Source organism: Azohydromonas lata NBRC 102462 (assembly GCF_001571085.1).
Taxonomy (GTDB): domain Bacteria; phylum Pseudomonadota; class Gammaproteobacteria; order Burkholderiales; family Burkholderiaceae_C; genus Azohydromonas; species Azohydromonas lata.
The window spans coordinates 1-54727 of the sequence record NZ_BCTC01000001.1; the positions used below are offsets into that span (position 1 = coordinate 1).

The 54727-nt window shown below is 69.9% G+C and carries 58 protein-coding genes and 1 tRNA gene (1 of these 59 cut by a window edge); 15 read left to right on the plus strand and 44 right to left on the minus strand.

The window, feature by feature from the left end:
- Positions 1–238: 238 nt before the first annotated feature.
- From ptsP to ALA01S_RS00020, 4 genes are all read right to left on the minus strand, one after another.
- Positions 239–2029: a phosphoenolpyruvate--protein phosphotransferase gene (ptsP, locus tag ALA01S_RS00005; RefSeq protein WP_066330465.1), complete on the minus strand. Its 1791-nt coding sequence runs from the start codon at positions 2027–2029 to the stop codon at positions 239–241.
- A 106-nt stretch (positions 2030–2135) separates the two neighbouring features.
- A complete protein-coding gene (locus ALA01S_RS00010; protein WP_066330467.1) occupies positions 2136–2405 on the minus strand; it encodes an HPr family phosphocarrier protein in 270 nt (89 codons plus the stop codon).
- 13 nt (positions 2406–2418) lie between these two features.
- Positions 2419–2817 (minus strand): PTS sugar transporter subunit IIA, encoded by a 399-nt coding sequence (locus ALA01S_RS00015; RefSeq protein WP_066330739.1) that lies wholly within the window; start codon positions 2815–2817, stop codon positions 2419–2421.
- Between the two features lie 40 nt (positions 2818–2857).
- Positions 2858–3391 carry a hypothetical protein gene (locus tag ALA01S_RS00020; RefSeq protein ID WP_157118672.1) on the minus strand — a complete coding sequence of 178 codons (534 nt, stop codon included), beginning with the start codon at positions 3389–3391 and terminating at the stop codon, positions 2858–2860.
- 135 nt (positions 3392–3526) lie between these two features.
- Here ALA01S_RS00020 and ALA01S_RS00025 point away from each other — a divergent pair, with 135 nt between their 5' ends.
- Positions 3527–4033, plus strand: a complete 507-nt coding sequence (locus ALA01S_RS00025; protein ID WP_157118673.1) for a TlpA disulfide reductase family protein — start codon at positions 3527–3529, stop codon at positions 4031–4033.
- A gap of 85 nt (positions 4034–4118) precedes the next feature.
- On the opposite strand, the gene lipA is transcribed toward ALA01S_RS00025, so the two are convergent.
- Entirely contained in the window at positions 4119–5144 is a 1026-nt protein-coding gene (lipA, locus tag ALA01S_RS00030) for a lipoyl synthase (RefSeq protein ID WP_066330469.1), read from the minus strand.
- Positions 5141–5848, minus strand: a complete 708-nt coding sequence (lipB, locus tag ALA01S_RS00035) for a lipoyl(octanoyl) transferase LipB (protein WP_066330742.1) — start codon at positions 5846–5848, stop codon at positions 5141–5143. Before lipB ends, lipA begins: the two co-directional genes overlap by 4 nt.
- A gap of 97 nt (positions 5849–5945) precedes the next feature.
- Here lipB and ALA01S_RS00040 point away from each other — a divergent pair, with 97 nt between their 5' ends.
- The gene (locus tag ALA01S_RS00040; RefSeq protein ID WP_066330471.1) at positions 5946–7493 is read left to right on the plus strand and encodes a DUF4331 domain-containing protein; all 1548 of its coding nucleotides are present in this window, start codon (positions 5946–5948) and stop codon (positions 7491–7493) included.
- A gap of 220 nt (positions 7494–7713) precedes the next feature.
- Entirely contained in the window at positions 7714–8433 is a 720-nt protein-coding gene (locus ALA01S_RS00045) for a tetratricopeptide repeat protein (RefSeq protein ID WP_157118674.1), read from the plus strand.
- On the opposite strand, the gene ALA01S_RS00050 is transcribed toward ALA01S_RS00045, so the two are convergent.
- From ALA01S_RS00050 to ALA01S_RS00080, 7 genes are all read right to left on the minus strand, one after another.
- On the minus strand, positions 8417–8695 hold the full coding sequence (locus ALA01S_RS00050) for a DUF493 family protein (RefSeq protein ID WP_066330474.1): 279 nt from the start codon (positions 8693–8695) through the stop codon (positions 8417–8419). The two genes, ALA01S_RS00045 and ALA01S_RS00050, sit on opposite strands and share 17 nt — an antisense overlap.
- A gap of 87 nt (positions 8696–8782) precedes the next feature.
- Complete coding sequence (locus ALA01S_RS00055; protein WP_066330475.1) at positions 8783–9682, minus strand: D-amino acid aminotransferase; 900 nt, start codon at positions 9680–9682, stop codon at positions 8783–8785.
- Positions 9683–9725: 43 nt separating this feature from the next.
- Positions 9726–10874: a D-alanyl-D-alanine carboxypeptidase family protein gene (locus ALA01S_RS00060; protein ID WP_066330476.1), complete on the minus strand. Its 1149-nt coding sequence runs from the start codon at positions 10872–10874 to the stop codon at positions 9726–9728.
- Positions 10875–10959: 85 nt separating this feature from the next.
- A complete protein-coding gene (locus ALA01S_RS00065) occupies positions 10960–11574 on the minus strand; it encodes an alpha/beta hydrolase (protein ID WP_066330478.1) in 615 nt (204 codons plus the stop codon).
- On the minus strand, positions 11574–11900 hold the full coding sequence (locus tag ALA01S_RS00070) for a (2Fe-2S) ferredoxin domain-containing protein (protein ID WP_066330479.1): 327 nt from the start codon (positions 11898–11900) through the stop codon (positions 11574–11576). Before ALA01S_RS00070 ends, ALA01S_RS00065 begins: the two co-directional genes overlap by 1 nt.
- Before the next feature lie 124 nt (positions 11901–12024).
- Positions 12025–13140: a VanZ family protein gene (locus ALA01S_RS00075; protein WP_066330480.1), complete on the minus strand. Its 1116-nt coding sequence runs from the start codon at positions 13138–13140 to the stop codon at positions 12025–12027.
- 82 nt (positions 13141–13222) lie between these two features.
- A complete protein-coding gene (locus ALA01S_RS00080; RefSeq protein WP_066330744.1) occupies positions 13223–13663 on the minus strand; it encodes a CopD family protein in 441 nt (146 codons plus the stop codon).
- Positions 13664–13962: 299 nt separating this feature from the next.
- Between ALA01S_RS00080 and hemB the strand changes: the two genes are divergently transcribed.
- Positions 13963–14967, plus strand: a complete 1005-nt coding sequence (gene hemB / locus ALA01S_RS00085) for a porphobilinogen synthase (RefSeq protein ID WP_066330481.1) — start codon at positions 13963–13965, stop codon at positions 14965–14967.
- Positions 14968–14984: 17 nt separating this feature from the next.
- Positions 14985–16130 (plus strand): magnesium transporter CorA family protein, encoded by a 1146-nt coding sequence (locus tag ALA01S_RS00090; protein ID WP_066330484.1) that lies wholly within the window; start codon positions 14985–14987, stop codon positions 16128–16130.
- Positions 16131–16149: 19 nt separating this feature from the next.
- Here the strand turns inward: ALA01S_RS00090 and ybeY are convergent, their stop codons facing one another.
- Positions 16150–16605 carry an rRNA maturation RNase YbeY gene (gene ybeY, locus ALA01S_RS00095; protein WP_066330486.1) on the minus strand — a complete coding sequence of 152 codons (456 nt, stop codon included), beginning with the start codon at positions 16603–16605 and terminating at the stop codon, positions 16150–16152.
- The gene (locus ALA01S_RS00100) at positions 16605–17573 is read right to left on the minus strand and encodes a PhoH family protein (RefSeq protein ID WP_066330488.1); all 969 of its coding nucleotides are present in this window, start codon (positions 17571–17573) and stop codon (positions 16605–16607) included. The genes ybeY and ALA01S_RS00100 overlap by 1 nt, the downstream gene beginning before the upstream one ends.
- Before the next feature lie 104 nt (positions 17574–17677).
- Between ALA01S_RS00100 and ALA01S_RS00105 the strand changes: the two genes are divergently transcribed.
- The 3 genes from ALA01S_RS00105 to ruvA all read left to right on the plus strand — a co-directional run bounded on the left by ALA01S_RS00105 (position 17678) and on the right by ruvA (position 20975).
- Positions 17678–19546: a sensor histidine kinase gene (locus ALA01S_RS00105; protein ID WP_066330490.1), complete on the plus strand. Its 1869-nt coding sequence runs from the start codon at positions 17678–17680 to the stop codon at positions 19544–19546.
- Positions 19547–19668: 122 nt separating this feature from the next.
- Complete coding sequence (locus ALA01S_RS00110) at positions 19669–20322, plus strand: response regulator (protein WP_066330492.1); 654 nt, start codon at positions 19669–19671, stop codon at positions 20320–20322.
- Between the two features lie 80 nt (positions 20323–20402).
- Positions 20403–20975 carry a Holliday junction branch migration protein RuvA gene (ruvA, locus tag ALA01S_RS00115; RefSeq protein ID WP_066330745.1) on the plus strand — a complete coding sequence of 191 codons (573 nt, stop codon included), beginning with the start codon at positions 20403–20405 and terminating at the stop codon, positions 20973–20975.
- A 38-nt stretch (positions 20976–21013) separates the two neighbouring features.
- On the opposite strand, the gene ALA01S_RS00120 is transcribed toward ruvA, so the two are convergent.
- Positions 21014–21508: a copper chaperone PCu(A)C gene (locus ALA01S_RS00120; RefSeq protein WP_066330493.1), complete on the minus strand. Its 495-nt coding sequence runs from the start codon at positions 21506–21508 to the stop codon at positions 21014–21016.
- 109 nt (positions 21509–21617) lie between these two features.
- Between ALA01S_RS00120 and ruvB the strand changes: the two genes are divergently transcribed.
- Positions 21618–22676: a Holliday junction branch migration DNA helicase RuvB gene (ruvB, locus tag ALA01S_RS00125; protein WP_066330499.1), complete on the plus strand. Its 1059-nt coding sequence runs from the start codon at positions 21618–21620 to the stop codon at positions 22674–22676.
- Positions 22677–22708: 32 nt separating this feature from the next.
- Here the strand turns inward: ruvB and ALA01S_RS00130 are convergent, their stop codons facing one another.
- The 15 genes from ALA01S_RS00130 to ALA01S_RS00200 form a co-directional block, all read right to left on the minus strand.
- Positions 22709–23113 (minus strand): hypothetical protein, encoded by a 405-nt coding sequence (locus tag ALA01S_RS00130; protein WP_066330500.1) that lies wholly within the window; start codon positions 23111–23113, stop codon positions 22709–22711.
- Between the two features lie 107 nt (positions 23114–23220).
- Entirely contained in the window at positions 23221–24183 is a 963-nt protein-coding gene (locus ALA01S_RS00135; protein WP_066330501.1) for a branched-chain amino acid ABC transporter permease, read from the minus strand.
- A complete protein-coding gene (locus ALA01S_RS00140; protein ID WP_066330502.1) occupies positions 24183–25067 on the minus strand; it encodes a branched-chain amino acid ABC transporter permease in 885 nt (294 codons plus the stop codon). The genes ALA01S_RS00135 and ALA01S_RS00140 overlap by 1 nt, the downstream gene beginning before the upstream one ends.
- A gap of 77 nt (positions 25068–25144) precedes the next feature.
- Positions 25145–26350 carry an ABC transporter substrate-binding protein gene (locus ALA01S_RS00145; protein WP_066330503.1) on the minus strand — a complete coding sequence of 402 codons (1206 nt, stop codon included), beginning with the start codon at positions 26348–26350 and terminating at the stop codon, positions 25145–25147.
- Positions 26351–26382: 32 nt separating this feature from the next.
- Positions 26383–27186: an ABC transporter ATP-binding protein gene (locus ALA01S_RS00150; RefSeq protein ID WP_238455641.1), complete on the minus strand. Its 804-nt coding sequence runs from the start codon at positions 27184–27186 to the stop codon at positions 26383–26385.
- A complete protein-coding gene (locus ALA01S_RS00155; RefSeq protein WP_066330507.1) occupies positions 27186–27962 on the minus strand; it encodes an ABC transporter ATP-binding protein in 777 nt (258 codons plus the stop codon). Before ALA01S_RS00155 ends, ALA01S_RS00150 begins: the two co-directional genes overlap by 1 nt.
- The gene (locus ALA01S_RS00160) at positions 27959–28849 is read right to left on the minus strand and encodes an IclR family transcriptional regulator (RefSeq protein ID WP_066330509.1); all 891 of its coding nucleotides are present in this window, start codon (positions 28847–28849) and stop codon (positions 27959–27961) included. The genes ALA01S_RS00155 and ALA01S_RS00160 overlap by 4 nt, the downstream gene beginning before the upstream one ends.
- A 310-nt stretch (positions 28850–29159) precedes the next feature.
- Positions 29160–29600, minus strand: coding sequence for a type IV pilin protein (locus ALA01S_RS00165; protein WP_066330511.1), 441 nt, complete (start codon positions 29598–29600; stop codon positions 29160–29162).
- A 169-nt stretch (positions 29601–29769) separates the two neighbouring features.
- On the minus strand, positions 29770–30405 hold the full coding sequence (locus ALA01S_RS00170; RefSeq protein WP_066330513.1) for a histidine phosphatase family protein: 636 nt from the start codon (positions 30403–30405) through the stop codon (positions 29770–29772).
- Between the two features lie 36 nt (positions 30406–30441).
- Positions 30442–31074, minus strand: coding sequence for a YbhB/YbcL family Raf kinase inhibitor-like protein (locus tag ALA01S_RS00175; protein WP_066330514.1), 633 nt, complete (start codon positions 31072–31074; stop codon positions 30442–30444).
- Between the two features lie 112 nt (positions 31075–31186).
- Positions 31187–31510 (minus strand): DUF1840 domain-containing protein, encoded by a 324-nt coding sequence (locus tag ALA01S_RS00180; RefSeq protein ID WP_066330516.1) that lies wholly within the window; start codon positions 31508–31510, stop codon positions 31187–31189.
- Entirely contained in the window at positions 31507–32760 is a 1254-nt protein-coding gene (locus tag ALA01S_RS00185; RefSeq protein ID WP_066330518.1) for a class I SAM-dependent methyltransferase, read from the minus strand. The genes ALA01S_RS00180 and ALA01S_RS00185 overlap by 4 nt, the downstream gene beginning before the upstream one ends.
- Before the next feature lie 128 nt (positions 32761–32888).
- Complete coding sequence (locus tag ALA01S_RS00190; protein ID WP_066330519.1) at positions 32889–35144, minus strand: putative bifunctional diguanylate cyclase/phosphodiesterase; 2256 nt, start codon at positions 35142–35144, stop codon at positions 32889–32891.
- Positions 35141–36430 (minus strand): cyclic di-GMP phosphodiesterase, encoded by a 1290-nt coding sequence (locus tag ALA01S_RS00195; protein ID WP_066330520.1) that lies wholly within the window; start codon positions 36428–36430, stop codon positions 35141–35143. The genes ALA01S_RS00190 and ALA01S_RS00195 overlap by 4 nt, the downstream gene beginning before the upstream one ends.
- Before the next feature lie 159 nt (positions 36431–36589).
- A complete protein-coding gene (locus tag ALA01S_RS00200; protein ID WP_066330523.1) occupies positions 36590–37024 on the minus strand; it encodes an Lrp/AsnC family transcriptional regulator in 435 nt (144 codons plus the stop codon).
- Between the two features lie 121 nt (positions 37025–37145).
- On the opposite strand from ALA01S_RS00200, the gene ALA01S_RS00205 reads away from it, so the two are divergent.
- From ALA01S_RS00205 to ALA01S_RS00220, 4 genes are all read left to right on the plus strand, one after another.
- Positions 37146–38282 carry a saccharopine dehydrogenase family protein gene (locus ALA01S_RS00205; protein ID WP_066330525.1) on the plus strand — a complete coding sequence of 379 codons (1137 nt, stop codon included), beginning with the start codon at positions 37146–37148 and terminating at the stop codon, positions 38280–38282.
- Positions 38283–38589: 307 nt separating this feature from the next.
- Positions 38590–39423 carry an IclR family transcriptional regulator domain-containing protein gene (locus tag ALA01S_RS00210; protein ID WP_373862969.1) on the plus strand — a complete coding sequence of 278 codons (834 nt, stop codon included), beginning with the start codon at positions 38590–38592 and terminating at the stop codon, positions 39421–39423.
- 58 nt (positions 39424–39481) lie between these two features.
- Positions 39482–40678: a 4-hydroxybenzoate 3-monooxygenase gene (gene pobA, locus ALA01S_RS00215; RefSeq protein WP_066330526.1), complete on the plus strand. Its 1197-nt coding sequence runs from the start codon at positions 39482–39484 to the stop codon at positions 40676–40678.
- A gap of 113 nt (positions 40679–40791) precedes the next feature.
- Complete coding sequence (locus tag ALA01S_RS00220) at positions 40792–41097, plus strand: antibiotic biosynthesis monooxygenase family protein (protein WP_066330527.1); 306 nt, start codon at positions 40792–40794, stop codon at positions 41095–41097.
- Between the two features lie 54 nt (positions 41098–41151).
- Here ALA01S_RS00220 and ALA01S_RS00225 read toward each other — a convergent pair whose 3' ends face one another.
- The 6 genes from ALA01S_RS00225 to rsmB all read right to left on the minus strand — a co-directional run bounded on the left by ALA01S_RS00225 (position 41152) and on the right by rsmB (position 47541).
- Positions 41152–42063 (minus strand): AEC family transporter, encoded by a 912-nt coding sequence (locus ALA01S_RS00225; RefSeq protein WP_066330529.1) that lies wholly within the window; start codon positions 42061–42063, stop codon positions 41152–41154.
- 267 nt (positions 42064–42330) lie between these two features.
- Positions 42331–42406: transfer RNA gene (locus ALA01S_RS00230), tRNA-Phe, on the minus strand.
- 97 nt (positions 42407–42503) lie between these two features.
- On the minus strand, positions 42504–43178 hold the full coding sequence (locus ALA01S_RS00235; RefSeq protein WP_066330530.1) for a response regulator: 675 nt from the start codon (positions 43176–43178) through the stop codon (positions 42504–42506).
- 22 nt (positions 43179–43200) lie between these two features.
- Positions 43201–45513 (minus strand): sensor histidine kinase, encoded by a 2313-nt coding sequence (locus tag ALA01S_RS00240; RefSeq protein WP_066330532.1) that lies wholly within the window; start codon positions 45511–45513, stop codon positions 43201–43203.
- Between the two features lie 67 nt (positions 45514–45580).
- On the minus strand, positions 45581–46225 hold the full coding sequence (locus ALA01S_RS00245) for a DUF4390 domain-containing protein (protein WP_238455642.1): 645 nt from the start codon (positions 46223–46225) through the stop codon (positions 45581–45583).
- Positions 46222–47541 (minus strand): 16S rRNA (cytosine(967)-C(5))-methyltransferase RsmB, encoded by a 1320-nt coding sequence (rsmB, locus tag ALA01S_RS00250; protein ID WP_066330533.1) that lies wholly within the window; start codon positions 47539–47541, stop codon positions 46222–46224. Before rsmB ends, ALA01S_RS00245 begins: the two co-directional genes overlap by 4 nt.
- 187 nt (positions 47542–47728) lie before the next feature.
- On the opposite strand from rsmB, the gene folE reads away from it, so the two are divergent.
- Together folE and ALA01S_RS00260 are read left to right on the plus strand one after the other, a co-directional pair.
- Positions 47729–48445 (plus strand): GTP cyclohydrolase I, encoded by a 717-nt coding sequence (folE, locus tag ALA01S_RS00255; RefSeq protein WP_066330535.1) that lies wholly within the window; start codon positions 47729–47731, stop codon positions 48443–48445.
- 52 nt (positions 48446–48497) lie between these two features.
- Positions 48498–48923, plus strand: a complete 426-nt coding sequence (locus tag ALA01S_RS00260; RefSeq protein WP_066330536.1) for a BLUF domain-containing protein — start codon at positions 48498–48500, stop codon at positions 48921–48923.
- A gap of 75 nt (positions 48924–48998) precedes the next feature.
- Here the strand turns inward: ALA01S_RS00260 and ALA01S_RS00265 are convergent, their stop codons facing one another.
- The 7 genes in view from ALA01S_RS00265 to ALA01S_RS00295 are tightly spaced (at most 37 nt apart) and all read right to left on the minus strand, a layout consistent with a single transcriptional unit that may run on beyond the window.
- The gene (locus tag ALA01S_RS00265) at positions 48999–49394 is read right to left on the minus strand and encodes a hypothetical protein (protein ID WP_157118676.1); all 396 of its coding nucleotides are present in this window, start codon (positions 49392–49394) and stop codon (positions 48999–49001) included.
- Positions 49395–49431: 37 nt separating this feature from the next.
- The gene (locus tag ALA01S_RS00270) at positions 49432–50760 is read right to left on the minus strand and encodes an FCSD flavin-binding domain-containing protein (RefSeq protein WP_066330538.1); all 1329 of its coding nucleotides are present in this window, start codon (positions 50758–50760) and stop codon (positions 49432–49434) included.
- Entirely contained in the window at positions 50757–51122 is a 366-nt protein-coding gene (locus tag ALA01S_RS00275; RefSeq protein ID WP_238455643.1) for a c-type cytochrome, read from the minus strand. The genes ALA01S_RS00270 and ALA01S_RS00275 overlap by 4 nt, the downstream gene beginning before the upstream one ends.
- Positions 51119–51691, minus strand: a complete 573-nt coding sequence (locus tag ALA01S_RS00280; RefSeq protein ID WP_066330539.1) for a LemA family protein — start codon at positions 51689–51691, stop codon at positions 51119–51121. The genes ALA01S_RS00275 and ALA01S_RS00280 overlap by 4 nt, the downstream gene beginning before the upstream one ends.
- Complete coding sequence (gene queC, locus ALA01S_RS00285; protein WP_066330541.1) at positions 51688–52410, minus strand: 7-cyano-7-deazaguanine synthase QueC; 723 nt, start codon at positions 52408–52410, stop codon at positions 51688–51690. Before queC ends, ALA01S_RS00280 begins: the two co-directional genes overlap by 4 nt.
- Positions 52411–52421: 11 nt before the next feature.
- A complete protein-coding gene (locus ALA01S_RS00290; protein ID WP_084267070.1) occupies positions 52422–53768 on the minus strand; it encodes a glutamate-5-semialdehyde dehydrogenase in 1347 nt (448 codons plus the stop codon).
- 30 nt (positions 53769–53798) lie between these two features.
- Positions 53799–54727: the 3' portion of an AEC family transporter gene (locus ALA01S_RS00295; RefSeq protein WP_066330543.1), read on the minus strand. The gene runs 97 nt beyond the window's last position; 929 of the gene's 1026 nt are visible here — the last part of the coding sequence; its start codon lies beyond the right edge, outside the window — the gene reads right to left on this strand; the stop codon is at positions 53799–53801.

Sequence of the window (54727 nt, forward strand, 5' to 3'; positions counted from 1 at the left end):
TGCGTTTTCTTCGCTGAACCAACTTTGTTTTGGCTTTTTAGCCGCAGCACTTTCGAACAGCGAAGCCGCAGATTATGACGCGGTTCAGATGGAGCTGTCAACATCCTTGAGTACGCAGACACAAAATAAGCGGCTTGCCCTACTGCGAGCCCAGAGGGGCTGGTTTTCTGAAAACCACGTAAGGACCGCCGGCGCACTTGTTCCACCCGGGACAGCGCATTGCCGGCGCTGCCCTCTATCAATGCAGCGTGGACGCCTCCAGCGCGTCGTCACTGCGCGCACCCAAGCTGCTCCAGCAGCTTTGCGGGTCATCGGACTGCAGCGTTTTTTCGAGTGCGCCCTGTAACTTGCGTGTGTCGGCCCGCAGCACGCGCTGCTTGATGCCGGCGATTTGCGCCGGGTGCATAGAAAAACTGCGCAGACCCATGCCCAGTAGCAGTTCGGTGAAGGCCGGATCGCCCGCCATTTCCCCGCACACGCTCACGCCCTTGCCGAAGCGGCGCGCACAGGCGATGGTGTCCGCGATCAGCTTGAGCACTGCCGGGTGCCAGGGGTCGTACAGATGCGCCACCTGCTCGTCAGCGCGGTCTATCGCCAGCGTGTACTGAATCAGGTCGTTGGTGCCTATGGAAACGAAGTCGAAGTGACGGAAGAAGGCCGGCAGCACCATCACCGCGGCCGGCACTTCGATCATGGCGCCCACTTCCACCTCGCCAATGGAATGACCGGCGTCCAGCAACTGCTGGCGCGCGCGCGTGATGAGCTCCATGGTCTGCCGGATCTCGCGCAGGTGCACGACCATGGGCAGCAGCAGTTTGATCTTGCCATAGGCGCTGGCTCGCAGGATGGCGCGCAGTTGCTGGCGGAACATCGCCGGCTCGGCCAGGCTCCAACGTATGGCGCGCAGGCCCAGCGCCGGGTTGAGCGAGTGCTCGTGACGCAGCTCCTGCAGCGACATGCGCTCCAGCGGCTTGTCTGCCCCAATGTCCACCGTGCGTATGGTCACCGGCATCCCGCCCATGGTCTGCACCACGGCGCGGTAGGCCTCGAACTGCTCCTCTTCGCTGGGCAGCACGCCGCCACGGTTCATGAACAGGAACTCGGTGCGGAACAGGCCCACGCCCACGGCGCCGGCATCCACCGCGCCCTGCGCGTCGCTGGGCAGCTCGATGTTGGCCACCAGCTCCACGGTCTCGCCATCCAGCGTCAACGCCGGGGTGTGGCGAAGGCGGTTGAGCCGCGCGCGCTCCAGTTCGCTCTGGCGCTGGCGGAAGCGGTATTCCTCCAGGACGATGGGCGAGGGGTTGACGATGACCACGCCCGCATCACCGTCAATGACGACCCAGTCGTCCTGGCGAATGAGGCGGCTGGCCTCGCGCGCGCCCACCACTGCGGGAATGTCCATGCTGCGCGCCACGATGGCGGTGTGCGAGGTCTTGCCGCCGACGTCGGTGACGAAGCCGGTGAAGACGCTGCGCTTGAACTGCAGCATGTCGGCTGGAGCAATGTCGTTGGCCACCAGCACCAGCGGGTCTTCGCCGGCGAAGTCGCGCGCCGGTGCGGCCACGGCGGGCACGGGCACCTGGCCATCACGCGCAAGCGCTCGCAGCAGCCGCTCCGTGACCTGCTCCATGTCGGCCTTGCGGCCGCGCAGGTACTCGTCCTCCATCTCGTCGAACTGGCGGGCGATGATTTCGAGCTGCGCGGACAGTGCCCACTCGGCGTTGTAGTGGCGCTCCAGAATCCAGTGCGCGATGGCTTCGGCCAGCGCCTCGTCGTGCAGCAACATGAGGTGCACGTCCAGCAGCGCGGAAAGCTCGGTGGGCGCTTCCGGCGGCAGGTCGCGCTGCAGCGCGCTGAGCTCTGCGGCGACGGCATCGCGCGCCCGGCGCAGCCGGTCGATCTCACGGCGGGTTTGAGCGGCGGGCACAAAGTAGTGCGCCACATCCACCCGGCTGGACGCCACCAGCACCGCACGACCGATCGCGACACCGCGCGACACCGGCAGACCGAATACCTGAATGCTCATTCGAGTCACTTTATCAGTGACTCCCCCCATTCACGCTTCGGATTGGCCCGGAGCCGCCATCTCGGCGCACCCGTTGCACACGGGGCGCCGCGCAGGCGGCGCTGGCTTACTCGCCTTCGCCGAACTTGTCGTCCACCAGCGCCTTGATGGCGTCGGCGGCGGCCTGCTCGTCCGGGCCTTCGGCTTCCAGTTCGACCTGCGCGCCCAAGCCGGCGGCCAGCATCATCACGCCCATGATGCTTTTGGCATTGACGCGGCGGCCGTTGCGGGTGAGGAAGACCTCGGACTTGAAACTGGCCGCCAGCTTGGTGAGCTTGGCCGAGGCGCGGGCATGCAGGCCCAGCTTGTTGCTGATGGTCAGCGTGTTCTGAATCATGGGCGAAACGGAATCAGTCAGCAGGGGTAGGCACAGGCAACTGCATCACGCCCTGGCCGGCGCCGGCCAGGGCGCGGACCGCCAAAGCATCCAGCGGCTCGGCGGCGTAGCACAGGGCGCGCCACAACATGGGCACGTTGACGCCGGCCAACACGCGCACGCGGCGTGCGTCGGCCAGTCGCTGCGCGATGTTGCAGGGCGTGGCGCCGAAGACATCGGTAAGGACCAGCACCTCCTCGGCCCCCAGGCGCTGCAGCAGGGCGCGCGCTTGCGCCTCGGCATCCTCAGGGCGGGTATGGGGCTGCACGTCCAGGGCCAGCAGCGGTGTGCCGCTGTCCGGGAAGGCGTGCAGCGCCACGGCCTGCAGTGCGGAAGCCAGGGGCGCGTGGGCGATGAGAAGCAGTCCAGCCATGGACGGCATTATGCGCAGCGCCTGCCTGCAGACCCTGATCTCAGCCGGGTGCGCGCAGCGCATCCATGAAGGTGTGCACAGCCGGCGTGTCCGGCGTGCCGTCCAGCACCGTGGCCTGAAGCACCTGGGTGCCACGGGCAAAAAGCAGCAGTTGCGCCTGCACGGCGCTGCCGTCGGGGCGAAGGCCGCTCAGGGCGTAGCGGCGCGCTTGCGCGTTGGGCGTCATGCCCGCGACCTGCGCGGGCTCTCCGGCAGGCAGCGTGGCCTGCAGGTTGCGCGCCTGCGCCTGGGCCAGCGCAGCCAGCGCGGGCTCAACGCGTTCAGGCGTCAGCACGTCGGCCTGCGCCACGGCAAAGCGCAGCCCCGCGGCGGCGCAGGCATGCAGCGTCAACGCCACCGTCTGACCGGCCAGCGCCACGGTGCGCGTCTGGTGGTCGGGCTTGCACGGGAACAGCGCCAGCGCGCCGCCGTCCAGCCGCACCTCGCGCCAGTTCAATGCCGGTGTGCAGGCGGCAACAGCGCACAGCCCCACCACCCCCGCCAACAGCCCCGCGCCAAGACTCAGCCTTTTCATGGCGCCGGATTATCGGCAAGCCGCCCTCGCCGTTTTCCTTGCGACTGGTACGCCGACAACATGACCAATGTCAAGTCACATCAAGGCAACTGGCATAAACTGAAGTGTTTTCCTGCCAAAACCCGGGTGTTGAACATGAATCTGCGTCGTCCTCTTGTCGGTGTGGCAGCCGCCGTGGCACTGGTTGCGGGCGTGCTGGCCTGGCAAAGCATGGGCAGCCGCGAGGCGGCACCGGTGGTGAGCTACACGCTGCTGGACGGCCGCACGGCCAGCACCGAGTCGCTCAAGGGCAAGGTGGTGCTGGTGAACTTCTGGGCCACCAGCTGCACCACCTGCGTCGCGGAAATGCCGCAGATCGTCGCCACCTACAACAAGTTCAAGGACCGCGGCTTCGAAACCCTGGCCGTGGCCATGAGCTACGACCCGCCGGCCTACGTTTCCAAGTTCGCGCAGACGCGCCAGTTGCCCTTCAACGTCGCCATAGACAACACGGGCCAGATCGCCCAGCGCTTCGGCGACATCCAGCTCACACCCACCACCTTCCTGCTCGACCAGCAGGGCCGCATCGTCAAGCGCTACGTCGGGGCGCCCGACTTCGCCGCGCTGCATGCGCTGGTGGAGGATTTGCTTAAGAAGGGTTGAACCTCTTCCAGACGACAAAAAGCCGGGCACGAGTCCCGGCTTTTTTCATGGGCAGCCGTCGAAAGCCGCCCTGCTCCTGAAAACCTCAGGCCGTCGGCGCCAGCCCGGCGGCGTGCGCCTGCTGGTCCGCGTGGTAGCTGGAGCGCACCATCGCGCCCACGGCGGCGTGGGTGAAACCCATCTTGTAGGCCTCGTCCTCGAACATCTTGAAGGTGTCCGGGTGCACGTAGCGGCGCACCGGCAGGTGATGGCCGCTGGGCGCGAGGTACTGGCCCAGGGTCAGCATGTCGATGCCGTGCGCGCGCATGTCACGCATGACTTCCAGGATTTCCTCGTCCGTCTCGCCCAGGCCGACCATGAGGCCGCTCTTGGTCGGCACGCCGGGGACGGCTTCCTTGAAGCGCTGCAGCAGCGTGAGGCTGAACTGGTAGTCGGCGCCCGGGCGCGCTTCCTTGTACAGGCGCGGCACGGTCTCCAGGTTGTGGTTCATCACGTCCGGCGGCGCTTCCTTCAGGATGTCCAGCGCCTTGTCCAGTCGGCCGCGGAAGTCGGGCGTCAGCACCTCGATCTGCGTTGAAGGCGACAGCTCGCGCGTCTTGCGGATGCACTCCACGAAGTGGCCGGCACCGCCGTCGCGCAGGTCGTCGCGGTCCACGCTGGTGATGACCACGTACTTGAGCTTGAGCGCCGCAATCGTCTGCGCCAGGTTCTGCGGCTCGTTGACGTCCAGCGGGTCCGGGCGGCCGTGGCCGACGTCGCAGAACGGGCAGCGCCGCGTGCACTTGTCGCCCATGATCATGAAGGTCGCCGTGCCCTTGCCGAAGCACTCGCCGATGTTCGGGCAGGAGGCTTCCTCGCACACGGTGTGCAGCTTGTGCTCGCGCAGCGTCTGCTTGATCTCGTAGAAGCGCGTCGTGGGCGAACCGGCCTTCACGCGTATCCACTCCGGCTTCTTGAGCACTTCGGCCGGCACCACCTTGATGGGGATGCGTGAAGTCTTGGCCTGCGCCTTTTGCTTGGCGGTGGGGTCGTAGGCAGCGGGCGTCGTGGCGGCGGGAGCGGTGCCCGCAGTGACGGGCGTGGCGGGAGCGCTGGGGATTTCGGTGCTCATCGGCTCAATTGCGACTGCAGGCGCTGCGCCAGTCGCGCGGCCGCGTCATCCCATGTGGTGAAAACCCCGATTTTACCGAGGTCGATGGTTTGCAACCCCTCATAACCGCAAGGGTTGATGCGGCGGAAGGGCTCCAGGTCCATGGCGACGTTGAAGGCCACGCCGTGGTAGCTGAAGTGGCGGCTGACCTTGATGCCCAGTGCGGAAATCTTTCCCAGGCCCCGGAACTGGTCGGCCGGATCGACCGGGCCGCTGAGCGCCGCATGGCCAAACGGGTCGTCCAGCTTCACATAAATGCCCGGCGCGCCGCTGACGCGGTGGCCCGTGACGCCGTAGTCCTGCAGCACGCGCAGCACGGCCGACTCCAGCCGGAACACGTATTCGCGCACGAAGATGCCCAGCCGCTGCAGATCGATCAGCGGATAGGCCACCACCTGCCCCGGCCCGTGGTAAGTCACCTGCCCGCCGCGGTTGGTCTGCACCACGGGAATGTCGCCCGCGGCCAGCACGTGCTCGGCGCGTCCGGCCACACCCTGGGTGAATACGGGTGGGTGCTCGCAGATCCAGATCTCGTCGGCCGTGTCGGCCGTGCGCGCGTCGGTGAAAGCGCGCATCGCGGCCTCGGTGGCGGCGTAGTCGGCGTGGCCGAGCCAGCGCACCAGCGGGGCGTCGGAAGAGGAAACGGAAACGGCTTCGGTCGTCATGCGCGGCATTGTCGTTCGTACACAAACGCACACATCCAGCGGCGCCTGCGCTTCGTACATGCCCGCGCCGGCATGGTGCCGGCGCGAGGAGCGACTGATGGACCTGACCCCTTGCCGCAAGGCCGCCGCCGTAGCCGCCGCACTGTTGACGGCCGCCTGCGCGGCCCAAGCCTCCAGCCACCGCGAGGCGCCCTTCATCACCACGGCGCCCAAGGTGGACGGCACCGACTTCTACATGTTCCGCAGCTACGAGAGCGGGCGCGACGGCTACGTGACGCTGCTGGCCAACTACCTGCCGCTGCAGGACGCCTACGGCGGGCCCAACTACTTCCAGATGGACCCCAACGCGCTCTACGAGATCCACATCGACAACGACGGCGATGCGCGCGAGGACATCACCTTCATGTTCCGCTTCCGCAACCTCCTGTCCAACGGCGGGCGCGGCGCGGCGCTGCCCATAGGCGGCGAGATGGTGCCCATCCCGCTGATCCAGAGCGGCCAGGTCACCGCGCCGGGCGACCCCAGCTTGAACGTGGACCAGAAATTCAGCGTCTACGTGCGCCGCGGCGAGTCGCGCGACGGCACGTCGCAGCCGCTGACCAACGCCGCCACCGGCGCCACCTGGTTCGCCAAGCCCGTGGACAACATCGGCACCAAGACGCTGCCGGACTACGCCGGCTACGCCGAGCGCCACATCCACAGCGTGCGCGTGCCCGGCTGCGCACAGCCGGCACGGCTGTTTGCGGGCCAGCGCCGTGAGGCCTTCGCCGTCAACCTGGGGCCCATCTTCGACCTGGTCAACGCGCCGCTGGCCGTCATCACCGACCCGGCACGCACCAACGCCGCGCCCAACCCGCTGGACGACAAGAACGTCACCACGCTCGCGCTGGAAATCCACAAGAGCTGCCTGACGAAAAACGGCGATCCCGTCATCGGCGGCTGGACCAGCGCCAGCCTGCGCCAGACGCGCCAGCTCGATCCCCTGCCCGCCGCCGGGCTGCAGACGGCTGAAAAGGACCTCGAAGGCCCCTGGGTCCAGGTCTCGCGCCTGGGCATGCCCCTGGTCAACGAAGTCGTCATCGGCCTGCCCGACAAGGACCGCTTCAACGCTTCGCGGCCGCGCAGCGACGCGCAGTTCGCCCGCTACGTCACCAACCCCACGCTGCCGGCGCTGCTGGAAATTGCCCTGGCCACGCCCGGCATCGCGCCCACCAACCTGCCGCGCACGGACCTGGTGACGACCTTCCTCACCGGCATCAACGGCCTGAACCGCCCGCGCAACGTCACGCCGGCCGAGATGCTGCGCCTGAACACCGACATTCCGCCCGTGCCCTACGCGCAGCAGAATCGGCTGGGCGTGGTCGGCAACCTGCTGGCCGGCGGCAACGACAACGCGGGCTACCCCAACGGCCGCCGGCCCAAGGACGACGTGGTGGACATCTCGCTCGTGGCCGTGATGGGTGGCCTGTGCATGGCCAACGGCAACGCCAACGCGCTTGGGCTGGGCGCCGCGTGCAAGCCCGCCGCCGTGCCGCTCAAGGAAACGGCGTTCAAGCTCCACGACGCCGTGGACCAGGCCGCCGTGCCGCTGCTGACGCGCTTCCCGTATCTCAACACGCCGCTGCCGGGCGCCGGGCAGCCTTGAGCGGACACGGATTCCATGAAAAATCGAGCTGAATCCGCGCCAAACATTTCAAGTAGAACTTGAAAATCCAGCCCCCGTCCTGGCGGCTGCCGGCGCGGCGGCTCGGGGGTGGCGTCCTTCAGCCCTGTGCGGGGCACGGGTGCTGCGCCCGGGTCGCCGCACGGCGGGCCGGCGGCTTATCGTGGCGCTGTCGCGCCCCGTGCCGCTGCCGAGTCCGTTCATGAAGTATCGCTCCCTGTCCTTGCTGCGGCCGGCGGCCGCCGTGCTGGCTGCGCTGGCGTTCCAGGCGGCCACGGCTGCGCCGCCGTCGGATGTACAAGCTGCGCTGCAGGCGGCCGTGCAGGACTACGACGCCGGCCGCCTGGCGCGGGCCCGTGCGGCCTTCGAGCGGCTGTCGCGTGCGGGCGTGCCGGCGGCGGACCACAACCTGGCGGTGATGCACCTCAAGGGAGAAATGCCGCAGTCCAGCACGCAGGAGGCGCTGCGGCTGATGACGCGCGCGGCGCAGCACGGCTTCGTCACCGCGATGTTCGACTTGGGCCGGCTGCATGAAAGCGGCCAGCTCGGCCACGTGGACCTGCCCGCCGCCTACCGCTGGTACGCCCAGGCGGCCAAGGCCGGCAGCACGGCCGGACAGGTGGAAACGGGCACCGCCTTCTACCTTGGGCGCGGTGCGCCGCGCGATGCGGCGCAGGCCGCTCACTGGTTCCGTGCCGCCGCCCTGGGCGGCGACAACGGGGCGCAATACCTGCTGGCCTCCATGTACGAAGCCGGGGACGGGCTGCCCCAGGATCTGCGTTTGGCGCGCTACTGGTACGGCGCCGCGGCGGCGGGAGGCGATCCGGCCGCCGCCCTCAAGGCGCGCGCGCTCGCGCAGCGCCTGGAACAGGCCGGCGACGCCGCGGCGGCGCCGCCCGCCGGCGTCACAACACGACCTTGACCATGGGGTGCGAGGTCAGCGAGCGGTAGAGATCGTCGAGCTGCTCGCGGCTGGTGGCGGTGACGGTGACCGTCAGCCCCATGTACTTGCCACCGCTGCTGGGCCGCTTTTCCACCGAGGCGGCATCGAAGTCCGGGTCGAAGCGCAGCACCACTTCCACGATGGCCTCGACGAAGCCTTCCACGTGCACGCCCATCACCTTGATGGGAAAGGCGCTCGGGTACTCGATGAGGGAATCGCGGGGCGTGGCGGCAGTGTTCATGGCTTGGCTTCGGTGAGCGGCCTTGTGGGCCGCGCAATGAAAGACGGGCGCGGCAAGGACCGCGCCCGACTGTGGAAATGGGGCGTTTCAGATGGATTGCAAGGCCTTGGCACGCTGGTAGGCCTCGTAGAGCCGGCCATAGACCGGGCCGGGCTTGCCGCGCAGCGCGCCGTGGCCGACGAGCTCGCCGTCCAGCCGCGTCACCGGCAGCACCTCGCGCGCGGCGGAGCTCAGCAGGATTTCGTCGGCGGCGCGCAAATCGGCCTCGGGGATGGGGCGCAGGTTGTAGGCCAAGCCCACCTCCTCGCACAGCTCGCGCAGCAGCTCGTAGCGAATGCCTTCGAGCACGTGCTCGCTCTTGGGCGGCCCAAGCAGCGCGCCCTCGTGGACGATCCAGACGTTGCTGGCCGAGCCCTCGGTGAGATAGCTGATGCCGCTGGCGGCTTCGCGCAGCAGGATGGTTTCGCTCGCGCCATGGTCAGCGGACATCTGCCGCGCCAGCACGTTGCCCAGCAGCGACGTGACCTTGAGGTCGCAGCGCTCCCAGCGGAAGTCCCGCGCCGTGATGCAGGCCACGCCCTGGTGGCGCTGCTCCGGCGTGGGCGCGCGCGTCGGGGTGCTCATCATGAAGACCGTGGGCGTGAGCCCTTCCGGCATCACGTGGTCGCGCGGCGCCACGCCGCGTGTGACCTGCAGGTACAGCGACTGGTCCTCGCCCTCCTGCGCCGCGATCAGCCGCCGCGCATGCGAGAGCCACTGCTCGCGCGTGAAAGGGTTGCCGATGCGCAGCCGGCCCAGGTTGCGCTCCAGCCGCGCCATGTGGTCGTCGAAGCGAAAGAGCCGCCGGCCGTACACCGGCAGCACCTCGTACACCCCGTCGCCGAAGATAAAGCCGCGGTCCAGCACGGGGATGCGGGCCTCGGCCAGCGGCAGGAACTCGCCATTGAGAAAGCACAGGCTCTCGGGTTGGATGGGCGCTGGATGCATCGCGGTTCCTCCTTCTCCTGGCCGGGGCGGCGAGCGGGTCAGATTACTTGATCCACAGGCGCAGCGCATCCCAGCTGCGGCCCAAGAAGCCGGCCTGCTCCACGGGCTCCAGCACCACCAGCGGCACCTCGGCCACCGACGTGCCCGCGCGGGTGCTGACCTTGACGGTGCCCACGCGCTGGCCCTGGGCCAGCGGGGCCACCAGCGGGTCGCTGCGCTCGACCTTGGTCTGCAGCTGCTGGCCTTCGCCCTTGGGCACGGTCACCACCACGCCGGCGGCGGCACCCAGCTTGGCCTCGCGCGTGGCGCCCTTCCAGACTTCGGGAGTGACGATGGCCTTGCCCGGCTCGAACAGGCGCACGTTGTCGAAGGCGCCGTAGCCCCAGTTGAGCAGCTTCTGGCTTTCGCTGGCGCGGGCCTCGCGGGAGTCCGTGCCCAGCACCACCGACAGCAGCCGGCGCTTGCCGTTGGGGAAGTCGCGGTTGGCGCTGGCCACCAGGCAATAGCCGGCGGCGTCGGTGTAGCCGGTCTTCATGCCGTCCACGGTCGGGTCGCGGCGCAGCAGCAGGTTGCGGTTGTCCTGGCGGATCTTGTTGTAGGTGTAGTCCTTGAGCGCGTAGTACGGGTAGTACTCGGGGAAGTCGCGAATGATGCGGCCGGCGATGACGCCCAGGTCACGCGGCGTGCTGCGGTGGCCGGGCTCGGTGATGCCGGTGACGTTCTTGAACGAGGTGTTCTTCAGGCCGAAAGCCTGGGCCTGGCGGTTCATCATGGCCACGAAGGCGTCCACGGAACCGGCCACGCCCTCGGCCAGCGCCACCGAGGCGTCGTTGCCGGACTGCACGATCATCCCGCGCAGCAGCTCATCGACCTTGGGGCTCATGGTGGTGTCAATGAACATCACCGAGGCGCCGCCCTTGCGCTCGTTCCAGGCGCGCTGGCTCACCGGCAGCGTCTGCTCCAGGGTGAGCTTCTTCTCGCGCAGCGCGGTGAAGACCACGTAGGCGGTCATGAGCTTGGTGAGCGAGGCCGGGTCGGCCGGCGCGTCGGCCTCGCGCTCGGCCAGGGTCTGGCCGCTGGAGAGGTCCATCAGGATGTACTGGCGCGCGGCGATCTCGGGCGGCTGCGGCGCCTGGGCAAAACAGGAAAGTGCCAGCGGCAAGGCCAGCAGGAAGGCGATCAGGCGTTTCATGGGGTGGTTCGGGTAGGGGCAACAACAACGCGGCGCGCCGCCCGCAAGACGACGGGCACGCGCCGAAAAAAACTGGAAAAGCGGTTCAGCCCGCCAGGTGGCGCAGGACGATGGCCTTGAGCAGCGGCAACTGGCCGTGGAAGAAGTGGCCGACGCCGGGCACCACCACCACGGGCAGCGCTTGCGGGCGGGCCCAGTCCAGCGTGGACGACAGCGGCACGACCTCGTCCTGCTCGCCGTGCACCACCAGGGTACCGGCGGGCACCTGGGCGACTTCGAAGCGGCTGGTGGCCGGGCCGACCAGCAACAGGTGCTGTGCCGCGGGCGCCACGCGCTGCGCGGCCTGCGAGGCGACGTAGCCGCCGAAGGAGAAGCCCCCCAGCAGCAGCGGCTCCTCGCCCTGGCGGCAGGCGGCGATGACGGCCAGCGCGTCCTCGACCTCGCCGCGGCCCTCGTCCCAGGCGCCGCGCGAGGTGCCCACGCCACGGAAGTTGAAGCGCACGGTGCGCCAGCCCAGTTGCACGCAGGCGCGCGCCAGCGTCTGCACCACCTTGTTGTCCATGGTGCCGCCGTGCAGCGGGTGCGGGTGGCAGATCACGGCCAGGCCGCGGGCGCTCGTCCCTTCGGCGGGCGCGTCCAGCGCGCATTCGAGCTCGCCGGCCGGGCCGGGAATGCGCAGGCGTTGGGTGTGGACGTTCATCAGCGGCCCACGTCCGGCGGCAGCACCAGCCGCTCGACGACGCGGCCGTTCTTGAGATGGGACTCGACGATCTCGTCGATGTCCTCCTTGTCCACGAAGGTGTACCAGGTGGCTTCCGGGTAGACCACCGCCACCGGGCCGCCGGCGCAGCGGTCCAGGCAGCCGGCCTTGTTCACGCGCACCCCGCCCGGGCCCGCCAGCCCGGCGGCCTTCACGCGCGCCTTGCAGTGGTCAAAGGCGCCTTGCGCGTCGTGCTGCGCGCAGGCGGCCTCCCCGTTCTCCCGCGCATTCAGGCAGAAGAAAATGTGGTGCTTGTAGTAGCTCATCCCCGGGATTGTAGGGACGGGTTTTTCCTTACAAGCGGTCACCGGAAAAGATGCCTCATCCGGCCGTGATGCCCGTCGCGCAAGGCTTTTTCGGTGCAGACGCCGCGGGCGGCGCCGTCAGGAATCAGGCCTCGCCGCGCGCGGCCACGCGCAGCAGCAGCCAGCCCGCGGCGGCGTAGGGCCACAGCCAGCCTATCCAGCGCGCCAGGCCGTGAAAGCGGATGAAGCGCCCCTGCGACCAGGCCTGCAGGCTTTGCGCGTAGTAGGCGTTGTCCGGCGCCTGCGCCACCACGGCCACCAGCGCGGTGAGCACCATCAGGCCCACGGTGGCGGCCAGGCGTGGCGGCATCAGCGTGCACGCCAACGCCGCCAGCAGCCCAAGCGCCAGCCCGGGCAGCGTGGCCGGCGTGAGCCAGGCCCAAGCATGCTCGGGGCCGAAGTTCAGCGCCGTGGACAGCGTGCTCACCGCCAGCGCCAGCGCCAAGGCGCCCAAGGTCACCACGGCGCGGCGCGCGCGCGAGCGCATGGCGGCAAAGGCCACGAGGCATGGGCCCAGCAGCCCAAGCGCGATGGCCAGCGTCTCCGTGGCCCGCGACAGCGGCGCGCGCTCGGCCTGCGCCGGGCGCAGCCAGGGCTCGGCCAGCTCCTCCCACGGCGTGTTCTCCACCGCGGCGCTGGCCAGGTCGCGCAGCTCGTCCCAGCACTGGCCCAGGCCCAGCGGCACGGGCGCGGGGAACAGCAGCCCAAGCGGCCACAGCAGCAGCAGCGCCAGCGCGCCGGCGCTGGCCGGGATGAACCAGCGGTCTCGCAGCGGCTGCCACACCCGCAACACGCCCAGCGCCTGCAGCGCCCCGCCCAACAGCGCCCCCACCACGCCGCCGCCCGCGTTGAGCAGCCAGTCCTCGCGGCTGGGCACGCGGTCAGGCAGGAAGTTCTGCGTCACCTCCATCGCGTAGGACAGCAGCGCGGGCAGCAGCGCCGCCAGCAGCAGCGCCCAACCCCAGCGCCAGCCGCTGCGCACCCCGGCGCCGTAAAGCAGCGCCCCCAAGGGCATGTAGCCGATGAAGTTGGCCCACAGGTCGAAGGCGATGAAGTAGTGCGAGCCGGGCAGCACCAGCAGCGACTGCAGCGACTGCCCAGGCGGCCAGCGCCAGCCGCTGAAGGGGTACAGGCTCGCGTACACGATGAGCAGCGCGAAGGCGGCCGTCAGCGGCACGGCGGAACTGCGCGGGCGCGACATCAGCGTCTCGTGCGCATCTGGCGTTGCGAACGCAACGCAGCAGGTTGAAAGCGGAGCGCCTTGCGGACTGCCACGGCAGGGATCAGAAGGGCTTGACCACCACCAGGATCACGATGACCGTGAACAGCAGCACCGACACCTCGTTGAACACGCGGAACCACCGGTGGCTGCGCTGGTTGTCATGCTTCTCGAAGCGCCGCAGCATGCCGCGGCAGGCATGGTGGTAGCCGATCACGCCCACCACCAGCGCCAGTTTCGCGTGCAACCAGCCGTTGCCCGGGCCGCGCCCAATGCCGATGCCCAGCCACAGCCACAGGCCCAGCGCGATGGCCGGCACCATGAGCATGCTGCTGAAGCGGTAGAGCTTGTGCGCCATGAGCAGCAGCCGCTCACGCTCGGCATGCGAATCCGCCGGCACCATGGCCAGGTTCACGAACAGCCGCGGCAGGTAGAACAGGCCGGCAAACCAGCTGGCCACAAAGACAATGTGCAGGGCCTTGACCCACAGGTACGCAGAGCTCATGCGGCGCATTATGGGCAGTGCCTGCTGGCGGACTGATGCGCTGCGGCAAGCAAGCCTTGCGTGGCGGGCAAAAAAGAAAGCCCCGGGGAACGCCCGGGGCCGCAAGCCTTGCGCTGTCATGACGTCAAGGCACCTGCTCAGGGAGGAAAAGCAGGGAATGACGCCTCGCGGCTATCATTCAAGTTCCAGTCTAGCAGGCGCTTGCCTGCCCAAAGCGGGCCGGTCACGAGGGCTTACGGGCCTTTCATTCGCCACGCGGCTGCACCGGTTCCGCGCTCCGCATCAAGGACGCTTTCGCCGTGCATATCCTGCCTCCCTTCCCCGCCAGCCGGCCGCGCCGCCTGCGCCGCGACGAGTTCACCCGCGCACTGGTGCGCGAACACCGCCTGGCACCGCAGGACCTGATCCTGCCGGTGTTCCTGCTCGATGGCACCAACCGCGTCGAGGACGTGCCCAGCATGCCCGGCGTGCAGCGCATGAGCCTGGACAAGCTCCTCGGCGTGGCCGAGCAGTGCGTGTCGCTGGGCGTGCCGGTGATGGCGCTGTTCCCGGTCATCGATAGCGCGCTCAAGACGCCTGACGGCCGCGAGGCCGCCAACCCCGACGGCCTGGTGCCGCGCGCGGTGCGCGAGCTCAAGGCGCGTTTCCCGCAGCTGGGCCTGCTCACCGACGTGGCGCTGGACCCCTACACCAGCCACGGGCAGGACGGCCTGCTCGACGAAACGGGATACATCCTCAACGATGCCACCGTGGCCATGCTCAAGGCCCAGGCCCTGGCGCAGGCCCAGGCCGGCGTGGACATCGTGGCCCCCAGCGACATGATGGACGGCCGCATCGGCGCCATCCGCAACGCGCTGGAAGAGGCGGGCCTGGTGCACACCCGCATCATGGCCTACAGCGCCAAGTACGCCAGCGCCTTCTACGGACCCTTCCGCGACGCCGTGGGCAGCGCGGGCAACCTGGGCAAGGCCGACAAGAAGGTCTATCAAATGGACCCGGGCAACAGCGACGAGGCGCTGCGCGAGGTAGCGCTGGACATCGCCGAGGGCGCCGACATGGTCATGGTCAAGCCCGGCATGCCTTACCTGGACATCGTCCGCCGCGTGAAGGACGAGTTCCGCGTGCCCACCTTCGCCTATCAGGTCAGCGGCGAGTACGCCATGCTCAAGGCGGCCGCGGCCAACGGCTGGCTGGACCACGACGCGGTGATGATGGAGTCGCTGCTGGCCTTCCGCCGCGCCGGCGCCGACGGCGTGCTCACCTACTTCGCCCTGGACGCCGCCCGCCTGCTGCGCGCGCGCTGACACACGCACGCACGCCGATGCGCCTGCTCTACGTCAGCGCCGAGGGCGCGGTGGCGCTGCAGGCGCTGCCCTCGACGCTGCCGCTGGAAGGATTCATTTGGGTCCACTGCGAGCGCCCGGGCTTCGAGGCCGCCGTGCCCGCGCTGCAGGCCGCCCTGCAGCGCTGGGACTGCGGGCCGCTGGTGGAGCTGCACGTCTCCGACCTGCTCAACGCGCATCTGCCCAGCCACTTCGATTACACGTCCTGGTACGACCTGCTGGTGTTCCGCCGCCTCACGGCCACCACACCGGAAGCCCCCCCGGGCGGCAACGGGAGCCCTGGCGCCGGCAGCGCCAACGGGTCCGGTGGCAGCGGCGGCGCGACGGCCACCCCGGCCCCCGCCGCGCAGCCCGGTCCGGCCCTGGTGGACACCAGCCCGGTGGGCTTCGCCATCTACGACCGCGTCCTGGTGACCGTGCACCCGGCGCAGTGCCCGGTGCGGGCCTACTTCGAACGCCGGCTCACGGCGCCGGGGGGCATGCGCGAGCGCGGCGGCCCGCGCCTGCCGGTCAGCCCGGCGGACCTGATGCTGCGCATGGTCAACCACATGGTGGACAGCTACCTGGACCTGCGCCGGCTGCTCACGCGCCAGCTCGGCGCGCTGCAGCAGGCGCTGCTGCATCCGCGCAGCCGCTTCCACGACTGGCAGGTGCTGCTGGACGCGCGCAACGCGCTGCACCTGCTGGAGGACACCTGCGAGGACCAGCGCGCCGCCGTCCAGGAGTGGATTGACGGGCTGGAGGAGCAACCGCCGCCAGCCGGCGCCCAATCCGCGCGCGAGTTCGAGCTGCTCAAGGTGCGCTCGCGCGACGTGCAGGAGCACATCGAGCGCGTGCTCTCCCACGTGCGGCGGCTGGAGCAGTCGGCCGAGACGGCGGTGCAGATGCACTTCTCCGCCCTGGGCCACCGCACCAACGACATCATGCGCACGCTCACCGTGCTCACGGCCATCTTCCTGCCGCTGAACCTGATCACGGGCTTCTTCGGCATGAACTTCGACGCGCTGCCGCTCATCCACTCCGGCACGGGCGTGTGGATCGCCGTGGCGCTGATGGCGGCGCTGGGCGTGGGCCTGGGCGCGTTCTTCTGGCGCAAGCGCTACCTGGGGACGACGCGGCGCTGACGGCGCCGCACCCTGGGCGTCAGGCCGCGGCGTAGGGGTCGTGCAGGCCCAGGCCGAGCAGGATGCGTGTCTCCAGCGCCTCCATCTCCTGGGCCTCTTCCTCTTCCTCGTGGTCAAAGCCCTGCGCGTGCAGCGCGCCGTGCACCAGCAGGTGCGCGTAGTGGTCGGCCAGGGGCAGCTTCATTTCCGCCGCCTCGCGCGCCACCACCGGGGCGCACAGCACCAGGTCGGCCACCACCACGGGCTCGTGCGCGTAGTCGAAGGTGAGCACGTTGGTGGCGTAGTCCTTGCCGCGGAACTCGCGGTTGAGCTGGCGGCCCTCCTCCTCGCCGACGATGCGTACGGTGATCTCGGCGGGCAGCTCGTCCAGCGCGGCGCGTATCCAGCGGCGCACCTTGTGGCGCGGCAGCTCGGCGCGGTGCGCGGCATCGGCAAACTGCAGCGACAGGCTCAGCTCGGGTTTTGCGGTGGCCATCAGCGCTCTCCCCGGGCGTCAGCAGCCTCGTAGGCCTGGACGATGCGGGCCACCAGCGGGTGGCGCACCACGTCGGCGGCGGTGAAGCGCGTCATGGCGATGCCGCGCACGCGCTGCAGCACGCGTTCGGCATCCACCAGGCCGCTGGTCATGCCCTTGGGCAGGTCGATCTGGCTGGTGTCGCCCGTGACCACGCACTTGCTGCCGAAGCCTATGCGGGTGAGGAACATCTTCATCTGCTCCGGCGTGGTGTTCTGCGCCTCGTCCAGGATGACGAAGGCGTGGTTGAGCGTGCGCCCGCGCATGAAGGCCAGCGGCGCGATCTCCAGCGTCGCGCGCTCGAAGGCCTTGGTGACGCGGTCGAACCCCATGAGGTCATACAGCGCGTCGTAGAGCGGACGCAGGTAGGGGTCCACCTTCTGCGTGAGGTCGCCGGGCAGGAAGCCCAGCCGTTCGCCGGCCTCCACCGCCGGGCGGGTGAGGATGATGCGCTGCACCTGGCTGCGCTCCAGCGCGTCCACCGCGCAGGCCACGGCCAGGAACGTCTTGCCCGTGCCTGCCGGGCCCAGGCCGAAGGTGATGTCGTGCGACAGGATGTGCTTGAGGTACTGCACCTGGTTGGGCGTGCGGCCCTGCAGGTCGGCGCGCCGGGTGTGCAGGACGACCTCGCCGTCGGGCGTGGCGCCCTCGGCGCCAGCGGGCGCGGCGTCGCTGCTGGCGGCTTCGGCCAGCGCCAGTTGCAGCATCTCCGGCGGGATGGGCTTGCCGGCGCGCTCGTACAGGCGCTGCAGCAGCGCGGCGGCGCGCTCGGCCTCGCGCTTGGTGCCCTCGATGCGGAAGGACTCGTTGCGCCGCGAGAGCTTGACGCCCAACGCGTCCTCGATGGCGCGCAGGTGCTCGTCCGTGGCGCCGCACAAGTGCGACAGGCGCTCGTTGTCGAGCGGAATGAAGGCGTGGCGCAGGATCAAGGGACTGCCTCTGGTCTCGCAAACAGGGCCGGCATTGTCGCCGCAGCGCGTGCCCGCAACAGACTGGCGGTCTTGGCCCGGCGCTCCTGCACAATCTTCAGCCCATGGTCCCACTGCACTCCGGCGCGCTGCTGCGACGCCTCTTCGCGCTGCTGGCACTGCTGCTGGCACTGGCTTCCCCCGCCACGGCGGATGTGCTGCGCATAGAACAGGCGCAAAGCGTGGAAAGCGACAGCGACCGCTACCCGGACGATGGGCCGCAGCGCACCGTGTCCTTGCCCGACGACTGGAACGCCTCGCGGCCGGGCCGTGCGGGGCCGGTGTGGTACCGCGTGCGCTTTGACGCGCCCGTGGCGCAGGACGCCAACGAACTCCTGGCGCTGTACGTGGAGCGCGCGTGCAGCAACCTCGAAGTGCAGCTCAACGGCCAGCGCCTGCATGCGGCCGGCCGCATGCGCGAGCCCATGACGCGCAACTGCCACCATGCCCAGCTCGTGACGCTGCCCGCCGCGCTGCTGCGCCCCGAGGGCAACCTGCTGGACATCAAGGTGGCGGGCCAGCCGCTGCAGCGCGTGGGCTCGCGGCTGCGCGCGGGCGGGTTGTCGGAGCTGGAGCTTGGGCCCCACACGCTGCTGGCGCCGCAGCAGGAGCGCCATCTCACGCTCAACGTCACGCTGCCGCTGGTGCTCAGCGGCAGCCTGCTGCTGCTCGGCGGCTTCATGTGCGTGCTGGGCTGGCTCAACCGGCGCCACAGCTACCTGGCCTACTTCGGCATCCTGGCCGTGGGTTCGGCGCTGCTGACGGCGCGGCTGGGCTGGCGCGACCTGCCGCTCACCAGCTTCGAGGCCGAGGTGGTGCTGGCCTTGCTGATGCCCATCGTCACGCTGGCGGCGGTGCAGTTCCTGCTGCGCCGCGCCGGCCAGCGCACGCCGCGTCTTGGGCTGGTGCTGGTGCTGCAGTGCGTGCTGGTGCCGGCCAGCCTGCTGCTCGGCGGCGCCGAGCGCGTGCACCTGCTGGCCAACGCCTGGGCCACGCTGCTGGCGCTGGAGGTGCTGGTGGCACTGGCGCGCTTCCTGCGCCGCGCCTGGCGCCGCCGCGGCCAGCACGGCTGGGCTGCGGCCATGCTGATTGCCGGCACGGCGGCCCTGGTGGTGGTGCAACTGCTGGCGCTGCTGGAGCCGCCGGGCTCGACCTTCCTGGCGCTGGTGCACCTGTCGCTGCCGCTGACCTTCATAGGCATGGGACTGCGCCTTGTGCAACTGCACGGCCGCGCCTTGCAGGACGCCGAGGCCGACCGCCGCGTGCTGGAGGCGCGCATCCGCGAGGCCACCGAGGAAATCGAGCGCAACTTCGCGCAGCTCACCGAGCTGCGCATCGAGCAGGTCACCGAGCGCGAGCGCAAGCGCATCGCCGCGGATTTGCACGACGACTTGGGTGCCAAGCTGCTGACCATCGTCCACACCAGCGACAACGAGCGCATTTCCACGCTGGCGCGCGAGGCGCTGGAGGAGATGCGGCTGTCGGTACGCGGCCTCACGGGGCGGCCGGTGCGGCTCATCGACGCGTTGGGCGACTGGCGCGCCGAGGCCATGAGCCGCCTGTCACAGACCGGCATAGAGGCACGCTGGGTGGCGCCCACCGACGACCTGCCGCAGACCCTCTCGGCCCGCGCCTACGTGCAGACCACGCGCATCCTGCGCGAGGCGGTCAACAACATCATCAAGCACAGCGGTGCGACGCACTGCACGGTGACCTGCCAGATCGACGGCAGCGACTTCCAGCTCGCCATCCAGGACAACGGCCGCGGCATCCCCATGGAGCTCGACGGCCGGCTCGACCGCGGCCACGGCATGTCCAGCATGAAGCACCGCGCCAAGCAGTTGCAGGGCCAGTGCCTGGTGGAGTCGGGGCCGGGCTACGGCACCGTCATCCGCCTGACGCTGCCGCTGGAGCGCCACGCCGTGGCGGCCTGAGAAGAAGCAGACCGGGAAGCCGCGCCATCCCTCCAGACGCGGGCCCGCGGCCAAGTGGCCTCAAACAGGTGCGCTGTTACCATGAACTACACACAACCCGTGACGTTTTGGTGGAGGGACTTGTGAAAAACATCCTGCTTCTGGAAGACCTGCCGCAGATCCGCACCTGGCTCAAGAGCCTGGTGATGGAGGTGTTTCCACACGCCGAAATCTCTGAAAGCGCACGCGTGCATGACGCCCTGGGCCTGGTGTCGGCGCTGCGCTTCGACCTGGCGCTGGTTGATCTGGGCTTGCCCGACGGATCGGGAGTGGACGTGGTGACGGCGCTGCGCGAGCAGCAGCCCGAGGCGCAGTCGGTGGTGGTGACCATCCACGACGACGACGAGCACCTCTTCCCCGCTCTGCAGGCTGGTGCCTACGGCTATATCCTCAAGGAGCAGCCGCGCGAGCTCATCACCGAGCAGTTGCAGCGCATCAGCCAGGGCGAGCCGCCGCTGTCGCCTTCCATCGCCCGGCGCGTCATCGCCTACTTCGCCGCGCAGGCCAAGCCGCAGGCGCCGCTCATGCCGCACGTGCAACTTACCGAGCGTGAAAGCGAAGTGCTGCTGCGCGTGGCCAAGGGTTTCACGCTGCCGGAGATCGGCGTGCAGCTCAACCTGTCGCGCCACACCATTGCCGACTATGTAAAGCAGATCTATCGCAAGCTGAACGTGAGCTCACGCGCCGAAGCCGCGCTGGAAGCGCAGCGCCTGGGCCTCTTCGGCCGCAGCCGCTGAAAGCAAGAACAACAAGGATTGAAGATGAAGAATTTGACGAGCGCGCCCCTGCGGCCTGATGCGCCGCGGGCGGTGTGCCCGTGATCGGCCGCCTGCAAGGCCAGCTGATCGAGAAGTCTCCGCCCCTGGTCATGCTGGACGTGGGCGGCGTCGGCTACGAAGTCGATGTGCCCATGAGCACGTTCTACCAACTTCCCTCGCTGGGCGAACGCGTCACGCTGCTTACGCACATGGTGGTGCGCGAGGACGCACATCAGCTCTTCGGCTTTCTCACGGCCGAGGAGCGCGCCACCTTCCGCCAGCTCATCCGCATCAGCGGCGTTGGGCCGCGCATGGCGCTGTCGCTGCTGTCGGGCCTGAGCGTCACGGAGCTCGCGCAGGCCGTGAGCCAGCAGCAGAGCGCACGGCTGGTGAAGGTGCCCGGCATTGGCAAGAAGACGGCCGAGCGGCTGCTGCTGGAGCTCAAGGGCAAGCTGGGACCGGACCTGGGCCAACCGGTGACGATGGCCAACGACGCGCAGGCCGACATCGTGCAGGCGCTCATTGCGCTGGGCTACGCCGAGCGCGACGCCTCCGCCGCGCTCAAGGCGCTGCCGCCGGACGTGGGCGTGAGCGAGGGCATCAAGCTCGCGCTGCGCTCGCTTTCGCGCTGAGCCTGGTCACCGCCGCGGCGGCGGCGGCAATGTCAGCGTCAGTGCTTGTGGTCGTGCCCCTGGCCACCGTGCATGTGACCTGAGGCCGCGGCCGGTGCGGCGCGGTTGTCTACGAGCAGCTCCGTCTTCACCTCGCCGGCCTTTTCGAAGCGCAGCACCAGCGGCAGCTTGTCGCCCGCACGCAGCGGCGCCTTCAGGCCCATGAGCATGAGGTGCAGGCCGCCGGGCGCGAGGTCCACCGTGGCGCCCGCGGGCAGCTCGATCGCATCGACCTGGCGCATGCGCATCACGTCGCCGGACATTTGCATGCTGTGCAGTTCCACGCGCTCGGCCGCGGACGTGCTGGCGCTCAGGAGCCGGTCGGCCGCGTTGCCGGCATTGCGCAACTGCACGTAGGCGCCGCCCACGGGCTGCCCGGCCACGGTGGGCCGCGCCCAGCCGTCGCGCGCCTGCACGGTGGGGTCGGCCCAGGCGGTGGTGCTCAACAGCAGGGCGGCAGCCAGCAGGCCGCGGCGCAGGGTCATGAAATTCATGCTCGGGTCCCGGTTCGGTGTGAGGAAGTGATCAGGCGGCTTGCGGCGCAAGGCCATGAGGGGCGGCATGTTAGCCAGCCGGCCTACCAGGCCGTTCGATAATGCCTGTATGAGCATACAGACGGACGAATTCGCGGGCGCCCCGCCGCGCCGCATGGTCAGCGCCGCCCCGGGCTCGCCCAATGAGGAGGCGTTCGAGAAGGCGCTGCGCCCAAAGGGCCTGCGCGAATACGTGGGCCAAGCCAAGGCGCGCGAGCAGTTGGAAATCTTCATCAGTGCGGCGCGCAAGCGGCGCGAAGCCCTGGACCACGTGCTGCTGTTCGGCCCGCCGGGGCTGGGCAAGACCACGCTGTCGCACATCATCGCCGCCGAGTTGGGCGTGAACCTGCGCCAAACATCGGGGCCCGTGCTGGAAAAGCCCAAGGACCTGGCGGCCATCCTCACCAGCCTGGAGCGGCACGACGTGCTGTTCATCGACGAGATCCACCGACTGTCGCCGGTGGTGGAGGAAATCCTCTACCCGGCGCTGGAGGACTACCAGATCGACATCATGATCGGCGAGGGCCCGGCGGCGCGCTCCATCAAGCTGGACCTGCAGCCCTTCACGCTCGTGGGCGCCACCACCCGCGCCGGCATGCTCACCAATCCGCTGCGCGATCGCTTCGGCATCGTGGCGCGGCTGGAGTTCTACACGCCGCAAGAGCTTGCGCGCATCGTCACGCGCTCGGCCGGGCTGCTGGAGGCCCCCATCGATGCCGCCGGCGCCATGGAAATAGCACGCCGCTCGCGTGGCACGCCTCGCATCGCCAACCGGCTGCTGCGCCGCGTGCGCGACTATGCCGACGTCAAGGGTGACGGCTCCATAGGCGGCGACATCGCCTCGGCCGCGCTGGCCATGCTGGACGTGGACCCGCAGGGCTTCGACCTCATGGACCGCAAGCTGCTGGAGGCCGTAGTGCACCGCTTCGACGGCGGCCCCGTGGGCCTGGACAACGTGGCCGCAGCCATAGGCGAGGAGCCCGGCACGATTGAGGACGTGATCGAGCCCTACCTCATCCAGCAGGGCTACCTGCAGCGCACGCCGCGCGGGCGCATCGCCACGCTGGCCGCCTACCGGCACCTGGGCGTGGCGCCCAAGGCGGGGGCCGGCGACCTGTTCGAGAACTGATCACGCCTTGCCCCGTCGCCCGGGGCAGCGGCTCACAGCATGTCTTCAACCACCAGGCGGTGGTAGCGCTCGGCCACGCGCGCACCGTAGCGGCGGGCGACCTCGCCGGCGCGCAACGCCTGCTCGTCCTCCGGCGCGAAGACGATGAGCCAGCCGCAGCCCTCGCGGGCCAGCTCGCAGTAACGGCGCATGAGAACGACCTCATGGCCGAACTCGGCCGTGCCGCTCACGCCGTCGAGCATCTGCCGCATCTCGCGGCCTTCCTCGTCGCCGGTGTAGAACAGGACATCTTCGGAACCGAAGCCCAGCTCGCGCAGGTCGCGCGCGGCCTGCTGTGCCGACTGGTCGTCCGGGAAAGCCACCACCACGTGCCCAACCGGCTTGAAGGCGCCGAAAGACACCGGCACCTGCGTCTTGGTCATCCGCTTCACGGCCATAGCCGACCTCCGCTACGTTCAAGTGCGGCCGCACGGGAGGCGCGGCCGCATCACGCCACGGGGCAAGGCGAGTGCCCGTCAGCGGACAAAGCGGCTTTAACGCAGGTTCAGGTCGCCTTGCTGCGCCGCTGCTGCCACGCCAGCAGCTCGCCGACGATGCCGCGGCGGAAGGCGATCACGCACACCACGAAGATGCCGCCGATGATCACCGTCACCCAGGAGCCGACGCGGTCGGCCAAGAAGTTCTGCAAACCGATGATGGTGAAGGAGCCCAGCACCGGCCCGGCGAAGGTGCCCATGCCGCCCAGCAGCGTCATGAGCACCACCTCGCCGGAGAGCGACCAGTGCACGTCGGACAAAGTGGCAAAGCCCAGCACCAGCGTCTTGAGCGATCCAGCCAGCCCGGCCAGCGCGGTGGACAGGACGAAGGCCAGCAGCTTGTACTTGTCCACGTCGTAGCCCAGCGACACCGCGCGCGGCTCGTTTTCGCGAATGGCCTTGAGCACCTGGCCGTAAGGCGAATGGACGATGCGAATCACCCCCAGGTACACCGCCACGAACACGGCCAGCACCACGAAATACATCGCGACGTCGTCGCCCAGCGGGATGAAGCCGAACAAGTGGCCACGCGGCACGCCCTGCAGGCCGTCCTCGCCGCCCGTGAAGGGCACCTGCAGGCATACGAAGTACACCATCTGCGCCATGGCCAGCGTGATCATGGCGAAGTAGATGCCCTGGCGGCGTATGGCGATGAGCCCGACCAGCAGTCCCACCAGCGCCGCAATGGCGGTGCCGGCCAGCAGCCCGAGCTCCGGCGGCCAGCCCGCACTGCGCACCAGCCAGCCCGTGGCGTAGGCGGCCGAGCCCATGAAGGCCGCGTGTCCGAACGACAGCAGCCCGGTGTAGCCCAGCAGGAGATTGAAGGCGCAGGCGAAGATGGCAAAGCACAGCGCCTTCATCATGAACACCGGGTACAGGCCGATGAAGGGCGCGGCCAGCAATACGGCCAGCACGACGAGCCAGAGCAGCCGAGCGCGGCGCTCCACGGAGACAGCAGAAGCGCCGGGCATCATTTCTCCTTGCCGAACAGGCCGGCGGGCCGCAGCACCAGCACGATGGCCATGATCACGAACACCACGATGTTGGAGGCCTCGGGATAGAAGACCTTGGTCAGGCCCTCCACCAACCCAAGCATCAGCCCGGTGAGGATGGAGCCCAGGATGGAGCCCATGCCGCCGATCACCACCACCGCGAACACGACGATGATGAGGTTGCTGCCCATCAGCGGCGTGACCTGAATCACCGGCGCAGCCAGCACTCCGGCCAGCGCCGCCAGTCCAGCGCCGGCGGCGTAGGTGAACATCACCATTACCGGCACGTTGATGCCGAAGGCCTGCACCAGCGCCGGGTTCTCGGTACCAGCACGCAGCGTGGCGCCCAGCGGCGTCTTCTCTATCAGGAACCAGGTGCCCAGGCACACCACGAGCGAAGCGACGATGACCCAGGCCCGATAGTTGGGCAGCACCATGAAACCCAGGTTGGTTGCGCCCTGCAACAAGTCGGGCACCGGGTACTGCTGGCCCGACACCCCGAACTGCTCGCGAAACACGCCCTCGGCAATCAACGCCAGGCCAAACGTCAGCAGCAGCCCATACAGCGGGTCGAGCTTGTAGAGATGCTTGAGCAGCGTGCGTTCAATGACCACGCCCAGGGCCCCGACCACCAGCGGCGCGAACACCAGCGCCATCCAGTAGTTGATGCCCAGGTACTCCAGCCCCAGCCAGGCCACGTAGGCGCCGATCATGTACAGCGCCCCATGGGCGAAGTTCACGATGCCCAGCAGGCCGAAGATCACCGCCAGCCCCAGGCTGAGCATGGCGTAGAAGGAGCCGTTGACCAGGCCCAGCATGAGCTGGCCCAGGAAGGCCTGGTGCGGTATGCCGAAGATGTCCACGAGGTCAGGTCCCGAAGTGGAGTACGGGGTGCACGCGCCGCCGCGCGGTACGGCGGCGGCGCAGCGGGCTCAGTGCGTCACTGCTTCCACAGCGCGCACTTGCTCTCCGCCTTGGTGGTGAAGGCCACGTCGCCCTTGATGGTCTCCACCACGTTGTAGTAGTCCCAGGGCTCGGTCGATTGCGCGGGCGTCTTGACCTGCATGAGGTACATGTCGTGCACCATGCGGCCGTCCTCGCGCACGTAGCCGTTCTTGGCGAAGACGTCGTTGATCTTGGTCTTCTTGAGTTGCGCCATCACCTTGTCGCCGTCGTCGCTGCCCACGGCCTTGACGGCCTGCAGGTAGTTCAGCGCCACCGAGTAGTCGGCGGCCTGCAGCGATGAGGGCATGCGCTTGATCTTCTCAAAGAACTTGCGGCCCCAGGCGCGGCTTTCGGCGTCGCGGTTCCAGTACCAGCTGTCGGTGAGGTACATGCCCTGGGTGTTCTTCAGGCCCAGCGAGTGCACGTCGTTGATGAACATCAGCAGCCCGGCAAGCTTCATCGACTTGGTGATGCCGAACTCGTTGGCCGCCTTGATGGCGTTGATGGTGTCGCCGCCGGCGTTGGCCAAGCCCAGGATCTGCGCCTTGCTGGACTGTGCCTGCAGCAAGAAGCTGGAGAAGTCGCTGGCCGAGAGCGGGTGCTTGACCGAACCTGCCACCGTGCCGCCGGAGGCCTTGACGACGTTGGCCGTGTCGTTCTGCAGCGACTGGCCGAAGGCGTAGTCGGCGGTGAGGAAGAACCAGCTCTTGCCGCCGGCGCGCACCACCGCGCCGCCCGTGCCCTTGGCCAGCGCCACCGTGTCGTAGGCCCAGTGCACGGTGTAGGGCGAGCACTGCTCGTTGGTCAGCGCCGAGGTGCCGGAGCCCACGGCGATGAAGGGCTTCTTCTTCTCCGCCGCCACCTTGGCCATGGCCAGGCTGGTGCCGGAGTTGGTGCCGCCTATGAGCAAATCCATGCCCTGGGTGTCGAACCACTCGCGCGCCTTGGCGGCGGCCACGTCGGCCTTGTTCTGGTGGTCGGCGGTGATCAGCTCCACCTTCTTGCCATTGATGGCGCCGCCCATCTCCGCGATGGCCATGCGTATGGCCTCAGCGCCGCCGGGGCCGTCGATGTCCGAGTACAGGCCGCCCATGTCGGTGATGAAGCCAATGCGGATCACATCGCCCGATACCTGGGCATGGGCGGAACCAATGGATGCGATGGCAACGGCACAGCCGGCAGCAAGCGTCTTGAGTTTCATGTCGGGGTCTCCTTGCAGTAGCACTTCAAACGTCACACGCCCAGGTACTCGCGCAGCTTCTGGCTGTGCTGCGGCAGTTGATCCTGGGTGAATTCCTCGATCACGCGGCCGTGCTCCATGACGAGGAAGCGGTCCGCCAGCGGCGCGGCGAAGCGAAAGTTTTGCTCCACCATCACGATGGTGTAGCCCTGGCGCCGCAGCGTCATCACCATCTCCGCGAGCTTCTGGACGATCACCGGCGCCAGGCCCTCGGAAATCTCGTCCAGCAGCAGCAGCCGCGCGCCGGTGCGCAGGATGCGCGCCACCGCCAGCATCTGCTGCTCGCCGCCGGACAGCCGCGTGCCCTGGCTGGAGGCGCGCTCGCGCAGGTTTGGGAACATCGCGTAGATCTGCTCCACGCTCATGCCGCCCTGGGTCAGCACGGGCGGCAGCATCAGGTTCTCCTGCGTGGAGAGGCTGGAGAAGATGCCGCGCTCCTCCGGGCAGTAACCCACGCCCAGCCGCGCGATGCGGTGCGTGGGCAACGAGACGCTCTCCTCGCCGTGGACCTTGATGGAGCCCTTGCGGCTGCCCGTGAGACCCATGATGGCGCGCAGTGTCGTGGTGCGCCCGGCGCCGTTGCGGCCCAGCAGCGTCACCACCTCGCCCTCCTCCACCGTGAAGCTCACCCCGTGCAGCACGTGCGATTCGCCGTACCAGGCGTGCAGGTCGCGCACCTCCAGCAGACGCCGGCGCGCGGCCCCGGCAGCCGGGGCCACGGCGGGTGCCGTGTTGGCGGGTTGCAGCCCAACGGGCGGCATGGGCGTGGCCACGCCACCGGTTTGCGTGCGTTGCATCAGTGTGCTCCCTGCAGTTCGACGTTGGCGCTGCCCATGTAGGCCTCCACCACCGCCGGGTTGGCCGACACCTGCGCGTAAGGACCTTCCGCGAGCACGGCGCCGCGCTGCAGCACCGTGATGGTGTCGGCGATGCTCGACACCACGCTCATGTTGTGCTCCACCATCAGCACGGTGCGGTCCGCGGCCACCTTCTTGATGAGCTGGCGGATGCGGTCCACATCCTCTATGCCCATGCCCTGCGTGGGCTCGTCCAGCAGCATCAGCCGCGGCTCCATGGCCAGCGTCGTGGCGATTTCCAGCGAGCGTTTGCGACCGTAGCTCAGCTCCACCGCCGGCAGATCGGCGTAGCGCGGCAGGTCCACCGCATGCAGCAACTCCATCGCGCGCTCATTGAGCACACTGAGCTTGCGCTCGGAGCGCCAGAACTGAAACGACGCCCCCAGGTGCTTGCGCTGCAGCGCCACCCGCACGTTCTCCAGCACCGTCAGGTGCGGAAACACGGCCGATATCTGGAAGGAGCGGATGACGCCACGGCGCGCTATCTGCGCCGGTGCCTCACGCGTGATGTCCTGCCCCTCGAAGACGATGCGCCCGGAGGTGGGCTGCAGGAACTTGGTGAGCAGGTTGAAGCAGGTGGTCTTGCCCGCGCCGTTGGGTCCGATCAGCGCGTGAATGGTCCCGCGCCGCACGCGCAGGTTGACCTTGTTGACCGCGACGAAGCCCTTGAACTCGCGGGTGAGATCCTGGGTTTCCAGGATGTGGTCGCCGCTCATGCGCCGCCTCCTTGCTTGACGTTGTCCCGGGAGGCCTGCGGCACCGAGCCGCCCAGCCGCTGCGTGAGCTCGCGCGCCGTGCCCAGCACCACCTCCAGGTGCCGCGCGCCGCCGTCGGTGCCGAGCATGCTTTTGTTGATGCACACGCCCACGCCGGCCACGGCCTGGCCCGCGGCGTCGAACACCGGCGCACCCATGCAATAAACGCCCTCGCGCACGCCCTCGTCGTCGATGCTGTAGCCGCGCTCACGCGTGGCGCGCAGCTCACGCCTGAGTGCTGCGCGCGTGAGCGGCCCCTTGCTCGCCATGCTGGGCAGCGGGTCGGTAGGAAACAGGTGCCCCAGCCGCTCCGGGCTCTGGTGCGCCAGCATGGCCTTGCCCGTAGCAGCCAGGTGCGCGGGCAAGCGCATGCCCACCGTGAAGGCCAAGCCCAGCGGGCGCCGGCCCGGCCGCGCGGCCACGTACACCACCTCGGCGCCATTGAGCACGGACAGGATGATGGTTTCGTCATGCGCACCGCCGGCCGTGGTCTTCCACAGCGCGTTGAACTCGTCCGTCACCTGCGTGCACGACACGAAAGCTTCAGCCAGCCGCATCACGCGCGCACCCAGGATGAAGCTCCCATCGGCTTGACGGCGCAGGTAGCCGAAGCTCACCAGCGTGTTGCAAAGGCCATGCACGCTGCTCTTGGGATAGCCCAACTCCGTGGCCAGGCGTGCCAGCGTCAGCGGCGTGCGCGCCTGCGCGATGCGCTCCAGCAGCGTCAGCGCCCGCGCCACGGCCGGCACCAGCGAAGGCTGCGCCGGGGCGTTCTCACCTTGCGGGGCCGCCGCAGGCTGTCCGGCAGAGCGGCGTGCACGAGAGGCGATGACGGCTGGGTTGTTCAATCTGCTGAATGGGATTCAATAGACGGAACCGGATCGTCGGCACTTGCCGCAAGCCTGTCATTACTGCCGAGGCCAAACCGAGGGAATGTCCTGTGGGGGCTAACCCTGTCATCCAAGTTGCATCAAAGGCAACATTTCGATGCGCAGAGATATTTCCCCGGGACCGGCCAGAAAGCGGTTTTGGAGGGAATCAACCTGAAGAGGGAAGCCCCCTCCCCCAGGGGAGCGATGCCCACCCGCGATCCGCGTGCGGCGAAGCCGTCCAGAACACTCAGGAGCTGCAAGCACTTGGGCCGCGCCGCGACCGGGCTCAGCGGCTCCAGCAGGCCGGTGGCGTGCGCTGCACGTTGCCTCGGTTCACCATCACGGCCAAGGCGGTGCAGGTACCGTCGGCGGCCTGGCTGCGGCCGGCTACGGCAGTGGCCGTGACCACGTAGCCCGCCGCGCCGGCATCGGCCAGCGCCAGCGCGTAGTAGCCGTCAGTGCTCAGGGTGCGCAGGCCCAGGCCCAGCGGTGGCGCCGTGGCCAAGTCGCCGGCATAAGCGCGGTGGCTGCCGCGCCAGCGCTCCTGTGCCTGCTCCACCTGCATCAGCGCGACCACCGCATCGGTGCGCCGGCTCTTTCGCAGTTGCGCCATGTAGGAGGGATAGGCCACGGCCGCCAACACGGCGGCGATGGCCAGGGCCACCACCGCTTCCACCAGCGTGAAGCCCGTACCGGCCCTGCGGGAAGAAACATTTGCTTGCGCCATCGCTCCAGTGTGGACAGCACGGCAGCGGCGTGGTGAGCCGCCATGGTGCGGCCCCCGCAGGCATGCGGCAGGAAAAGCACGCATGAGGCCGCCGCGCCGAGGCATGGCGGCTTGAAGGAAGCGAAGGGTTCAGGCGCCGCGCACCACGAATGCGCAGCGCCTTTGGGGATCAGGCCGTCTCGTCCAGCGCCGGCCGGGCCAGGTGCGCGTCATCGCTCCAGCCCACCAAAGTAAAGCCCTGGGGGGTGTGCAGCAGCCGGTTGACGGTGGCGTTGCCGATGTGCCAAGTGCGCGGGGCCTGCAGATCCAGCCGCGTGGCAGCGCGGTAAAGGCAGTCCAGCACGCCGCCATGGGCCACCAGCGCGATGGACTGGCCTGCGTGGCGCGACGCCAGTTCCATGGCCGTGTTCACGCAGCGCTCGTAGAACTCCCGCAGCGTCTCGCCACCCTCGGGGCCGAACTCGGGGTCGCGGTGCCGCCAGCGCAGGCTGCTCTCGGGCCAACGCTGCTCGATCTCGTCGAAGCGCAGGCCTTCGAAGCAGCCGAAACGCCGCTCGCGCAGTCCCGGCTCGCGCTGCACCGGCAGGCCCGCGGCTTGGGCGAAGCCCTGGGCCGTTTCGACGGCACGGCCCAAGTCGCTGGCATAGACGGCGTGCAGCGGCTCCTCGGCCAGCGCCTGCGTCAGGCACTGCGCCTGCCAGCGGCCGTTGGCATTGAGCGGGATGTCGGTGTGGCCCTGGATGCGCGTGTCGGCGTTCCAGTCGGTTTCACCGTGGCGGATGGCAATGATGCGGGTGGGTTCCAGGGGACTTCCTTTGCAGCGGCCGCGGCGCGCGGGGCGTCAGGACTGCGCCAGCAGCCTGCGGTTGAGCGTGTAAGTGCCGCTGAAGCGGGCCTCGGCCAGCACCTGGCCGGCCAGCGCCGCGCGGGCTTCGGCACCCGTGAACGCACCCTCCACCGCCAGGCGCGGCACCGACAGCGCGTAAAGGGTGAACACGTAATGGTGCACCAGCGTGTCGTTGAAGGGCGGGAAAGGCCCGTCATACCCGAAGTAGCTGCCGGCCATTGGCGCGTCGCCGGCGAACCAGCCGGTGTAGTCGTTGACGCCCTGGCGCGCACCGTGCGGCGCTGCCGGCCCCGGCTTGCCGCGCGCCGTGAAACCCTGACTGAACTGGCCCTCGCCGATGGCGGTGAGCGTGGGCGGCAGGTCCACCAGCACCCAGTGGAAGAAGTCCACGCGCGGCAGGTCGGCGGGGACTTCGCGGTCAGGCTGGTTGACGTCGTCGCCTCGGCTGGGCACGTCCGGGTCGTGGCAAATCAGCGCCAGCGAACAGGTCCCGGCGGGCACGCCGCTCCAGGCCAGGTGCGGGTTGAGGTTGGGGGCGAAGCCCACGCCCTCGCCGTCAATGCGCCCGGCGGCAAAGCGCTCGGGGATGGGCGCACCGTCGGCCCAGCTCTCGCTCCAGAGTTTCATGACGCTCTCCTCGGTCTTTGTGTTGAGGTGGCAGGGGAAACGGGCGCCACGGCGCGCCGGGCGAGCGCGTCCGCACTGAAAGGCCGCGGGCCCAGCCCGGCAGGCGGCGGGCTCAGACGCCCCAGACGATCGGATAGCCCGCCGCTTGGGCGCGCTTCATCATCTCCACCAGCGGCCACACGCGCTGGCGCAGCCCCACGCCGTCGCGCGGCGGCAGTTGCTTGCCCTCGGCGGCGGCTTCGGCCTCGGCTTGGGCGCGGGCGGCCTCCTCGGCCGCCACGGCCTGCTCCAGCAACTGGCGCAGCCGGGGCATGTCGTCCACTTCGAAGATGCCCTGCGCCGCGGGCTCGCGGCCCATGATGCGCAGCAGCTGGTCGCCGTTGACGCCCAACATCACCACGTCGCCCGTCGCCTTGGACTTGAACTTGTAGATCATCGCTTGGCCATGTAGTCGCGGTTGAAGGGATAGCTTGATTGTGCGCCGCGCATGGGGCCCTGGCCGACGTCGCCGCTGGGGGCGCTGGCCAGCATCTGGTGCAGCGACAGCCAACCCTGCTCGAAGCTCGCGGCGCTGCCGGCCAGGTACAGCCGGTAGGCGCGCAGCACGCGCTCGCCGGCCAGCGCGCGGGCCTCTTCCAGCCGCGACTCCAGCGCGTCCGACCACGCCCACAGCGTGCGCGCGTAGTGCGGGCGCAGGTTCTCGGTGTCCAGCATCTCCAGCCCCGCGCCGGCCATCTCGCGCAGCACGTGCGAGACGTGCAGCAGCTCGCCGCCGGGAAAGATGTAGCGGTCTATGAAGTCGCCTATGCCCGCGCCCAACTGCCGGTTGCGCGTGCCACCGGCGGTGATGCCGTGGTTCATCAACAGCCCGCCGGGCTTGAGCAGGCGGCGGATCTTGGCGAAGTACACGGGCAGGTTGGCGCGGCCCACGTGCTCGAACATGCCCACGGAGGCGATCTTGTCGAAGGGCGCGTCCTCCGGCAGCGCGCGGTAGTCCAGCAGCTCCATGCGCACACGCCCGCGCAGGCCGCGCTCCTCGATGAGCCGGTTGACGTGCGCGTGCTGGTTCCTGGACAGCGTGATGCCGTGCCCCCGCACCCCGTAGTGCTCGGCCGCCCACAGCAGCAGGCCGCCCCAGCCCGCACCTATGTCCAGGAAGCGCTCGCCCTCGCGCAGCATGAGCTTGCGGCAGATGTGGTCGAGCTTGGCCTCCTGCGCCTGCGCCAGCGTCATGCCGGCGTCGCGGAAATAGGCGCAGGAGTAGATGCGCCGCTCATCCAGCCACAGCGCGTAGAAGTCATCCGAGACGTCGTAGTGGAACTGCACCTGCTGCGCGTCGGCCGCGGGCGTGTGGCGCGCCAGGGCGCGGCCCGCGCCCAGCAGCTCGCGCCAGGCCGCCAGCGGCGAGCGCCTTTGCTCGCCCGTGGGATCGGCGGCGATGAGCTGCACGGCCAGCCGCATCACGTCGCGCGGCGCGCCGCCTATGTCCAGGCGGTGCTCCACGTAGTCCTCCGCCACGCGGCCTATCTGGCCCGTGGCCAGGTGCACCAGCGCGCGCAGGTCCTGCAGCACCAGCGTGACGGCCGCCGGCAGCGGGCCCAGCCGCCGCCCGCCGGGCAGCGTCACCGCCAACGGCGGCTGCAGGGCGGCAATCTTGCGTTCGACCAGGGCTTCCAGCGTTGGCATGGCACACGGGGGGCGGCGGACAACGAGCCCCATCCTGTAGGCACGGCCGCGCCGTCGCAATTGGCGTGCCCGCCACCCTCACCCGTGCGGGGGATAGCCTTGCTCCCCATGCCGCCCCGGTCGTGCCTTCAGGCCGGCGCGGGCGCCGGCGGCAGCGGCTGCGAGCGCTGGTGCTGCTCCAGCACCTCGGCCTCCAGCGCCGGGGCCCAAAGGTAGCCCTGGCCTTCGGGGCAGCCTACGCGCGACAGAAACTCGCGCTGCGCCTCGGTTTCCACGCCCTCGGCGATGACGCGCAGCTCCAGCGCCTGCGCCATCTGGACGATGGCACGGACGATGGCCGCGTCGCTCTCGTCGCCGGGCAGCCCGCGGACGAAGCCGCGGTCGATCTTGAGCTTGTTGATGGGAAAGCGCTTGAGGTAGGCCAGGCTGGAGTAGCCGGTGCCGAAGTCGTCCACCGCCAGCCGCACGCCCAACTGCGCCAGCGCCTGCAGCCGGGACAGCGTCTCCTCCGCGTCGTGCAGCAGCAGGCTCTCGGTGAGCTCCAGCTCCAGCAGGTGCGGCGGCAGCGACGCCGCCTCCAGCACCGCCTGCACCTGGTCCACGAAGTAGGGCTGCTGGAACTGCAGCGCCGAGACGTTGACCGCCACCGGCAGCGGCCAGCCCTGCTGCAGCCAGCGCGAGGCCTGGCCCACGGCCTGCGTGAGCACCCACTCGCCTATGGCAACGATGAAGCCGCTGGCCTCGGCCACGGGGATGAACTCCGCGGGCGGGATGTCGCCGCCGCGCCCGGGGTCGTGCCAGCGTATGAGCGCCTCCACGCCCACCAGGCGGCCGCTGTCCAGGTCGTGCTGCGGCTGGTAGGTGAGGCGAAAGCGCTTGCTCGCCAGCGCCAGCCGCATGGCGTGGTCCAGCCGGATGCGCGCGCGCGCGTCCAGCGGCTGGTGCAGCGGGTGGTGCAGCCGGTAGCCGGCGCGGCCGCCGGCCTTGGCGCGCTGCATGGCAGTCTCGGCGTGGCGCAGCAGCTCGTCGGCGCTGATGCCGTCCACCGGATGCACGGCGATGCCTATGCTGCAGGTGAGGGTGAACTCCGAGCCCTCCAGCGTGAGCGGCCGTGCCACGGTTTCCAGCACGCGGCAGGCGGTGAGCTCGGCAGCGCGCGCGTCGCTGGCGCGCGCCAGCAGCGCGAACTGGTCGCCCCCTAAGCGCGCCACCACGTCGCCCTCGCGCACGCAGTGCTGCAGCCGCGAGCGCATCTCGCACAGCACATGGTCACCGCCGTGGTGGCCCAAGCTGTCGTTGACGTGCTTGAAATGGTCCAGGTCCAGCACCAGCACCGCGAAGCTCTCGCCGCCCGGGGGCATGTCGGCCACGGCGCGCGTGACCCGGTCGCCGAACTGCGCGCGGTTGGCCAGCCCGGTGAGCGGGTCCGTGCTGCTGAGGTGCTCGATGCGCTGGTCGGCGGCGATGCGCTCGCTCAGGTCGCGAAAGGAAAACACCTGCCCAACCGGCCGGCCTCCGACCCACTGCGGCTGCGTCACGCGCTCCACCACCTGCCCCGAGCGCAGCCGCAGCCGGTCGCTGGCCTGCATGAGCACGGCCTCGCGCAGCGCGTCCAGCCGCTGCTGGTAGCGCACGGGGTCGGCGACGCTGCGGCGCATCCAGTCGTAGACGGCCGCGTCGTTGCCCTCCTGCAGCAGCGCCTGCGGCAGCGCCCAAATCTGCGCGAAGTGGCGGTTGAAGCTGCGGATGTGGCCGGCCAAGTCGGTGACGAGGATGCCGTCGGCCGTGGCCTCCAGCGTGGCGCGCAACTGCGCCAGCAACTGCTCGCGCTCCTGCTCGGCCAGGCGCTGCGCGCTGTGGTCCTGCAGCGCCACCATGAACAGCCCCGGCGGCAGCGGCCGTATGCGCCGCGTGAGGTAGAGCGTGGCGCCGTCGCCGCGCTGCAACAGGGCCTGCGAGCACAGCTCGGCCACGGCCTCGGCACCGCCCTCGCAGGCCACGGCAGCGGCCTCGGCCCAAAAGGCGAAGTCCTCCGGCGTGGGCAGCAGCGTGTCCGCGCCCGCACCCAACACGCGCTCGCGCGGCAGCGCCAGCAGCCGCAGCGCCGCCTCATTGACGGCGCACACGCAAAGCGTGCCGGCGTGCACCAGCCACACGGCCTCGTTGAGGTTTTCGATCAGCGCCCCCCAGGCCGCCAGGGCCTGCGGCGGCGGCCCGCCCTCCGCCGGAGCCGCGGCCGCAGCGGCGCTGCCCGCCGCGAGGGCGGACGGCGCGGGAGCCGCCGCCGGCCACTGGGCGGGCTTGGCCACGGCGGCGGCCACGTCGTGGACGGCAAGCTCCACGCCCGGCGCGCAGTTGGGCGGCACCGGGCGCGGCGCACTCATGCGACGCGCTCCTGCACCAGGGGCGCCGGGCCGGCGTCGAAGAAATAGGCCACGCGCTGGTTGGGCGAAAGGTATTGCTGCGCCTCGCGCGGCAGTTGCGCGGGCTTGAGGCTGCGGCGTATGCCCAGCCCGGGCTCGCGCTCCAGGTCCAGCACCAGCGCCTCCTCGCGCGGCACGCGCGGGTCGTGCACCAGCACGCGCGGCTTGAGCGGGCGCCCGGCATTGACGCTGGCCACCAGCGCGTAGCGCTCGTCGGTGAGCTGCACCACCGAGCCCGGCGGGTACACGCCCATCATGCGGACGAAGGCGCCCAACAGTTTTGCGTCGAAACGGGTCTGCCCCTGGGCGAACAGCAGCGACAGCGCCTCGTGCGGCGTGAGCGCCATGGCCGCCAGCGGCGGGTTGCAAAGGTTGTCGTAGCGGTTGGCCAGGGCGACGATGCGCGCGGCCTGGCTGAGCTTGGCAAGCTCCAGCCGCTGCGGGAAGCCGCTGCCGTCGGCGAACTCGTGGTGCTGGGCAATCACCAGCAGCGCCCCCGGGTCCAGCGCCATGCGGCGCCCGTGCACCACGCCCAAGCTGACGTGCTCGCGGTACAGCTTGGTCTCTGCCGCGGTGAAGTGCTCCTGCACGCAGCGCACGCGGTCGGGCAAGTCGATCTTGCCGATGTCGTGCAGCAGCGCGCCCTGGCCCAGCGAGAGCAGCGCAGCCTCATTCAGGTTGAGCAGCCGCCCAAGCAGCAGCGACAGCACGGTGACGTTGAGCGCGTGGGCCGAGGCACGGTCACCCGCGCCCTCGGTGAGCAGCCGTATGCAGCTCTCGGGGTCGGAGAGCATCTGCCGCAGCAGCTCGCCGGTGAGGTTCTCGGTGTGGCGCCGCGCGGCGTCGGCGTCGCCGCCGCGCAGCAGCTCGCTGGCGTCGCGCCAGCCACGTATGGCTTCGGCGTAGCAGCGCTCGCACTGCAGTTGCGCCGAGCGCTGCGCGGCCACGGCCTGGCGGCGCTGGCGCCGAGCGGCCTCGGCCGGCTCTTCCGCCACCGGCGCCACGGTGGGCGCCGGCGCGGCGGCGGCCACCGGCGCGGGCGCGGAAGCGGCGGCGGGCGAAAGCTCGCTGCGGCTGGGATCCCAGCGCACGCGGCGCAGGCCCAGGCCGCGGATGGTGGCGATCTGCGCCTCGCTGCTGATGACGAAGCTGCTCAGCGGGAAGGGATGGGCGATCCAGCTCAGGTCGAGCTGGACGAACATGCCCAGCCGCAGGTCGCGCACGTCAATGGTTTCGGGAAGCGACATCGGGAAAACGGACTGCCAAAAGACCGCCAAGGCCCCGTGAAAACCCACGGGACACCTGGAGCTGCATCGTTCTATGTCGGCACTACTTCAGCAGACTTGAGTCGGGTCAAGAAAAACACCGCGCGCGAACCCGGCAGACGCCACCGCCTGAGCGCCGCGTCAGCGCTGTATGCGGGTGGACAGGACGATGGCCGAGGTGGTGCGCTCCACGCCGTCGAGCGCGCCTATGCGGTCGATGAGCGCGTCGAGCTCGCCTATGGACGCCGCCGCCAGCACGGCGATGAAGTCGAAGGGGCCGCTCACCGAATGCAGCAGCCGCACCTGCGGCACGCGGCGCAGCGCCGCCTCTATGGCGCCGCCCTGCTTGGGCGCGGCGGTGATGAACACGTGCGCGCGCACCAGGGCGCTTTCGGCCTCCTCGTCCACCACCACCGTGTAGCCGGCCACCACGCGGCGGCGCTCCAGGCGCTGCAGGCGGCTTTGCACCGTGGTGCGCGACAGGCCGAGCTTGCGTCCGAGCTCGGCGGTGCTGGCGCGGGCGTTCTCGCGCAGCAGCGCCAGCAGGGCGTGGTCCACGTCGTCGATGTCGGCCATGCGCCGATTGTGCTCGGCAAAGCGCCGAAATGGCGACGACGCTTCGTCGTGCCGGGGGCTGCGTTCTGCGGCAGGGCGCGCCACGATGGCTGCACAAATTTCCCTTCCAGGAGGACGCGCGATGAAGGACGTTCTGGTTCTGGGCGCCGGCCGCATCGGCCGGGTGATGGCGCAACTGCTGGCCGACTCCGGCGACTACGTGGTGACGCTGGCCGACCGCCACGCCGGTGCGCTGCAGGACTTCGGCCCGCCCTCGCTGCGCCGGCACACGCTGCAGCTGGACGCCGCCGACCCCGCCGCGCTGGCCGCGGCGCTGCAGGGCCGCTTCGCGGTGCTCAACGCCTTTCCCTTCGACTGCGCCGCCACCGTGGCCGAGGCCGCGCGCGCCGCGGGCGTGCACTACCTGGACCTCACCGAGGACGTGGCCGCCACGCGCCGCATCAAGGCGCTGGCGCAGGACGCCGCCACCGCCTTCATTCCCCAATGCGGCCTGGCCCCGGGCTTCGTTTCCATCGCCGCGGCCGACCTGGCCGGGCGCTTCGAGCAACTGCAAACCCTGAAGCTGCGCGTGGGGGCGCTTCCGCTCTACCCCAGCAACGCCCTGGACTACAACCTGACCTGGAGCACCGAGGGGCTGATCAACGAGTACATCCAGCCCTGCGAGGCCATCGTGGACGGCCGCCGCGCCGAGGTGGCGGCGCTGGAGGGGCTGGAGCAGTTCAGCCTGGAAGGCACGCGCTACGAGGCGTTCAACACCTCCGGCGGGCTGGGGACGCTGTGCGACACCTGGGAAGGCCGCGTGCGCGAGCTCAACTACCGCAGCATCCGCTACCCCGGCCACGGCCAGCTCATGAAGGCCCTGCTCAACGACCTGCGCCTGCGCGAGCGCCCCGCCCTGCTCAAGGACATCTTCGAGCACGCCATCCCCGCCACGCAGCAGGACGTGGTCGTCATCTTCGTCACCGCCACCGGCTGGTGCGACGGGCGGCTGACGCAGCACAGCCTCTCGCGCCGCGTGCTGGGCCGTTGGGCCGGCCGCGAGCCGCGCAGCGCCATCCAGATCACCACCGCCGGCAGTGCCTGCGCCGTGCTGGACCTGCTGGCCCAGGGCCGGCTGCCGCAGCAGGGTTTCATCCGCCAGGAACAGATCGCGCTGGCCGACTTCCTGGGCAACCGCTTCGGCCTGGTTTACGCCGACCCGGCGGCCGACGGCGGCGAGGCGCCGCAGACGCCCTCGCCCCTGCCGCTGGCGGCGTGAGCCCGTGGCCGCGGCATCCACACCCCGGCCAGCCGCGGCCATCTTCAATTGGCGCTTGAAAGTGCCCAAGGTCATTGCCTTGGCATCCACAGGCCATCTCGCCCCGTTGCAGGCGCTCGCAGGCGCCCATCCCTGGCCTACCAGCAGGCGCCATATGGCCTACGACTTGATTTAAGGCATGTGCGCATTGCGCACAAATCCGCCTGCAGCCCCGCGACAGCGCGGCGGCCACTCTCTACATTCCGGGTACTGAATTGCACATGACGGCGGGCCACGCAGCCCGCCGCAACCCCCGGAGACCCGCAGCATGGCCCAGCGCCGCTCCCTTTCAACCGCCGCCGCCGGCATGGCCGCCGCCGATGCGGACGGGGCGTCGGACGCCGCTCCCGCGCGCGACCGCGACTTGGTGGGTGCGCTGGACAAGGGTCTGCAGGTCATCGAAGCCTTCGACCAGGAGCGCCCGCGGCTGACCATCAGCGAGGTGGCCGCGCGCACCGGCCTCACGCGCGCCGCGGCGCGGCGCTACCTGCTCACGCTGTGCCACCTGGGCTTCGCCAGCCAGGACAGGAATCTCTTCGCCCTCACGGCCAAGGTGCTGCGCCTGTCGCAGAGCTACATGCACTCGGCGCGGCTGCCGCGCATCGTCCAGCCGGAGTTGCTGAAGCTGTCGCACGCGCTCAAGGAAGCCTCCTCGGCCGGCGTGCTCGACGGCAGCGACGTGCTGTGCGTGGCCGCCACCAGCGCCGGGCGCGTCATCTCCAGCACGCTGCAGCCCGGCACCCGCGTGCCCGCCTGGTGCACGGCCAACGGCCGCGTGCTGCTGGCGGCCTGGCCGCAAGACGCCGTGCAGGCCTGGATCGCCCAACAGGCGCTCACCGAGCGCACGCCGCACACCGTCACCGAGCCCACGCAACTGGCCGCCGAGATCGCCGCCGTGCGCGAGCGCGGCCACGCCGCGGTGGACCAGGAGTTCGAGCCCGGGCTGCGCACCGTGTCCGTGCCGCTGCTGAATTTCAAGGGCGAGACGGTCGCCGCGCTCAACGTGAGCGTGCACGCCTCGCGCATGGAGATGGACGAATTGCAGGAGGCGGCCTTGCCGCCGCTGCGCCAGGCGCAGGCGCACCTGCGCCAGATCCTGTGAGCGCGCGACGCACGCGCCTTGTGAAGTTGTTGCCCCCAGACGGAAAAGGAGACAAGCCATGAACACCCCCACCCGCACCCTCCGCACCCAGGTCGCCATCGTCGGCGCCGGCCCCTCGGGGCTGCTGCTGGGGGCGCTGCTGCACAAGGCCGGCGTGGAGGCCGTCATCGTCGAGCAGCGCAGCGCCGACTACGTGCTCGGCCGCATCCGCGCGGGCGTGCTGGAGCAGGTCACCGTGGACTTGCTGGACGAGGCCGGCGTGGCCGAGCGCATGCATGCCGAGGGGCTGCCGCACGACGGCTTCGAGCTGTCTTTTGGCGAGCGCACCCACCGCATCGACCTGCATGCCCTCACCGGCAAGCGCGTCATGGTCTACGGCCAGACCGAGGTCACCCGCGACCTCATGGATGCCCGCGCCGCTGCCGGGCTGCAAACCTTTTATGAGTCCGGCCATGTCAGCGTGCACGACTTCGACACGCAGCAGCCCCGCGTGCGCTTCACCGCGCCGGACGGGCAGCCGGTGGAGGTGCAGGCCGACTTCATCGCCGGCTGCGACGGTTTCCACGGCGTGTGCCGCGCCAGCGTCCCCGAGGGCGCCATCACCAATTTCGAGAAGGTGTACCCGTTCGGCTGGCTGGGCATCCTGGCCGACGTGCCGCCGGTGTCGCACGAGCTGATCTACGCCAGCGCCGACGCGGGCTTCGCCCTGTGCAGCATGCGCAGCAAGACACGCAGCCGCTACTACGTGCAGTGCTCGCTGGCCGACAAGGTCGAGGAGTGGAGCGACGCCGCCTTTTGGGCCGAGCTCAAGCGCCGGCTGCCCGCGCAGGTGGCGGCCAACGTCACCACCGGGCCCTCCATCGAGAAGAGCATCGCCCCGCTGCGCAGCTTCGTGGCCGAGCCCATGCGCTTCGGCCGCCTGTTCCTGGCCGGCGACGCGGCGCACATCGTCCCGCCCACGGGCGCCAAGGGCCTGAACCTGGCCGCCACCGACGTCGGCTACCTCGCGCGCGGCCTGGCCGAGTTCTACCGGGGCTCGGAAGCGGGCATAGACGCCTACTCCGAGCGCTGCCTGCGCCGCATCTGGAAGGCCGAGCGCTTCAGCTGGTGGTTCACCACGCTGATGCACAAGCTCCCCGACAACGGCGCGTTCGGCGCCCGCGTGCAGCAGGCCGAGCTGGACTACCTGTGTGGCTCCGAGGCCGCGCAGCGCGCGCTGGCCGAGAACTACGTGGGCCTGCCCATGGAGGCTTGAGCCGCAGGCGCGAACCCTGCCGGCTGTGCAGGCCGGCACGGCGACAATGGAGAGCGGGCGCCATTTGGGGCGCCCGTTTTTCACTCCCCTCTTGAATTACCGGAGACCCCGCCGTGATCCTTGAACTGGTCGATATCCGCATCCACCCGGGCCAGCAGGCCGCCTTCGACGAGGCGGTGCAGCGCGGGCTGTCCACCGTCATCGGCCCCTTTCCCGGCTGCCGCGGCTGGAAGGTGAACAAGGGCATCGAATCGGCCGAGCGCTACGTGGTGCAGATCTTCTGGGAGACGCTGGAGGACCACACCGTGCACTTCCGCGGCTCCGAGGCCTTCGCCGCCTGGCGCGCCATCGTCGGCCCCTTCTTCGCACAGCCGCCGCACGTGGAACATTTCGAGTTCGTGGGCAAGAGCGCGGGCTGAAGCCATGCTGCTGCCGCTGCGCAGCGCGCAGGGCGGCGTGAAGCCGGGCCGCCGCTAGGCCCTCACCGCCCCCGCCAGCCACAGCAGCGCGGGCGACAGCAGCACCAGCGCCAGCGTGGAGACCAGCACCGCGCCCGCCGCGATGGGGCCGTGGGGCGTGAGCCGATCGGCATAGAGGTAGCTGGCCACGGCCACGGGCATGGCCAGTTGCAGCAGCATCACGCCGGCGGCCAGCGGCGGCAGGCCCATGAGCACGCCCACCAGCAGTCCCGAGGCGGTGCCCACGGCCAGCCGCGTCAGGCCCACCAGCGCGCCCTGGCGCAAGCCCGCATGCGAGACGGTGACCAGCGCATAGCCCAGGCTCAGCAGCATGAGCGGCACCGTCATGGAGCCCACCAGGCGGGCGCTGTCCAGCACCGGGGCGGGCAGGCTCCAGCCGGTCCAGCGCAGCGCCATGGCCGCACCCACCGCGAACAGGATGCCGCGCGGCATGCGCGTGCGCTGCGGCGAGGCGCGCGACAGCACCCACACCGCCACCGTGTGCTGCAGCACCGAGGTGATGGCAAAGGCCGCCACCGCGATGGCCAAGCCTTCCGCCCCGAAGGCCAGTTGCGCCATGGGCAGGCCCAGGTTGCCGGCGTTGGGCAGCACCGCCGCGGGCAGCAGCCCAAGCACCGGCAGCTTCAGCAGGCGCAGCGCCACGGCGGCCATGGCGGCCGCCAGGGCGAAGCCCAGCACCGTGGCCGCACCGGCCTGCAGCAGTGCCTGGCCGGACAGCGGCGTGCTCAGCAGCGTGTGGAACACCAGCGCGGGCGTGGCGAAGTTGGCCGCCAGCACCGCGATGAACTCGGCCGGGAACGGCTTTTTCTTCCAGGCCCAGTACGACCCCACCGCGGCGCAGGCCACCACGGGCAGGAGCAGCGCGGCCACGCGCAGGTACAGGGTCAGGCCATCGAGCAGGGTCATGCGGGGAACTGCGGCAGCCGGGCGGGCGCAACGTTGCCGGCGCAACGCCTGGGGGCCGCCGGAAGCGGAAATGCGGGAAGCCGATTGTTGTCCGACGACTTTCCCGGCGCGGCTGTGGTCACTGCGTAGCGGCGTGCCATGCCCACCGGCTGGCACCAGCAGTGCTTTGGGCAAGACAGCGCTTGGGCCGCAATGCGCCAGTGATGTGTCGTCGATGGCATCAAGAAAAAAGCCCCGTGCATCGCTGCGCGGGGCTTTCTCTTTGTTTGGTGGCCAAGGGCGGAATCGAACCACCGACACGCGGATTTTCAATCCGCTGCTCTACCAACTGAGCTACTTGGCCGTGAAGCTGCGCATTCTAGCAAGGCTTTTTGAAATTTCCAAGCCCTGAGTGATGAATCTGCTTAAAAAGATTGGAGGACGCCGAAAGAGGCGCCGCTTCAGGCCCCGCCGCGCTTGTTGCGCGTGAGGTCCACGCCCAACTGCTTGAGCTTGCGGTAGAGGTGCGTGCGCTCCAGGCCCGTCTTCTCGGCCACGCGGGTCATGGAGCCGTTCTCCTTGGCCAAGTGGAACTCGAAGTAGGTCTTCTCGAAGGCGTCGCGCGCCTCGCGCAGCGGGCGGTCGAGCTCGAAGCTGTGCTCGCTGTTGAGCACGCCGCTCAGGTTCAGCGGCGGCACGGCATGGCCGAAGCTGCCGTTGTCGCCCACCGCGTCCAGCGGCGCCGCCGGGTTGGCACCGCCCTGGCCCGGCGTGGGCTTGGTCAGGCCCTGCTCCACCGCGCGCAGCAGCTTTTGCAGCGTGATGGGCTTTTCCAGGAAGGCCATCGCGCCAAAGCGCGTGGCCTCCACGGCCGTGTCTATGGTGCCGTGGCCGCTCATCATGATCACGGGCATGGAGAGCTGGCCGTTGCTGCCCCATTCCTTGAGCAGCGTGATGCCGTCCACGTCCGGCATCCAGATGTCCAGCAGCACGAGGTCGGGACGCACCTGCTCGCGCAATGCGCGCGCCTGGGCGGCGTTTTCGGCCAGCTCCACGCTGTGCCCTTCGTCCGTCAGGATTTCCGACAGCAGGGCGCGTATGCCCAGTTCGTCGTCAACTACAAGGATGGTCGCCATGGATGCTCAGTGCGCTCGGCCGTCAGGTGGCCGGCGGGAGAGGGGCCGATGCGGCGGCGGCGAGCGCAGCGGACGCAGCGGCGAGATTCGAAAATGATAGCGTCACTTGCGCCCCGCCCGCCGCGGCGCCGGGCGCATCGCCGCCCGCGCGGTTGGCAATGCGCACCCGTGCGCCGTGCTCGTCGGCAATTTTCTTGACCACCGCCAGCCCAAGCCCCGTGCCCTTGGTCTTGGTCGTGACGTAGGGCTCGAAGGCGCGCTTGAGCACCTTGTCGGCAAAGCCGGGCCCGTTGTCCAGGATGCGCAGCCGCACCCCGCGCGGCTCGCCCTGCTCGCCGAGCTGCACGTCGGTGACGATCTGCACCTTGCCTTCGGCCCGCTCGGCCACGGCGTCCAGGGCGTTTTGCAGCAGGTTGTGCACCACCTGGCGCAACTGCGTGGCGTCGCCCTGAATCCAAGGCAGCCCCGGCGCGCACTGCACCACCAGCCGCCCCTGCTCCACCGCGTGGCCGTACAGGCCCAGCACCTCGGCCACCAGCGCATTGAGGTCCAGCGGCGCCAGCCGCGCCGAGGGCAGCCGCGCGTAGTCGCGGAACTCGTTGACGAGCTGCTTCATCGCCTGCACCTGCGTGACGATGGTGGCCACGGCGCGCACCAGCAGCGACTGGTCGTTGCCCTCCAGCTTGGATTCCAGCCGGTGCTGCAGCCGCTCGGCCGAGAGCTGTATGGGCGTGAGCGGGTTCTTGATCTCGTGCGCCAGGCGCCGCGCCACCTCGGCCCAAGCGGCCGAGCGCTGCGCGGAGACGACTTCGGAGATGTCGTCGAACACCACCAGCCGCGCCTCCTGCGGCAGCGTGGCGCCGCGCACCAGCAGCGTCTGGACGTCGGGCTGCTCCGGCCTGTCGGCGGCGGCGGGGTCGCGGCGCTCGAAGGCGTCCTGCCACTGGCCGCGCTCGCCGGCCTCGGGGCTTTCGGCCAGCAGCTCAAAGCGCTGCCACAGCGCCTGGCCGAACTCCTGCAGCCCCGGCACGTCCTCCAGCCGCAGGCCGCGACAGGCCTCCAGCGGGGCCTTGAGGATGCGCGTGGCGCCGGGGTTGACGGTGTCGATGCGGCGCTGCTCGTCGAACACGATCACGCCGGCGGTCATGTTGTCCAGGATGGTCTGCAGGTGCGAGCGGGCGCGCTGCAGTTGCGTGACGCTGGCGTGCGCCTGGGCGCGGGCCTCGGCCAGTTGCTGCGTCATGTCGGCGAAGGAGCGCGTGAGGCCGCCCAACTCGTCGCGCGAGGCGAACACGGGCTTGGCCGTGAGGTCCCCCGCGGCCACTTGGCGCACGCCCTCGGCCAGCAGCAGCAGCGGGCGGGCGAGCTGCTGGCCCAGCGCCGCGGCCAGCAGCACGGCGCCGAACACGGCCAGGATGAGCGTGAGCGTGAGCGTGCCGATGTACATGCGCCGCAGCCCCTCGCGGGCCAAGGCGCGCTGCTGGTACTCGCGGTAGGCGGCCTGCACGGCCAGGGCTTGGGCGGTGAGGTTGGGCGGCAGCGGCCGCACGGCCAGCAGCAGACGGTCTTCGCCGGCGAGGGTGATGTCGGTGCGCGGCACGAGCGCCAATGCCCGCACCAGTGCCGGCGGCGCGCCGGCGACGCCTTCGTCGTCCAGGCCCTCGATCTGGCTGGCCACGCGGGCGCCGCGGGCCTGGCGCAGCAGCGTCGCGCTGGGCCGCGCCGGGACGATGGCGTTGTGGGCCTCGCCGCCCACGCTCAGCAGCACCTGGCCGGAGGGGCTCACCAGCGCCACCGTCTGCGCCGCGAGCTGTTCGCGCGCGCGCTCCAGCGACAGCGCCATGGGCACGCCCGGCGTGTCGGCCAGGTGCTCGGCGGCGAACTGCGTCTTGGCCGCCAGGTCGGCCTGCTGCGCGTCCAGCGTGAGGCGCCCAAGCGCCAGGCCGGCGTTGAGGGCGTTCTCCACGCGGGCGTCGAACCAGATTTCTATGCTGCGCGTGACGAACTGGTAGCTCACCGTGTAGACCAGCGCCCCGGGCAGCAGGCCCACCAGGGCGAAGATGCCCGCGAGTTTCAAAAGCAGCTTGCTGCCGAACTTGCCGCGGCGCACGCGCAGCGCCAGGCGCACGGCGGCGACCATGATGGTGGCCGTCAGCAGCACCAGCACCGCCAGGTTGGCGCCGAAGAGCAGGACCCAGTGCCGCTCGTAGAAGCCGTCCGGGTCGCCCGGATCGGCGCCACTGGTCAGCGTCAGGACGAAACCCGCCACCAGCGCCACGCCGATGAGGGCCACCAGCCCAACCAGCACGCTGGTGCGCCGTGCCTTGCTGCTCATGTCATGTGTCCCGTGATGCCTGTGGGCTGCCGCCGTGTTGCCGTTGCGCCGAGGTGCCGCAGCCGCCTCAGGGCTCCGGGCGCAGCAGGCGCTCGATGCTGAGCACCCAGTCGGCCTGGTTGCCTATGCCCAGCTGCATGGGCCGCGGCAGTTGCGAGGTGTCCAGCCGCCAGCGCCATTCGACGTAGTAGCGCAGCTCGTCGGTGTCGAGCTGCTGCGGCTCGGCGATGCGCCAGCGCGCGGTGCGCGTCATGGAGGCCATGGCCTCGGCCAGCGTGGGGTAGCCCTGGTGCAGCCCACCCAGGCTGACGCGGTAGCTCTCGGTGAGCGGCTGGTAAGACAGCCGCCACAGCCGCGACTGCCGCGCCACGCGCTCGTCGCGCCAGTACCAGCGCGGCCGGTACACGGCGGCCTCGGTCTCGAAGTAGAGCGGCACGCCGCGCTGCAGCGCGTCCTCCACGGCGCGCGGCAGCGACACGCGCAGCGCGTAGTCCAGCACCAGCGCCCCGTCGGCGGCCCGCCGCACGGCCAGCTCCTGCAGCTCCAGCGCGCTGGCACCGGTGTTGGCCTGCAGCAGCGCGGGCGCCAGCAGCACCGGCACGGCGGCCAGCAGCGCGCGCCGGCGCAGCGAGGGCGCGCGGGCGCGGCAAAGCGACGTGGCGAGCGACGTGACGGCGGCAGCGGCGACACGGACGGCGGTCAGCGGGATCAAGACTTGTGCAGCAGCGCGTAATAGAAGCCGTCCCCGGGCGGGACTTGGGCCGGTGACTCATTGTCGGCCAGGGGCAGCACGTGGCCGGGCGAGGCCGCGTCCAGCCGGGCGCCGCTGCCGCCGTGGCGTTGCAAAAACGCATCGACCTGGCCCTGCCCCTCGGCCTTGAACAGCGAGCAGGTGGCGTAGACCAGCCGCCCGCCCGGCTTGAGCAGCGGCCACAGCGCCTCCAGCAGCTCGGCCTGCGTCTTGGCGAGCTGGGCGATGTCGGCCGGGCGGCGCAGCCAGCGCACGTCCGGGTGGCGGCGCACGATGCCGGAAGCGCTGCAGGGCGCGTCCAGCAGGATGGCGTCGAAGGACCTGCCGTCCCACCAGTCCTGCACGCGGCGGCCGTCGGCGGCCTTGAGCTCGGCCGTCGCGCCGATGCGCTGCAGGGTGTCCTGCACGCGGGGCAGGCGCTGCGGGTCGGCGTCCAGGGCCAGCACGTCCAGGTCGGCCAGCTCCAGCAGGTGGGCGGTCTTGCCGCCGGGGGCGGCGCAGGCGTCGAGCACGCGGGCGCTGGCGGGCAGGGGCTCGCAGCCGGGCACGCCCACACCCAGCAGCAGCGGCGCAGCGAGCTGCGCAGATGAATCCTGCACGGAGACGTCGCCCTGCGCGAAGCCGGGCAACTGGTGCACGGCCACGGGCTGCTCCAGCAGCACGGCCTGGGGGCCGACGACGCGCGCGGGCAGCCCGGCGTCCGCCAGGCGCTGCACGTAGCCGGCGGCGTCGCCGCGGCGGGCATTCACCCGCAGCGTCATGGGCGGGCGCTCGTTGGCGGCCTGCAGCAGGCGGCTCCAGTCCTGCGGCCAATCCTTCTTGACCCGGTCTATCCACCAGCCGGGATGGCTGTAGGCGGCCACGGGGTCGGACTGCAACGCGGCGACGAGCTGGTCGCGCTCGCGCAGGAAGCGGCGCAGCACGGCGTTGACGAAGCCGGCCGAATTGGGGCTGCGCCGGCGCACGGCCTTGACGGCCTGGTCCACCAGCACGTGGGGCGCGTAGACCTCCGGCGGCCACAGCAGGGCCAGCGCGGTGATGAGCAGCGCGTCCACCGGCGGCGGCGGGGACTTGGGCGCGAGGCGCCCGCGCACGGCAGTGGCCGCGCCCAAGCGGCGCAGCGTCTCGAAGCTCAGGGCCTGGGTGCCGGCGCGGGCGTCGGACGGGACGGCGGCGAGCACGTCGGTGAGCGAGCGCCCGGCGCGCACGGCGGCCAGCGCATCGGCCGCGTGCTCCAGCAGGCGCGCCAGCGGCAGGGAAGTGGGGGAGGACGACATTGGGCGCGCAGTCTAGACCCGCCCTGCCCCGCCCTTGCCCGCGCGGGATCGCGCCGCGCGCCAGTGGCGCGGCAAAAGGCCGCTGCGCGCGGGCAAGCCCGCATCGGACAGGGAAAGGCGCGAGCGGTTACTGTTGCGCGCCGCGACAATCCCCTGATCGCGAGTCTGCTCAAAACAAACCGCTGCCATGAACACCCCGCAACCCGTCAACGACATCCTGGACGCCAGCGCCTCCGAACGCATCCGGCGCCGCCTGGAGATGGCCGGCCGACGCTTCCACGCCAACGACAACATCTCCGCCTTCATCGAGGAGGGAGAAATTGCCGAGATCAAGGCCGAGGTGGAAGGCCATTTGAAGCAGGTGCTGCGCTCGCTGGTGATCGATACCGACAACGACCACAACACCAACGACACCGCGCAGCGCGTGGCCAAGATGTTCGTGGACGAGGTTTTCCGCGGCCGTTATGTCCCGGTGCCCAAGGTCACCGAGTTTCCCAATGCCGAGCGGCTCAACGAATTGATGATCGTGGGCCCGATAAAAGTCCGCAGCGCGTGCTCGCACCATTTGTGCCCCATATTGGGCCGCGTGTGGGTGGGCATATTGCCCAACGAGCATTCGAACCTGATTGGGCTGTCCAAATATGCCCGCCTGTGCGAGTGGATCATGAGCCGCCCGCAAATCCAGGAAGAGGCCGTGACCATGCTGGCCAATGAATTGCAGGAGCGGGTGAAGCCCGACGGCTTGGCCTTGGTGATGGAAGCCGACCATTTCTGCATGCACTGGCGCGGCGTGAAGGACGACGAATCCGTCATGACCAACTCGGTGATGCGCGGCGCCTTCCTGAAAGACCCCAGCCTGCGGCGCGAGTTCTTGTCGCTGCTGAGCCGCAAGAACAATTTCTGATCGATTGACCCTTCGAGCGTTTTCAAATCATTTTCAGACCGGAGCAAGACCCATGCTGGTACGCCTGATGTACGTGAGCCGAGCCAAGGACGGGTTTGATGCGGAAACCGTGCACGCCATCGTCCGGCAATCCAAGGCGCATAACCCGGCATTGGGCGTGACCGGGGTTTTGTGCTGCACGGAAACGGGTTTGTTCGTGCAAGTGCTTGAAGGCGGGCGGGCGGCGGTGAATCGCCTCTACAACGCCATCGTCAAGGACCCCCGGCACGAGGACGTGCAATTGCTGGCCTACGAGGAGACCACCGAGCGGCGGTTCACGGGGTGGTCCATGGGGCAGGTGAATCTGGCGCGGCTGAATCCTTCGCTGCTTTTGAAGTATTCGGAGACTGCGGCGCTGGACCCCTACAACATGTCGGGGAAAGTCGTGCTGGCCTTGTTTGAGGAACTGGCTTGTACGGCGGCGGTGGTTGGGCCGTGAATATTTTCTGAAATCAGGGCGACGCCGCTTTGATGCAGCGAAGTCACTTCGTCAACCGCGGGACGCAGGCAGTATCTAAAGCGAGTCGATGGTCATCAGTTTCTTCTGCTTGTCCCACTGCACCTCAAACCCCGCCCCATCGCCCTCACCCCGAATCGCATAATCCCACCACCCATTGGCCTTCAATATTTCGAACAGCAGCTCATGCAGCTTTTTGCCATTCGGCCCGGTGGACGGATCGAACGGGAACTTCACGCCAAACGTGGCGTAGTTATCCTTGACGGTCACTGATTTCAAGACCACGCCGTATTTCTTCAGCACGTCGTGCACGGGATGGGACCACGATGAAAGCTCGGCCCCTTCTTTCATCGAGTAATTCGTGACCTTGGGCGGCGCATCGGCCGCCAACGCTGGACCGGCGAGTATCCCCAGGGCTGCAGCCATCAGTAAAGCTTCAAAGTTCTTTTTCATTGTTTTCAAGCCTGGATTTTCTGGCGGTCCAACAATTTCAACGGCCTACGGCCTCTCCCCGCATACTTTCGATCCACCCCGCCGCGTAGTGGGCCTCCGCCTCGCTGGGCCCAACCGACACGCCGCTGCCGCCCGGCACCACCGTGAACGTGCGCTGCGGCGCGTTCCACCCGTGCACGCTGGCGACGTGGATGGCGTGTGAGCCGTCCACCCAGGAGTAGCAGGTGTTGGTCAGCACCGGCGCGGGGTTCAGTTCCCAGCCCGCCAGCGACGCCACCACGGCCGCCGCCGCCACCTTGGCGTGCGCGTTGGCCATGTGGGCGCTCTTGGGCATGAGCGGCGCGGCCAGCAGTGCGTCGCCCAACAGGTGCACGCCGGCCGACTTGGGCAGGTCTTTGGCGCTGAAGTCCAGGAAATCGACCTCGCACCAGCGGCCGTTGGCCTTGGCCAGCCCGCTTTGCGCCGCGATGTCGCCCGCGCGCATGTCCGGCAGCACGTTGAGCACGTCGGCGCGCTCGCGCTCGCCCAGCTCGAACTCCACCTCGCGGCCGTCCGCCGACACGCCCACCGCCTTGAAGTTGGGCCGGTAGTCCACGATGCCGGCGTATTGATTCGCCCACACCGCCTTGAACAGCGCCGCCTTGCTCACCGGCTCGGGATTGGCGTCGAACACCAGCACCTTGGACTTGGGTTTCATCCGCTTGAAGTAGTCCGCCACCAGGCAGGCGCGCTCGTAGGGGCCGGGCGGGCAGCGGAAGGGGGCCAGCGGCACGGTCAGCACATAGACGCCGCCGTTGGGCATGGCCTCCAGTTGTGCGCGCAGGGCGGCGGTCTCCGGGCCAGCCTTCCACGCCTGCAGCACGCGGCCGGCGGCGTGGGCTGCCTGCAAACCGTCCACGCGCTCGCGCATCAGCTCCACGCCGGGGGACAGGATCAGCTTGTCCCACCCAAGCCGCCCGCCGGAGGCCAGCCGGGCTTCGCGGCGGTCGAAGTCCAGGGCCACGACGCGGTCGCGCACGCGGCGCACGCCCAGGCGCTCCAGGGCGTCATAGCCGAACGTCAGGTCGGCGAGCGTGCGGTGGCCGGCCAGCACCAGGTTGCTTTGCGGGCAGCTCACCAGCGCGGCGTCCGGCTCCACCAGCGTCACCGGGAGCTGGCCATCGGAGAACAGGCGCAGGTAGCGCGCCGCGGTCGCCCCGCCCCAGCCGCCGCCCACCACCAGCACGCGGGCGCGCGACAGGGCGGACGCCTGGGATGAAGACGGGGCTGCGGACGGCGTGCCCGCGCAGCCGGCCAGTTGCAGCAGCCCGGCCGCACCGGCCGCCTGCAGCCAGCGGCGGCGGGACGCGTCAGCGCGCCGGCTCATGGCTGCTGCGCCGCGAAGAAGGCGGCGATCTGCGCGATCTGCGTCTCGCTGTAGCCGCGGGCGATCTGGTGCATCACGGTGGCGGGGCGCTCGCCCTTTTTGAAAGCCAGCATCTGTTCGACCAGCCAGGGCGCCGGACGCCCGGCCAGCGAGGGCATGGCCGAGCCGGCGGGAGCGCGTCCATCCGTGCCGTGGCAGGCGGCGCAGGTCGCGGCCAGGGCATGGCGGTGCAGCGCGGCGGCGGGTGCCGTGGACGGTGCGGCGGCGTCCTGCGCCCACACGGGCCCGGCGGCAGCCGCCAGCAGCACCGCCGCGGCCAGGGCGGCGCGCCGGACAGTCGGGGAATGAAGTGGACGGCTCACAGCGTCACGGCCGTGCGCAGGCCGAACAGGGGTTTCAACAAGCGCGTCGGGTACTGCAGCAGCGCTTGGTTGTAGGCGTTCACGGCGTCGTTGAAGACGTGGCGGGCCACGTCCTTGCGCGTCTGCACGTCCTTGAGCGTCTGCATCCAGCCGGCGATGTCCTCGCGCTGGACCAACTCGGGGTGCTGTTCCAGCAGCGCCTTGAGCCGCGTCTGCGCCGAGGTCAGCCGGCTCTCGGCATGCAGCACCTCGGCCAGCGACTTGGCCGCCAGCGGCTTCAGGGCGTCCACCGCGCGCTGCAGCTGGGCCTGCGCCTCCAGCACGGCGTCCAGCGCCGGCGCCTCGGCGGCCAGCGGCTCGCGCAGGGCGTCCACCAGCGGGGGCAGCACCTCGCGGCGGCGCTTCATCTGCTCGTCCAACTGGCCCCAGGCCGCCACGATGGCGGCGCGGTGGCGCATGAGCCGGTTGTGGGCGCCCAACATCCACAGCACCGCCACGGCGGCCATCAGGCCCAGCCAGTAATGCGACAGGACCGCCGCCACGAACTCGGCGACAGTCTCCCAGCTCACAGCGGCAGCTCCGCCGCCGCCCCGCCCTGGCGCCAGGCCTCGAAGCCCTGGCGGCGCAGCGCGCAGGCCGGGCACTGGCCGCAGCCATGGCCCCAGTCGTGGCGCTCGCCGCGCTCGCCCAGGTAGCAGGTGTGGGTGTGCTCCACGATCAGCGCGTTGAGCGCGTCGCCGCCCAGGCGCTGCGTCAGCGCCCAGGTCTGCGCCTTGGTGAGGAACATCAGCGGCGTCTCCACCGTCATGGGCGCGTCCAGCCCAAGCGAGAGCGCCACCTGCAGCGCCTTGAGCGTGTTGTCGCGGCAGTCGGGGTAGCCGGAGTAGTCCGTCTCGCACATGCCGCCCACCAGCACGCTCGCGCCCCGCCGGTAGGCCAGCGCGGCGGCGAAGTTCAGGAACAGCAGGTTGCGGCCGGGCACGAAGGTGTTGGGCAGCCCGTTGGCCTGCATCTCGATCGCCCGCTCGCTGGTGAGCGCGGTGTCGGAGATCTGGCCCAGCAGCGAGAGGTCCAGCACATGGTCCTCGCCCAGGCGTGCGCCCCATTCGGGGAAGGCGGCGCGGATCTCGTCGCGCACGCGCAGCCGGCAGTCCAGCTCGATGCGGTGGCGCTGGCCGTAATCGAAACCCAGGGTCTCGACCACGCTGAAGCGGCCGAGCGCCCAGGCGAGGCAGGCGGTGGAATCCTGGCCGCCGGAGAACAGCACCAGGGCCTTGCGCGCGTCCATGGCCGCCACGCTCAGGTCCGCACCTCGCCCTGGCCCAGGACGACCCATTTCAGCGACGTCAGCCCCTCCAGCCCAACCGGCCCGCGCGCATGGAATTTATCTGTGCTGATGCCGATCTCCGCGCCCAGGCCGTACTCGAAGCCGTCGGCAAAGCGCGTGCTGGCGTTGACCATGACGCTGGCCGAATCCACCTCGCGCAGGAAGCGCATGGCGTTGGGGTGGTTCGTGGTGAGGATGGCGTCTGTGTGGTGCGAGCCGTAGCGGTTGATGTGGGCGATGGCCTCGTCCAGCGTTTGAACCACCTTCACGCTGATCACGGGCGCGAGGTACTCGGTGGACCAGTCCTCCTCGGTGGCATCGGCCAGTTGGGCGCCCGGCACGTCCGACAGGATCGCCTTGGACGCCGGGCAGCAGCGCATCTCCACGCCCTTGCCGGCGAACACGGCGCCTATGCGGGGCAGGAAGGCCGCGGCCTGCGCCGCGTGGACCAGCAGCGACTCGGTGGCGTTGCAGGGGCTGTACTTCTGGGTCTTGGCGTTGTCGGTGACGACCAGGGCCTGCTCCAGGTCCACCTCGGCGTCCACGTAGGTGTGGCAGTTGCCGTCCAGGTGCTTGATGACGGGCACGCGCGCCTCGCTGGCGATGCGCTCGATGAGGCCCTTGCCGCCGCGCGGAATGATCACGTCCACGAACTCCGGCATGGCGATGAGCTTGCCCACGGCGGCGCGGTCGGTGGTCTCGACGAGCTGCACCGCCTCGGCGGGCAGGCCGGCGTCGCTGAGGGCCTGCTGGACGAGCTTCCACAGGGCGATGTTGGAGTGGATGGCCTCGGAGCCGCCGCGCAGGATGCAGGCGTTGCCGCTCTTGATGGCCAGCGAGGCGGCCTCGATGGTCACGTTGGGCCGGCTCTCGTAAATCATCCCGAACACGCCCAGCGGCACGCGCATGCGGCCCACGCTGATGCCGGTGGGACGCCGCTTCACGTCGGTGATCTCGCCGATGGGGTCCGGCATGGCGGCGATCTGCTCGCAGCCTTCGGCCACCGTCTCCAGCACCTTCGGGGTTAGGCGCAGGCGATCGACCATGGGGGCGGACAGGCCGTTGGCCTCGGCGGCGGCGATGTCGCGGGCGTTGTCGGCCTGCAGCGCCGGGGTTTGGGCGCGCAGCAGCGCGGCCAGGTTGCGCAGGGCGCGGTCCTTGGCCGCCACCGGCGCGGCGGCCATGGCGGTGGCGGCGGCGCGCGCGGCGCGGCCCAAGCGGGTCATCAAGGCATCAAGATCGGTGGGCGCAGTCATGCGCGGGATTGTGGCGCAAGCCTTCCCCGGTTCCGCGGGATGGGGTATGGCGCCTGCCCGCATCCGCGGCGGACGCACGCGCCGCGCCTGGGCTCAGATCCGCGCCACCACCAGGGCCCACAGCGGCGCCGTGACCGCGAAGGCCAGCGTGCACAGCAGCGTGGCGGCGGCCGTTTCCGTCTCCAGCGTGCGGTAGCGCTGGGCAAAGATGAGCGCGTTGCTGCCCGGCGGCAGCGCGCCGGCCATCACCACCACCGACAGCGCCAGCGGCTCCAGCCGGAACACGAAGTGGCCCGTGAGCAGCACCAGCGTGGGCAGCAGCAGCATCTTCAACAGCCCCACCGACGCCACCCCGCGCAGCGTGCCGTGCAGGCTTTGCCGCCCAAGCGACAGGCCGATGAGCAGCAGGCACAGCGGCGCCACGGCGCTGCCCAGCAGTTGCAGCCACTCGTCCAGCGCCCGCGGCAGCGGCCAGCCGACCAGGTTCCACGTGAGGCCCGCCAGCACGGGCAGCACCACGGGGTGGATCAGCGTGGCCCGCACCGTCGCGCGCACGGTGGCGCCGATGGAGCCGCCGCCGGAGGCGCGGCGCATGCGCACGCGCGCCAGCTCCATCTCGGCCAGCACGGTCAGGAGCGTGAGCAGGATGAGCGCGTGCAGGCTGACGATGGCCACGTGCATGGCCAGGCCCGCGTCGCCGTAGAGCGCGGCGATCACCGGCACCCCCACCTGCACCGAGTTGCCGAAGCCGGCCGTCACCGCCCGCGTGGCCGGCACCGCCGCCGTGCCGGTGGACACCGCCATGCCCTCACCCCGGTGCAGCCGCCAGCGCTGCACGGCGTAAACGCCCAGCACCATCACCAGCAGCGGCCCGTAGAAGGCCATGAGCACCCGCCAGGGCATGTGCTCGAAATCCAGCCGCGCCATGGCGCGAAACAGCAGCGCGGGAATGAAGAGGTATTGCGCCGCGGCCGAGAGCACGCGGGCCGGGTCGGCACCGGCCGGTGCGCCGGCCGCGCCGG

Excerpts from the sequence above, each read along its gene's own strand:
- ALA01S_RS00135 (WP_066330501.1), bottom strand. The coding sequence starts at position 24,183 with ATGCCCGGCGCTTCTGCTGTCTCCGTGGAGCGCCGCGCTCGGCTGCTC.
- ALA01S_RS00070 (WP_066330479.1), bottom strand. The coding sequence starts at position 11,900 with ATGAGCTACTACAAGCACCACATTTTCTTCTGCCTGAATGCGCGGGAG.
- ALA01S_RS00260 (WP_066330536.1), top strand. The coding sequence starts at position 48,498 with ATGCTGGTACGCCTGATGTACGTGAGCCGAGCCAAGGACGGGTTTGAT.
- lipB (WP_066330742.1), bottom strand. The coding sequence starts at position 5,848 with ATGACGACCGAAGCCGTTTCCGTTTCCTCTTCCGACGCCCCGCTGGTG.
- ALA01S_RS00055 (WP_066330475.1), bottom strand. The coding sequence starts at position 9,682 with ATGCATCCAGCGCCCATCCAACCCGAGAGCCTGTGCTTTCTCAATGGC.
- ALA01S_RS00205 (WP_066330525.1), top strand. The coding sequence starts at position 37,146 with ATGAAGGACGTTCTGGTTCTGGGCGCCGGCCGCATCGGCCGGGTGATG.
- ALA01S_RS00185 (WP_066330518.1), bottom strand. The coding sequence starts at position 32,760 with ATGCCAACGCTGGAAGCCCTGGTCGAACGCAAGATTGCCGCCCTGCAG.
- ALA01S_RS00080 (WP_066330744.1), bottom strand. The coding sequence starts at position 13,663 with ATGAGCTCTGCGTACCTGTGGGTCAAGGCCCTGCACATTGTCTTTGTG.
- ALA01S_RS00165 (WP_066330511.1), bottom strand. The coding sequence starts at position 29,600 with ATGGCGCAAGCAAATGTTTCTTCCCGCAGGGCCGGTACGGGCTTCACG.
- ALA01S_RS00090 (WP_066330484.1), top strand. The coding sequence starts at position 14,985 with ATGCGCCTGCTCTACGTCAGCGCCGAGGGCGCGGTGGCGCTGCAGGCG.
- ALA01S_RS00290 (WP_084267070.1), bottom strand. The coding sequence starts at position 53,768 with ATGCGGGCAGGCGCCATACCCCATCCCGCGGAACCGGGGAAGGCTTGC.
- folE (WP_066330535.1), top strand. The coding sequence starts at position 47,729 with ATGAACACCCCGCAACCCGTCAACGACATCCTGGACGCCAGCGCCTCC.
- ALA01S_RS00155 (WP_066330507.1), bottom strand. The coding sequence starts at position 27,962 with ATGAGCGGCGACCACATCCTGGAAACCCAGGATCTCACCCGCGAGTTC.
- ALA01S_RS00195 (WP_066330520.1), bottom strand. The coding sequence starts at position 36,430 with ATGTCGCTTCCCGAAACCATTGACGTGCGCGACCTGCGGCTGGGCATG.
- ALA01S_RS00235 (WP_066330530.1), bottom strand. The coding sequence starts at position 43,178 with ATGGCGACCATCCTTGTAGTTGACGACGAACTGGGCATACGCGCCCTG.
- ALA01S_RS00060 (WP_066330476.1), bottom strand. The coding sequence starts at position 10,874 with ATGAAACGCCTGATCGCCTTCCTGCTGGCCTTGCCGCTGGCACTTTCC.
- queC (WP_066330541.1), bottom strand. The coding sequence starts at position 52,410 with ATGGACGCGCGCAAGGCCCTGGTGCTGTTCTCCGGCGGCCAGGATTCC.
- ALA01S_RS00130 (WP_066330500.1), bottom strand. The coding sequence starts at position 23,113 with ATGGCCGTGAAGCGGATGACCAAGACGCAGGTGCCGGTGTCTTTCGGC.
- ALA01S_RS00240 (WP_066330532.1), bottom strand. The coding sequence starts at position 45,513 with ATGAGCAGCAAGGCACGGCGCACCAGCGTGCTGGTTGGGCTGGTGGCC.
- ALA01S_RS00180 (WP_066330516.1), bottom strand. The coding sequence starts at position 31,510 with ATGATCTACAAGTTCAAGTCCAAGGCGACGGGCGACGTGGTGATGTTG.
- ALA01S_RS00025 (WP_157118673.1), top strand. The coding sequence starts at position 3,527 with ATGAATCTGCGTCGTCCTCTTGTCGGTGTGGCAGCCGCCGTGGCACTG.
- pobA (WP_066330526.1), top strand. The coding sequence starts at position 39,482 with ATGAACACCCCCACCCGCACCCTCCGCACCCAGGTCGCCATCGTCGGC.
- lipA (WP_066330469.1), bottom strand. The coding sequence starts at position 5,144 with ATGAGCACCGAAATCCCCAGCGCTCCCGCCACGCCCGTCACTGCGGGC.
- ALA01S_RS00065 (WP_066330478.1), bottom strand. The coding sequence starts at position 11,574 with ATGAACGTCCACACCCAACGCCTGCGCATTCCCGGCCCGGCCGGCGAG.
- ALA01S_RS00200 (WP_066330523.1), bottom strand. The coding sequence starts at position 37,024 with ATGGCCGACATCGACGACGTGGACCACGCCCTGCTGGCGCTGCTGCGC.
- ALA01S_RS00075 (WP_066330480.1), bottom strand. The coding sequence starts at position 13,140 with ATGTCGCGCCCGCGCAGTTCCGCCGTGCCGCTGACGGCCGCCTTCGCG.
- ALA01S_RS00050 (WP_066330474.1), bottom strand. The coding sequence starts at position 8,695 with ATGAACACTGCCGCCACGCCCCGCGATTCCCTCATCGAGTACCCGAGC.
- ALA01S_RS00015 (WP_066330739.1), bottom strand. The coding sequence starts at position 2,817 with ATGGCTGGACTGCTTCTCATCGCCCACGCGCCCCTGGCTTCCGCACTG.
- ALA01S_RS00175 (WP_066330514.1), bottom strand. The coding sequence starts at position 31,074 with ATGAAACTCTGGAGCGAGAGCTGGGCCGACGGTGCGCCCATCCCCGAG.
- ALA01S_RS00270 (WP_066330538.1), bottom strand. The coding sequence starts at position 50,760 with ATGAGCCGGCGCGCTGACGCGTCCCGCCGCCGCTGGCTGCAGGCGGCC.
- ALA01S_RS00150 (WP_238455641.1), bottom strand. The coding sequence starts at position 27,186 with ATGCAACGCACGCAAACCGGTGGCGTGGCCACGCCCATGCCGCCCGTT.
- ruvB (WP_066330499.1), top strand. The coding sequence starts at position 21,618 with ATGAGCATACAGACGGACGAATTCGCGGGCGCCCCGCCGCGCCGCATG.
- ALA01S_RS00265 (WP_157118676.1), bottom strand. The coding sequence starts at position 49,394 with ATGAAAAAGAACTTTGAAGCTTTACTGATGGCTGCAGCCCTGGGGATA.
- ALA01S_RS00105 (WP_066330490.1), top strand. The coding sequence starts at position 17,678 with ATGGTCCCACTGCACTCCGGCGCGCTGCTGCGACGCCTCTTCGCGCTG.
- ALA01S_RS00010 (WP_066330467.1), bottom strand. The coding sequence starts at position 2,405 with ATGATTCAGAACACGCTGACCATCAGCAACAAGCTGGGCCTGCATGCC.
- ALA01S_RS00020 (WP_157118672.1), bottom strand. The coding sequence starts at position 3,391 with ATGAAAAGGCTGAGTCTTGGCGCGGGGCTGTTGGCGGGGGTGGTGGGG.
- ALA01S_RS00040 (WP_066330471.1), top strand. The coding sequence starts at position 5,946 with ATGGACCTGACCCCTTGCCGCAAGGCCGCCGCCGTAGCCGCCGCACTG.
- ALA01S_RS00225 (WP_066330529.1), bottom strand. The coding sequence starts at position 42,063 with ATGACCCTGCTCGATGGCCTGACCCTGTACCTGCGCGTGGCCGCGCTG.
- ALA01S_RS00045 (WP_157118674.1), top strand. The coding sequence starts at position 7,714 with ATGAAGTATCGCTCCCTGTCCTTGCTGCGGCCGGCGGCCGCCGTGCTG.
- ybeY (WP_066330486.1), bottom strand. The coding sequence starts at position 16,605 with ATGGCCACCGCAAAACCCGAGCTGAGCCTGTCGCTGCAGTTTGCCGAT.
- ALA01S_RS00210 (WP_373862969.1), top strand. The coding sequence starts at position 38,590 with ATGGCCCAGCGCCGCTCCCTTTCAACCGCCGCCGCCGGCATGGCCGCC.
- ALA01S_RS00145 (WP_066330503.1), bottom strand. The coding sequence starts at position 26,350 with ATGAAACTCAAGACGCTTGCTGCCGGCTGTGCCGTTGCCATCGCATCC.
- ALA01S_RS00190 (WP_066330519.1), bottom strand. The coding sequence starts at position 35,144 with ATGAGTGCGCCGCGCCCGGTGCCGCCCAACTGCGCGCCGGGCGTGGAG.
- ALA01S_RS00120 (WP_066330493.1), bottom strand. The coding sequence starts at position 21,508 with ATGAATTTCATGACCCTGCGCCGCGGCCTGCTGGCTGCCGCCCTGCTG.
- ptsP (WP_066330465.1), bottom strand. The coding sequence starts at position 2,029 with ATGAGCATTCAGGTATTCGGTCTGCCGGTGTCGCGCGGTGTCGCGATC.
- rsmB (WP_066330533.1), bottom strand. The coding sequence starts at position 47,541 with ATGTCGTCCTCCCCCACTTCCCTGCCGCTGGCGCGCCTGCTGGAGCAC.